Below are 57,671 nucleotides of genomic sequence, written 5' to 3' on the forward strand. Positions count from 1 at the left end.
TCGGAAGACGGAAGAGAGAGAGATTTTTCGCTTGTTCAGAGATTGATGCGGTGGTTGCGGAAGAGACGCAACGGCGGAGTAAAACCGAATATGCCTGGCGGCGATAGCGCGGCGGTCCCACCTGACCCCATGCCGAACTCAGCAGTGAAACGCCGTAGCGCCGATGGTAGTGTGGGGTCTCCCCATGTGAGAGTAGGGAACTGCCAGGCTTTAATTTTAGCTTTATGTGATAAAAACTGACATAAGGCACAATGGTAGAGAGTAGGACAACTCCGTCGGCAACGGATTTGAACGTCGCGAGCCGCGATGGCCCCGAAGGGCGAATGGCACGAAAGCCGTTTGTAAACTGCCAGGCTTTAAATACAGTGGAAACCCTCAGCGAGAGCTGGGGGTTTTTGCGTTTTACATATACTTACTTTGTAATTTCATATGGTAAGTGCAATATGATCATGCTGTGATTAGATAAATTTTCATTCCTTTAAATAATTTATTAAGTGTTTTATCATTCCCCATTTTTCGCTGGGGTTTATGGCTAAATTTATTTTCTGGTTAGAGATTCTATTAAATTTATTCCTTTTAGGAAGTTCTGATTAGTTCATTTATATTCTCATTTGTCCTTTTCTTTTATGATGTATGAGAATTAGCAGCTTCGATTTTTTCTCTAATTTTTCACTGATAATTGCATGGTATGTAAACTCTAAACGGTTATCAAAAGTCATTTTTTAATCTTTTGTTTTATCATCATTAAATAGCGTTTTACGTTCATTTTAATATTAATAATGTATTCTTTATCTTTTCCAATTTTTCGTATCATTTTTCTAGTTACTAATTCTTCATTTGTTATTTCTGAATACTTATTAATATCTTCCCTATTTTTAATTGATAAAGCACTTGAAACTGAAACAGTTTTGGGTGCTATTTGCTTAATCTATTCTGGGATTTTATCTGATGTTTATTCCCGTTAGAATTGTAGAAATGAGTGGAGATGTTTTAAGTTTAACAAGTTATTATGTTTTTTGAGGAATAAATACCATCTTTAAATGGTATTACGCTGATGTTTTTTTGATTAATCTTATAAATATATACCCTATGTATTTCAAGATGCATCACGACGGCAAGGGAGCGAATCCCCGGGAGCATAGATAACTATGTGACCGGGGTGAGCGAGTGCAGCCAACAAAGAGGCAACTTGAAAGATAACGGGTATATTTTACTCCACTGGTTTTGTGATTTTATAAGTGAAACTTAGAGAAGGAGTTATCTACGAAACTTTAAATAAGATATTCCGGCCAGAAAAATAATATTTTTAAATAGAACATTCTAGGATTGCAATTCAATCAATTTTTTGCTGAAAAATAGTATATTAACAGGATTAGTTGTTTTATTTTTTATCTCCAGAAGCTGAATCTGAATTTACGTACTTTTGAATATTACTATTGTTTAAATAAAGTTGAGATTTATTACAACAAAATTCAATGATAAAAAAATCTCCCGAAATTATTCAATATCAGGAGATTTGATTTAGAAAAGATAATTCGCTTTATCGATTCAATTACAGAATACGACTAATTAATTTGTCTACCCGGATACGGCGTAAGCGTCGGATAAGTTTACGTACTTTGACTGGGTAAAACTGGATGCTGTCCAATTCCTGATAACTACTGACAACCGTAGTATAAGTGCGAATACAGTGTAGTTCTTTTGTACGTTGCTCCTGCATTTCTTTATGAGGATCGTGGATAAGAATGGCGTTTTCTAAGTCTAGTCCCCAGGCTCGAGGATTAAGATTATTTCCTGTAATTAATTGCCATTGATTGTCCACCCACACACCTTTCAGGTGGTAGCTATTATCACCATCTTTCCACAACCTGATAGTCAGTTGATTGTTGTCAATATAACGCTGTAGTCTGCTGATAAAACGGCGTAGATTGATTTCATATAAATAGGGTAATGCACCGATAATTTTAAATGGTTCTTCCGGTGGAATGTAAAAATCGTTAGCAGTTTTATCGCCAACAATAATTTCTACATGTTTACCTTGACGAAGTAGATGAACAATACGCCGGACAATGATGGCTGGCAGATTAAAATACGGAGTACAAATAATCAATTTTTGTTCTGTGCTAGCAATCAGATGGCTAATGGTTTTATTTAGTAGATTTTTCTTTCCCAGACCGGCAAGTGGCGTAACAGATAGCTCATCATTTGTTGCCTGGTTATTTATTTTATAGGTAGTATGCCGCAGAGAAAAACGTAATTGACGGATCAGGTTTTTGATTTCAGGAATACGAAGACGGTTCTTACAATCCAGTTTCTGTACGGCTCCTGTAGCGATAATGTAATTATCAACAAAGTGTTTCATTGCTTCTGCAAGTTTTGCATTGTGAAGCAAGTGGTAGCGATCATAACGATATTTATCATGTTGGTGGAGATAAACATCATTAATGCTTGCTCCGCTATAAACTACAGTGTCGTCAAAGATAAAACCTTTTAAATGTAAAACACCTAGTGCTTCGCGGGTATTTACAGGTACACCTAGCACTGGAATTTTCACATCGGGATAAGCTTCTGCCATAGAACAATACCAATCGGCATTTGTTGCCATTGCAGCAGCGCCAATTCGTCCACGTTGCGCTCGATGCCAGTCAACGAGCACTTTAATGTCCAAGCTCGGCCGTTGTTGTTTAGCTGTATAAAGTGCATTCAGGATATCTCTCCCTGCATCATCATTTTCCAGATAGAGGGAGATGATATAAATATGTTTTTCAGCGTTAGCAATTTTTTCCAGCAGGGTGCTGCGGAACACTTCAGGTTGATAAAGTGTTTTAACATCAGCAACTGACTGAGGTAGCTTAGGCAGTTGTGCAAGGTGTTGTTGATGTTTAGCTTGTTTGAATTTAGACAACATCACAGTGCGCTTTTTCTCTTATGTTGGATGGCTAAAAGACTACTATGTAAAGCAATGAATCAAATGATCTGGCGATAATACCATTAGTCTGGCTAATTGTGAGCATGATTTAACGCTCTAATGCCTAATGATTCAAGTCTGTGCGATTCATCACGAAGTTGATTTAAAGTTCGAGGGATAAGTTTACAATGCTATCCTCAAATTGAACATCTATGGTAAATCCCAGTTTTTTAGCGAGTTTTATCATAGTGCGATTTTCTGGCATGGTGATAGCATTAAGGCGGTTTATGCCATGTTCTCGTGTATAGTTAATCAGTTTTATCATAAGCTGATATCCAAGGGTAATCCCTTTTAAGTCAGAACGCACTAGCACAGCAAATTCTGCTTCGACATTATCAGGATCAGCTATGGCACGAGTAACCCCGATAATTTCCGGAGTCGTTTTAGGATGTCGTATGGCAACAAATGCCATTTCGCGGTCATAATCAATCTGGGTCATATTGGCCAAATCATCGTGTGTAAATTCGCTGATTTCACTAAAGTAGCGGTAATAGAGATCTTCTTTAGTAACTTGGCTGATAAAATCTTTCAGCAACGGTTCATCTTCTGGCAGAATCGGACGTAGCAGGCATTCTGCATCCCCTTTGAGTTTTATCGTTTCTTCTAGTTCGCTTGGATATGGACGGATAGCTAATCTGGTTCGTGGATCGCCTTCTATCGAAGATAATTCCATTGAAACATCTAATAATGTGAATTCGTCGCCAGAAGCTAGTAACGGGTGAATATCTAGTCGTACAATTTGCGGGCAATCGAGTAACAGGTTAGATACCTGAACTAACAGTCGGCTGAGTGCTAGTACGTCTAATGATTGGGGAGCTCCCCTGAGCTTAATTTTTCTACTTTTAATCGCCTGAATAACCAGATATCGCGCTAACGCCATATTGAGAGGCGGCAACGCGACGGCTGCTTGTGTCTCTTGTGACCACTCAATACCTCCTTCACCTAACATAATCAGTGGGCCAAATACCTCATCTTGTTCTACTGCGATACGTAGCTCTTGTGCGCCGGCACGGTTTGCCATGCTTTGAACTAACAGTCCTTGAATTCTTGCGTGTGGGAAATTCTGATTGACACGTTCGATAATCGCTTGAGCAGAAGCCTTGACTTCGTTTGCATTTCGCAAATAGAGCATAACCCCTTGAACTTCTGATTTATGCGGGATATCTGGCGAGTGTAATTTCAGAGCGACAGGATAACCGATCTGTTGGGCAATATTGACAGCTTCATCGCTGCTATGAGCAATCCATGTTGGCAACGTATTGAGGCCATAGGCTGCCAGAATAGGTTGAACTTCATGAGTATCTAGACGTGAGTTTCCTTGTTCCAGCGCCTGTTGTATGCACTGATGGGCACGTGCTGTGTTAGCTGTGATGTTTACTGGTAGGGCGGGTGTTTCTGTTAATTGTTTTTGATTGCGGCGATATTCCACCATGTGCATGAAAGCAGTAATTGCTCCTTCCGGGGTGCGATAAGTTGGAATACCTGCTTCACTGAATAGGCGACGGGCTTCTTGAGAAGAGTATTCACCGCACCAATTGGTAAAAATAGTTAGCCATTTTCCCCTTGGGTGTGTACGGATTGTTTCAATGACTTTTGTGGCGGTTTGAATACCGGGAGCAATTGCGCTAGGAGAATGAATAAGTAACAGAGCATCATGATCATGGCTGTCTAGTAATGGTTTTAACGCAGCGATATAACGTTCCACCGTGGAGTCATCTCTTAAATCCAGTGGATTATGTAGGGAGATAGTTTCTGGTAGTTGTGTTTTTAGTGCCTTTGTTGTCTCTTCACCTAATATTGCGAGCTTACCGTTACGGAGGAATAACTCATCCAGCGCCATTGCGGTTGGAGCAGCACCATTGCTGACGATAAATAGTCGTTCCCCCCGCAAGGGTGACATATGGCTTAAGGTTTCTACAGCAGAAAACATTTCATGCATATCTTGTACGCGTAATAACCCTGCTCGCTGAATTGCTGCATCATAGGCTGCATCCAGATTTTGTTGTTCACCAAGTAATTTCTGTGCTCGCCTGGTGCGGCCGCTTTTGACCACTAAAATAGGTTTATTGCGGGAAGCGCTTCTAGATGCTGAAAGAAAGCGACGGGCGTGATGGATATGCTCTAAATGGAGCAGGATGGCGCTGGTTTTACTGTCACGAGCCAGAAAATCGAGTAGATGATCAATATCAATATCTACACTGTCACCTAACGCGATAAAGTAGGAAAATCCGACTCCCCGATGCTGCGCCCAGTCAAGAATCGTATTTGAGACTGCCGCAGATTGAGAAATAAAGGCTAATTTCCCTTTGAGAATTGGAATCGGGGAAAAGCTGGCATTCAGCCCTTGCCAGGGAGCTAATAGTCCCAAACTGTTTGGTCCAAGTAGCCGGATACTATAGTGCTGGCAGTACTGTTTTAATTCAGTAAATTGGGGTTTTGGCGAGGAAAGAATAATCACTGTTTTGCAACCCAATTGCCCTAGTTGTTCCAGGCATGGCAAATTACGGTGGTGATGAGTACAGATAATAGCCAAATCCGGTGTGATTGGTAATTTATCTATTGAAGGGTAAGCTAGAACTCCTTGAACAGAACGGCTATTGGGAGTTACCGGTAGTATTGGCCCGGCAAAACCGCCTGCAAGCAGGTTGCGCATCATAACTGAACCCGCTCGTTCTGGTTTTTCTGAGGCGCCAATTACAGCAATGGATTTAGGGCGTAATAAAGCTTCAAGTCCGCGCTGGCTCATCAGGAGGCTCCTTATTTGTGGTTAGTTGATAACTGTAGCTGATTTCGCAAGTCATTGCTGTGACTTACGTTATCGGATGCAGTTGCTGAGAAGCAATTAAATTGCCAGCTTGTTCCAAAATGGTACCGGGTTGTAGCTTGAATATCTTTGGCGGGGGTCTGTTTCAACAGGTAGCCTGGCTGTGCTCTCCATAGCAAGTACGGCATGTCTCGCAGAAAGCAGGAAATTAAGAGCGCATTTTGGTGGATTATGGTTGTCAGAGGTAGCTTAAGATGCGCACATCAGGTAATCTTCGCGCCATAAAGCAGTTGGAGAAACGAATGAACGATTCATACAGTGGTAAAAATGGCAAAGTCAAAGTGATGTATGTCCGCAGTGAGGGCGATAATGACAGCCGCAGCAATAACAAACGTCCGTCTGGCAAAGGACGCGATCAAGGTCAGCGTCGTCGGGACAATGAGCGAACATCCCGTTCTCCGCGAGCCAATGAGCGTGAAAGATCGCCCTGGAAAACAGTGTCACGCCCTGAGAGTGATTCTTTAACGCCAGTGCATGGTGGTATCAGTGGGAAAAGCCAGATTGATCCTGAACAGCTCCGTCGTCAGCGAATGGAAGAAACTCGGATTTATGGTGAAAATGCTTGTCAGGCGATGTTTAAAAATCGTTCTGAAGCAATAGTTCGTGCCTGGTTCGTTGAGTCAGTGACGCCACGTTTCCGCAATGCTCTGAAATGGATGGCCGCTAACCGTAAAGCCTATCATGTTGTGGATGAGGCTGAACTGACGAAAGTGTCGGGTACTGAACATCATGGCGGTGTTTGTTTTCTGATTAAGAAACGCAACGGTTTGGATGCAGAGACCTACCTGCAAGATGCTCCAGTAAAAGATTGTGTTTTGGCTCTTGAAGATGTGGGTAATCCTCACAACCTTGGCGCTATTATGCGAAGTTGTGCGCATTTCGGTGTACAGGGGGTGATTTTGCATGATGTGGCCTTGCTGGAATCGGGTGCGGCTATCCGTACAGCAGAGGGTGGCGCTGAGCATATTAAAGGTATTGATGCTGATAGCTTGATCACTACACTGGATAAATTTCGTCAAGCGGGTTACACCATTGTAACGACATCCAGCCATAAAGGTAGCACCGCTTTAGCTAGAGCTGAATTACCGGAAAAAATGGTTCTGGTACTGGGTCAAGAACGTGATGGCTTGAGTGACAGTGCTTTTGAACATGGTGATATGAGCTTGTTCGTTGGTGGCGCGGGGTTGGTTGAAAGCCTGAATGTTTCTGTTGCAACCGGCATTATGCTAGCTGAATGGTGGCGACAGAATAAAGCTTGATAGGAAAAGCGGGGACGATAATGCTCCCCGCTTTGCTATTTAAGATTTAATGAGCTCCGCCAATATTCTCTTTACTTCCTTGTGTGAATGGTGGTTTTGCGAACCAAACTAGTACGATTAATATCAGGAATACACCAGCGGAGAGCCAGAAAATTTCATTCGCTGAAATTATGAGCCCTTGATGGGTAATCTCTTTTGCCAGATAAGCGGGAATTTGTTGGTTATTCATTCCCGATTCCGATAATTGTTGATAAATCTGTTGAGTATCGGGGCTATAAGGGTTGATGTGTTCGGTAAAATGGGCATGATGCATTGATTCGCGTTGGGTCCACATGGTTGTTGTTAGCGATGTTCCTATTGAGCCAGCCAATGTCCGGATGAAATTCGATAGACTGGATGCAGATGCCACTCGTTCTGACGGCAAGCCGGAAAGAGTAATGGTTGTGAGTGGCATGAAGAAACAGGCAATAGCAAATCCTTGGATAAATTGAGGCCATGCGACTGCGGCAAAATCCATGCCGGGTTCGAATGTATATGCACGCCAGTAATAACAGATGGCATAAACAACAAAGCTGAATGTCACTATGTAGCGCATATCTGCTTTATTGCTGAATTTACCAATCAGTGGAGAAATGATTAGTGGTAACAATCCTACCGGTGCTGATGCAAGACCTGACCAAGTTGCGGTATAACCGAACACTTCCTGTAATAACTGAGGTAATAACACGATTGTGCCAAAATAGAGCATATAAGCTAAGCTCAAACAGAAGCAGCCAATGGTAAAATTACGTTCTTTAAACAGTGATAGGTCAATAATCGGGTTATCGTCGGTCAATTCCCATACCACCAGAAATGCTAATGAGATGATTGCGATAACCGCTAAGATGATAATTTCTGTAGAATTAAACCAGTCTAGCTCTTTACCCTGATCTAGCATGATCTGTAAACAACCAACGCCGACAACCAATAACATCAGTCCTATTGTGTCGATAGGTTTGATCTCTGTTTGAGTTTCACGCCCTTTCAGCGTTTGCATAGCAATCAGAATAATCGCTATACCAACAGGCACGTTGATGAAGAAGATCCATCCCCAATGATAGTTATCACTGATGTAACCGCCCAGAATAGGGCCAAAAATCGGCGCGACAATAATCGTGATTGACCATAGCGCTAGTGCCATATTGCCTTTGGCTGGTGGATAATTGTTCAGAAGTAGGCTTTGTGAAAGGGGGATAAGAGGACCTGCGACTAATCCTTGAATAACCCGAAAGAAGATTAGCATGTTAAGACTGTTGGAAATACCGCATAGCCAAGAAGCGATGGCGAACAGTGCGGTTGACCAGATAAATAATTTAACTTCGCCGATGCGTTTTGCCAGCCATCCAGTAATCGGGATGGAAATCGCATTGGCAACGCCGAAAGAGGTAATTACCCAGATCCCTTGAGAATTTGAGGAACCTAGATTACCTGAAATTGTGGGTATTGCTACGTTAGCAATGGTGGAGTCCAACACTTGCATGAACGTTGCCAGAGATAACGCAATGGTCATCCATGCAAGTTTGGCGCCTGTAAGCGGCTGTCTTGTCACCTTGGCCTCCGGTATTATTTTCCGACATTACTATTAATAATGTCGTTAACTATTTTGTTGGCAGGAGACATATCTATTGCCAGTGCCGTGGTGTGATAAGCCGATTTAGTACGTGTTCTGTCAGATAAAACGGGGCCATCAGGACTTGCGGTATCCACTCTGACTTTAGTCGAGAGGCCGATGCGTAGTGGGTATTTTTCCAGTTGTCCAGGATCAAGCTCAATACGGACGGGTAAACGTTGTACAACCTTAATCCAGTTGCCGCTGGCGTTCTGAGCGGGTAATAAAGAGAAGGCGCTGCCGGTACCCATATCAAGGCCAGTAATTTTTCCGCTAAATACTTTGCTTCCACCATAGAAATCGCTGGTGATTTCCACCGGTTGACCAATGCGCATACCAGAAATTTGCGTCTCCTTGAAGTTAGCCTCGATCCACATATCGTTTGCCGAAACTATCGCCATCAGTGGGGTATTTTTATTGATTTGTGCGCCAACTTGCACACTACGGCGTGAGACATAGCCATCAATTGGGCTGACTATTTTCGTGCGTTGTAATGCCAGCCAAGCATTACGGACTTCCGTTGCAGCTTGTTCAACGGCAGGCTGTTTCTCTAGAGGCGTATTCAGGATAATTGCTTGATTAGCGTTATATTGTTCGATAGCCACATCCAGCGCGGCTCGGGCACTGGCGACGGCTTCCTGTGCATGTTGCAACTCTTCTTTGCCAATGACTCTTTGAGCGCTAAGTATTTCTCGGCGGCTAAGATCATTTTGAACTTTGGTTAACTCAGACCGACGTAGGGCGATGTTAGCCTGATACTGTTTACTGTTAACTATCTGTTGATGAGTTTGTCGAACACTGTTGGCTAATGCTGTTTTTGCTTTTTCTAATGCTAATTCTGCATCACGGGGATCGAGTTGTACCAGTATACTACCGCTTTTCACAAAGTCAGTATTGTCAAAGTTAACTGTGATTACACTGCCAGCAACTTGCGACATGATCTGAACTTGATTACCTGTAACGTAGGCGTTATCTGTTTCCTGATGATGGCGTAAAATGAGAAACCAATAGAAAAAGTAGGCAATACCGAGCAGAGTGAAGACAAGGGTTAGTAACATTAAGGCACGACTACGTTGCCTTTTTTTGCTACTGTTTGGGTTTGGATTTTGTGTCGCTTGTACTTCTGTTTCCTCATTTGCACTCATAGTAAATCCCCATGCTTGTTATTTGTCTTTTAGTAATACTATTTTTTTTCAGATCACTTTCCAGTAGTGGGTATATCATCACTACTGGAAAGATGAATGACACAGGGTCCAATGTTATCGAAGAATAATAGTTAGCTTTTTGCAGAAAATATCATCTTAGCTAACAGGAAAATTTTTTCGAACAATTTAACCAGGGAAATATTGTTTTGGACAAAAATTGTTCGATTAAATAACGAGCTATTTTTTGATACAATCGCCCATTGTATCAAGTCTGACCAGTAATTTTCTCATTAACTTTTCTAACTGTTTTTGTTCCTCCTGGTCAAGGCATGACCAAAGTCTTCTCAGGCACTCATGTTGAGGTGGAAGCAAACTATTTAAAAATTTTGTACCTTGTTCTGTCAGATGAAGATGAAGGCAACGGCGGTCGTTATGACTTTCCTTTCTTTCAATCCACTCCTGCTTTTCTAATTCATCAGCAATACGAGTGGCGTTAGTACGGGAAGAACCCAATGCGGCACTTAATTCTGATGGCTGAATGCTGTGGCTTTCCTTAGTATCAAGGATCATCAAGGCCATGAACAAAGTTTCATTGATGCCTTGAGCTTTCAGCATATTATTACGGTTTTCAAGCAATTTACTTTGGACGTGCATTGATAACCTAGTCAACAGGATCTCTTGATAAGGGATATCTTTATTTAATTTGGCTTGCTGTGCTGCACGAATATTCAGTAATTCTTCGGTAGGCGTAAACGAACTTTCCATTATTTAGATACCTTATTAGTTTCAACTGGTAAGATAACTTTTGTTATCAAACATCCAAATGGTATATTAAAAGATAAATTTAGCAATTGTAGTTATTTGTTATCATCATATTTCTTTTGATATTGATACCTAATTCATAAATATTTTGAATGTTAGTCCAAAAAGCAGTGCGCCGAATAACGTTGCGAGTATAATTTTCCTTGTTTTGTAAAAGATTAAGCAGATGGTCAGACAACCTATGAGGGTAGGAAATAGTTTTTGACTCTCTTTCATTACATCAGGTACACCCGATACGATGAGTAAAGAACAAATGGATGCAATGCCAATACTGTCAAGAATAATGCTTGTTTTTCCACCTTTTTTGCCGGCAGATTGGCGTGCTTTCCCAAATCGCAGCGGCAGATAGCGAAACGAAAAGTTAGCTAACCCGACAAATAGCCCAATGAGCAAAATCTTACTGTCAATCATGGTATTTCCTTTTGTTCAGAAGAGTCATTGCAACTGTTTTGCGGTTGTAACAGTGCTGCGATACAACCACCGACAATACCTGCCAGAATAGCAACTGGAATTGAGAAAAATGTAATCCCCAAAAGTGCTCCGGTTAGCGCGGTTGCAACACAATAACTATTTTGCTTTCTGCAAGAAGCAAGAAGAAAACTGAGAAACAGTGCTGGTAACATGAAAATCATGGCGGCTTCTACGGCAGGATAGGATTCCAAATAACCGTTGCCAAGAAATGCCCCGGCTGTGGTACCTGCGACCCAGGCCAGCCAGGAACAGATTGCAATAGCAACCATCCAGTTTTCACTCCAGCCCCGTTGGTTCTTAATGAGTTTTGCGGTAGCGGCGGCAAAAACCTCATCTGTCAGACCAAAAGCCCAGATAACGGTTTTTTTCTCTGTTAACTTATCTTTGATACGGTACCTTAAAGATGGGCCATAAAGAACATGGCGAACATCCATTGCCATGATCGTTAGGGCAGAAATCCACAGTGATGTGCCTGCGCTCAGTAAAGCTGTGATGACGAACTGACTTGCGCCGGCGTAGATGATGCATGAAAAGAAAATGGCTTCTATTGGGTTGAAGCCAAGTTTGACGGCATTAAGGCCAAAAGCAAAGGCTACGGGAATGTAGCCGATGACAATGGGTAAACTGTCTATTATTCCTTCAGTAAAAGAAGATTTTTTACTGGTTAAGGGCGGTGGTGCATCAGAAACAGGCATAAAATCTATCTGGTTATATAATTGTTATATAACATTAACAAAAGGAAACCAAATAGAAAATATCATCCTTAACAAATGTTTCATAAATGTTTTTATTTAAACGTTCTTGTATTGTGGCTTGTTTCTTGCAGCGTCTTTGGTTCGTGCTTTTTGCCCAAGAACCACACGATTAGACTGATTATGCAGATAGCAATGCCAGAGGCGGCAACACCATACCAACCTGAGTGTTTGTAAGCATAGCCTGAAACCAGAGAGCCAACGGCGCCGCCAATGAAATAGCTGGTCATGTAAGCGGCAGTGAGCCGGTTTCTGGCTTCTGGCATGATGCGGTATATCGTGCTTTGATTTGTAACGTGAACACCTTGAATCGCAATATCAAGGAGAAAAATACCAATCATAAAGCCAATTAGTGATTCTTTGGCTAAACCGATTGGTATCCATGAAAAAAGTAATAGCGCCAGGGAAATGCTGGTGGTCAGAGAACCTTTGCCTTTATCAACGAGTTGTCCGGTTTTGGTTGCCATTAGTGCTCCGGCGGCGCCGACTAATCCAAATAAACCGATGATTCCTTCAGAATAGTTAAAAGGAGGTGCTGAGAGCAGGAATGCCATTGATGTCCATAGCAGGCTGAAGTTGGCAAATGTCAGCGCACCCAGTATGGCGCGTACTCTTAGCAGCGGGCTGGTAGTGACAAGGTTTACAATAGAGCCAAGTAATTGGAAATAATTGAGATTGGTTACTTGTTTATAACGGGGCAGATAGCGCCACAGTGTCAGAGAAAGAATCACCAATAAAACACTGGCAACCCAAAAAACAGTTCTCCAGCCGCCAAAAGTCGCCATTGTTCCTGAGATGGTTCTTGCCAGTAATATTCCAAGCAGTAAACCGCTCATAATCGTACCGACAGCTTTTCCACGTTGATGAGGAAGGGCGAGTGTTGCGGCCAGCGGGACCAGTATTTGGGCAACCACCGAAAATAAGCCCGTCATTGCCGTTCCCAGTAACATTTGCCAGATGTTCTGCGACGTGGCGGTAATCAGTAATCCAACAGTGGCTAATATTGTCATTGAGACAATTAAACTGCGCCGTTCGAACATATCACCTAATGGAACAAGGAATGTTAGGCCAACGGCATAGCTTAATTGAGCTGTGGTGACAATAAATCCCGCTTCGTTGACGGTCAGATTAAATTGTAACGCAATAGTATCGAGTAGCGGCTGTGCATAGTAGTTGCTGGCGACAACCAGACCTGTAGCGATTGCGATCAGTGCAATCAAAGCTGGACTTAACGGTGTACGGGAAATATTTTCTTCCATAAATGTATTTTCTTATATTTAAACGGCAGGTTAGGAGTGAGTGGACAGCTCGTTAAAGTCTCATAGTCACGAGCTAAACTTTTCGCATTGTAATGAGTTTTTATTCAGGTTCAACGGTAAAGCCGCGAGAGTGGTCGCTAAAGAGACTCTGTTGAATATTCATTGTCTTAGGTAGTTTTAACCTTGTGATTTAACTGTCAAATCGAACTGAGAATGGAAATGTGAAAACGATATTAATTCTTACTATTTGCTGTAATATGGCGAGAGTGACTATACCCGTCATCTTTCAAGTTGCCTCTTTGTTGGCTGCGCTCGTTCACCCCAGTCACATAGTTCTCTATGCTCCCGGGGATTCGCTCCCTTGCCGTCGCGATGCATCTTGAAATCCATAGGGTATATAAAATTGGTGAAATATAAATTTTAATAAGAATTTTGCGTCAGAAAAAATAGCAGTAAAAAACAGTGAATTGTTTAATGCCAATTCACTGTGATGCTTTGAATATTAATTTTTTCCGGCGGCTTCAATGGCAGTTTTAACCCAATCATCAAACAATTTTTGATGAGCCTTAATCCAACCATTGGCGTGGCGTTCAATCTCCGCTTGTGATGCTTCACCATTATGCATCCGCAGGTTTTGGGCATTGATATCCGCAAGGGGCATTTTCATGATAGAAAATAGCTTGGCGGCGGACGGGTTGCCTTCTGCCCACTTTTTATTGGCGGCAATGTGCATAATACTTGGTGGGAAACCATAGTTAGCGCCATTTGGCAGTTTCGTATCTATTTTTTCATCGTTAGGCATAGCGGAGAAAGGAACTTGCAGCCAGACAACATCTTTACCCGGTTTCAGCACATCACTAACCCAATAAGGTGTCCATGTGTAATATAAGATGGGTTTGCCTTCTTTATAGCGGGTAATGGTATCTGCCATCATGGCTGCATAGTTCCCTTGATTATGCTCAACGCTATTGTTTAAACCATAAGCTTTAAGATGATGGTTAATGGCGATTTCACAGCCCCAACCGGGATTACAGCCAGTCAAATCGGCTTTGCCATTACCGTTGGTATCGAATAATTTGGCTATTTTCGGATCTTTCAATTGGGCAATATTCGTGATGTTGTATTTTTCCGCTGTTTTTTTGTCGATTAAGTATCCCTGAGCGGCATTTTCTACATAGTTGCCAACCCGGTAGAATTTTGCATTACCGCCGGTTGCTTGATATTGGGTGTTGTGCAGTGGTTCCCAACTGACAGCCATAAAGGTTGCGTCGCCGGAAGCGATAGAGGAATAGGCGACGTTGTAGTCTACTTCTTTGATCGGTTTGACATCATAACCAAGTTTTTCCAATGCTTTACTGACGATCAGCGTCTGGAATGTTTCTTCGCTAAGGGTGCTTTGTACGGGTTGTACGCTGATACCTTTACCGGGTAATTCGACAGCGAATAATTGAGAACTTATCAGTGATGACAGGGATATCGCCCAGATAACTATTTTGCGCATGGTTTTTCCTCCTGTTGCAGTCATCATGTGTTTACCAAACTCTTGTGGTTTGGATAGGTGTTTTTGAAGGTTATGCTTTTTGGCTGAATAAACGGGTAATTAATCCAATTGGTCCAGTGACATACCAGCGATTTACCCCTTTAGTCCGGTTACCGCGGCCAAGAGACTGTGTTAGGCGGTCAAGGAGAATCGCCAGAATAACAATTCCAACTCCACCTACGGTGGCAAGCCCCATATCAAGACGGCCAATACCTCGCAAAACCATTTGGCCTAAACCACCAACGGCAATCATTGATGCAATAACAACCATTGATAGAGCCAGCATCAGGGTTTGATTGACACCGGCCATAATGGTTGGCATAGCCAGTGGTAATTGAACTTTAAACAACATTTGGCGAGGGCTGGCGCCGAAAGATTCGGCTGCTTCTATCAGATCTGTCGGAACCTGTTTGATGCCTAAAATTGTCAGACGGACGATTGGGGGTAAAGCGAAGATAATGGTGACGATAACCCCAGGCACGTTACCGATGCCAAACAGCATGACAATCGGGACTAGATAGACGAATGCTGGTGTGGTTTGCATGGCATCAAGCAGAGGTTGGATAATTTTTGCGGCTCTTTTGCTGTGCGCCAGCCAGATACCCAGTGGTAAGCCAACGATAATGCAGAACAACAGAGATGTCAGAGCTAATGACAGAGTGACCATTGCTTCAGACCATGCGCCTATTGCACCAATAATTACCAGAGAAATCAGAGCGGTAATACCCATACCAATGCCTGATAACTGCCAGGCAATCAGGGCAAAAAATAGGATGGCAATAGGGGCCGGTATTGAAGTCAGGCATTGTTCGAAACTACTGAGAACGAAATCAATGGGAACGCGTATTCCTTGAAATGCGGGACGAAAATTTAACACAACCCAATCAATAGCATGGGTTACCCATGAATCTAAGGGAATAAGCGGGTGCTGGAATGGGTCCATGATATTGAAATGTTCAGGCTGTACCGTAGTTGCGGGCGCATCCAGCCAGTCAGAACCTGTTGAATTATCAGTATAGGTTTCGCTGCTCCAGGGATCTGTATTATCGGCAGCGATGGGGGAGGTATCCTGTGTATTCTGTTCAGGCTGAGTTTGATGCTCTTTTTGATTACTCATTTGGTGTCTCCTTATCTAATGCCTGCAACAGCATCCCTTTGGAAATAACGCCGATATATTTGTCGTTATTTCCAACAACCGGAATCGCACAAGGTGATTGTGCTACAACAGCAATCAGCTCGTTGAGGGGCATATCTGCGGCAACTGCGGTTGGTTCCGCTAATATGGCGTGTTCGATAGATTTTTTTTCCCGTAATGCGTTTTCCAATGAATTTACGGAAACTATACCGGCGAATTTTTGTCCATGTTCGATCAGGTAACCATAGTTTCTGTTTTCGTCATCAAGAACTTTCAATGCAGAAAGAGGGCCAAAACCGGGTGCAATATGAAGCAGAGAGTCTGGACGGCGACGGGCAATGTCTTTAGCACTAAATACATGGCTGATATCTACGCCACGAAAGAAAGTTTTCACATAATCATTTGCTGGATTATTCAGGATTTCATCAGGTGTGCCGACCTGTACAACAACACCATCTTGCATAATGGCGATCCGATCGCCGATACGCATTGCTTCATCCAAATCATGAGAGATAAAGACGATAGTCCGTGGTTGATTGCCTTGCAGGCTTAACAGTTCATCTTGCATTTCTGTACGAATTAATGGATCAAGGGCGGAAAATGCTTCGTCCATTAGCAAAATATCAGGGTTATTAGCCAGTGCTCTGGCAAGCCCGACACGCTGGCGCATCCCGCCTGAGAGCTCATCTGGATAGGATTGAGCATAATTTTCCAGGTTTACCTGCTTCAGTGCGTCCAACGCTTTTTTATTGCGTTCTTGTTTGGTGATGCCGGCAAGTTCCATACCAAAAGCGCTGTTTTCCAGTATGTTTAAATGTGGCATCAGTGCAAATGATTGGAAAACCATACTGATTTTGTTGCGGCGAATTTCTCTTAACGCTGTTTCTGAAATCTCAGAAATATCTTCACCATCAATTAATACCTGGCCGCGAGTCGGTTTTATCAGGCGATTGAGAAGGCGTACCATTGTGGATTTGCCGGAGCCAGACAAGCCCATGATGACAAATATTTCGCCTTCTTCAATAGTCAGATTGGCATTTTGTATACCAACAGTCATACCTGTCTTTTCAAATATCTGATCTTTGCTCAAACCCGAATTCAGTAATTTGAAAGCATATTCAGGACGATCGCCAAATATCTTATAGAGGTTTTTAACTTCAAGTTTAATTGCCATGAAATAGTTATCTTCCTTTCAATGGTTATGTAATGGCGTTATGCATTATTCATCTCTGCATGATTCTTTGAATATATATACCCTAACATACTGAGAGAGCCTGACAACCCTATGTTAATAACAATTAATGTAAAAACTGGCAATATTGAATGGCTTAAATTAGATGTATTTGTCGTAATTTTATTGTTATTAGCGATTTATTTTGCCTAAATTTATGCTGTTATTGAAAGGGTAAGTTTTCTCTATATTGCTGTTATTAATATATTTTTGTGTTTAGTTGGCAAATAAATTATTCACCATGTCGTAAATAGAATATGTTATTAGTTTATCATGTTTATTATATCTGATTAATATGAAATTTAATTTGAAATTAATTAGCTATATTAATGTTTTTTGTCGTTTGACATGATATGAATGGCTATTTCTGGCAAAAAATATCCATAGGAATGGCGATAATCATAAAAAAACACCATAAAAATATAAGGATTTTATGGCATTTTCTCGTTTGAAAAATAGGCTGAATAATATATGGCCTTTAAAATATTCTATATAGAATCATTATCTTTAAAAACTCCAATCTTCATCTTCGGTATTAACCGCTTTACCAATAACATATGATGAACCAGCACCAGAAAAGAAATCGTGGTTCTCATTGGCATTTGGTGATAATGCAGATAGGATTGCAGGGCTGACATTTGTCATTTCTGAGGGAAATAAGGTTTCATAGCCAAGATTCATTAACGCTTTATTGGCATTATAATGCAAGAATTTTTTAACATCTTCAGTCCAGCCAACAATATCATAAAGTTCTTCTGTATATTTAATTTCATTTTCGTATAGTTCTAATAATAATGAAAAAGTGAATTCTTTAATTTCTTTTTGCTCTAAAATTGAATATTTATTTAATGATTGTTGAAATTTATATCCAATATAATAACCATGAATAGCTTCGTCCCGGATAATAAGTCGGATTAAATCGGCTGTATTTGTTAATATGCCTCGACTTGACCAATACATAGGTAAATAGAAACCTGAATAAAATAAAAATGATTCTAGAAAAACACTGGCGACTTTTTTCTTTAATGGATGATGATGACTATAATAATTTAATATAATTCTGGCTTTATTCTGTAATGAAGAATTCTTTTCACTCCAGCAATAGGCATTGTCCACATCAGTTGTTAGGCATAATGTTGAAAAAATGGAACTGTAAGAACGTGCATGAACAGCTTCCATGAAACTAATGTTAGACATAACCGCTTCTTCGTGGGGCGTCAGGGCATCTTCCATTAACGCTGGAGCACCAACCGTGTTCTGAATTGTGTCCAGTAGTGTCAGTCCGGTAAATACCCGGATAGTCAGCTCTTTTTCTTCTGTCGTCAAGGTATTCCATGAAGGAATGTCATTGGATAATGGAATTTTTTCCGGTAACCAGAAATTGGTTGTCAGCCGGTTCCAAACTTCTAGATCTTTATCATCTTCAATTCGGTTCCAGTTAATTGCGCGTATAGGATTACTAATCATAATAAATTTCCAGAATCATTTTACAGTGAGCATGAAACACAATCTTGTACTTCCGTACCTTCCAGAGTAGTTTGTTTCAGACGGATGTAATAAAGCGTTTTAATTCCTTTACGCCAGGCGTAAATTTGCGCTTTGTTAATATCACGGGTAGTGGCATCGTCTTTGAAGAAGAGTGTCAGTGATAATCCTTGGTCGACGTGTTGAGTGGCTGTAGCATAGGTATCAATAATCTTTTCCAGTCCTATTTCGTAAGCATCTTGGTAATATTCAAGATTATTGTTCGTCATAAATGGCGCCGGGTAATATACACGTCCTGTTTTACCATCTTTACGGATCTCAATACGGGATACAATCGGGTGAATGCTTGAGGTTGAATGGTTGATATATGAAATAGAACCTGTAGGAGCAATAGCTTGGAGATTTTGATTGTAAATACCATGAGCCATAATTGAGGTTTTTAATTCAAGCCAGTCTTGTTGATTAGGGATGGTTATTCCTGCTTGTTCAAACAATTGAGAGACTTTTTTTGTCTGAGGTTGCCAGGCTCTTTCTGTATATTTATTAAAAAACTCACCACTGGCATAACGAGAATCTTTAAAATCTTTAAAGTAACTATTGCGTTCAATGGCGATCTGATTGGAAGTACGCAGAGCGTGATAAGTGACGATGTAGAAATAGATATTGGTGAAATCTATTCCTTCTTCAGAACCGTAATGAATTTTTTCCTTTGCCAGGTAGCCGTGAAGATTCATTTGCCCCAAACCAATGGCATGAGAATCCTGATTTCCTTTTTCGATAGAAGGAACTGAACGGATATAGCTCATATCTGATACTGCGGTTAAAGCGCGGACAGCGGTTTCAATAGAGAGGGAAAAATCTGGTGAATCCATTGTATGAGCAATATTCATTGATCCCAGATTACAACTAATGTCTTTCCCAATATGACGGTAACTTAAATCATCTTCATATTCGCTGGCACTGTTAACCTGTAAAATTTCGGAACATAAATTACTCATATTGATCCGACCTTTAATTGGGTTAGCATTATTCACTGTGTCTTCATACATAATATAGGGATAACCAGATTCGAATTGGATCTCAGCTAACGTCATGAAAAATTCACGGGCATTGATTTTTGATTTCCGAATTTGTTGGTTATTCACCATTTCAGCATATTTTTCTGTCATGCTAATTTCGGACATTGGCACACCATAAACCCGTTGAATATCATAGGGTGAGAATAGATACATATCTTCATTATGCTTAGCTAGCTTAAAGGTGATATCAGGAATAACGACGCCAATAGAGAGTGTTTTTATACGGATTTTTTCGTCGGCATTTTCCCGTTTTGTATCTAGAAAACGGAGAATATCAGGGTGATGAGCATGGAGATAAACCGCTCCTGCACCTTGGCGTGCGCCGAGTTGATTGGCGTATGAAAATGCGTCTTCCAGCATTTTCATCACTGGGATAACACCTGATGATTGATTCTCAATCATTTTTATCGGCGCACCTGCTTCCCGTAGGTTACTGAGTAAGCATGCGACACCACCGCCACGTTTTGAAAGCTGTAATGCTGAATTAACTGAACGTCCGATGGACTCCATATTGTCTTCAATGCGCAGCAGGAAACAGGAAACTAATTCTCCTCGCTGTTTCTTACCGCAATTAAGAAAGGTTGGCGTTGCTGGTTGAAAACGGCCATTGATCATCTCATCCACCAGACGACAAGCCAGCATCTGATCGCCTTGGGCTAGGGTCAGTGCTACCATGCATACACGATCTTCATAGCGTTCCAGATAACGCTTATTATCGAAGGTTTTCAAAGTATAGCTGGTGTAATATTTGAATGCGCCCAGAAAGGTTTGAAAGCGGAATTTTTTGCTATAGGCTTGCTGAAAAAGCTTTTTAATAAAAGCAAAATCGTATTGTTCCAGCACGTTTGTTTCGTAATATCCCTGTTGTTGGAGGAAATCCAGCTTCTCTTTTAGGCTATGGAAAAATAGTGTGTTTGGATTTACATGCTGGCGAAAATAGTAATGAATAGCCTGTTTGTCTTTATCAAATTGAATCTTTCCTTCGCTATCGTACAGATTGAGCAGAGCATTTAAAGCATGATAATCCTGTTGCGCATTAATTTGAAAAGTCATAATTACGTATTCTCTAATGAATCATATTGCCAGAATTTTTGAATACCTTGACGTACCTGTTGTACATCTTCTTCAGTACCCAGCAGTTCAAAACGGTATAGAAGGGGGATACGACATTTCTCTGAGATTATCTGTCCAGCAATGCCGTAAGCTTCGCCAAAGTTAGTATTTCCGGCGGCGATGACTCCCCGGATTAACGTTCGGTTTTTGGCGATATTTAGAAACTGAATCACTTGTGGCGGAACCGCGCCTTTAGCATTGCCGCCACCATAACTGGGGGTCAGTAAAATGTAAGGAGAGGTTACGTTTAATGGGCTACCTGATTGATTTATCGGAATACGAAGGGCTGGTATCTCTAGTTTCTGAACAAATCTATGGCTATTACTGGACGAACTGGAGAAATAGATCAGCGGATTTATGTTCATAATAAACCTACAAATTCTTGGTTAATGCGTTGATTTTATCAGGACGAAATCCCGACCAATGTTGTGTGCCGGCGACAACCACAGGAACTTGCTGGTAGCCCATAGCACGGATAGTCGCTAAAGCCTGTGGGTTTTCGGTCAAATCGACAATCTGGTATCGAATGTTTCTTCGGCTTAGCGCCTGATAGGTTGCGCTGCATTGTACGCAGTCCGGTTTGCTATAAATGGTAATGCTCATTAACGACTCCTTTGTCAGTTTGTGGGCATGCAATGGCAAAATTTGGTTCATGAGTAATAATTTTACTAAAGGCCATAACTTGAACTATACTATATATAGTGAAATTTTATTTCAACCATACTATATATGGTGTTAATTTTACATCAAGTGACTATCATTAAAATTACAATGTTAGTTACTCTCTGTTTGTTGGTAGGTTTTTCGCCTTTAGACAAGTTTAAGTTTTCTAGTCGGTGGTAAGGGAGCAACTGAATTCATCATTGCAATTTGTCGAAAAGACGATTTACTCTAATCCCTATAATGATTGATATTTTTTTCAATGGAGGTGGTTATGTATCATCACTATTTTGATACACCCAAAGGATTTCCTAAACCGTATATTCATATCACTGCGGATGATAAGGGGGTGACCAGTCTATATTTTGTTGATGAAAAAACAGCGCCTGAAGTAAAAAATGATATTACTAAGCAGTGCGTGAAAGAGTTACGGGGATATTTTGCGGGTAAGCGTACTGAGTTTTCTGTTCCACTCAATCCAGCAGGAACTGAATTCCAGCAGCGTGTATGGTTACAGCTATGTAAGATCCCATTTGGAGAAGTGTGGAGTTATAAGCAACTTTCATTAGCATTAGGTTCAGTTAATTATTGTCGCGCGGTAGGAATGGCTAATTCTCGGAATCCGATCTCATTAATTGTGCCTTGCCATCGTGTTATTGGACATGATGGTAAATTGGTGGGATATACCGGAGGCTTGAATATTAAAAGCTGGCTATTGGAACATGAAAAAACCTAGTCATTTGTTTATTAGGTAAATTGTGTGATAAAAGACCAGGGAGGGTTTAGATATTTATATATGTGTATTATTTAGTGGTAAAACTAAATTAAAGATAACATCTATCGTATTTTATTATGCTTTTCGTGATCTTGGTTGTAGACAATGAACCAACTTATTTGCTGTACTGTATGCGACACAGATTTTGTGTCTTAATTTTCACGTTGAAGGTAAGTTTGATGTCAAAAATTAAAGGTAACGTTAAGTGGTTTAATGAATCTAAAGGATTCGGGTTTATCACTCCAGAAGATGGTAGCAAAGACGTATTCGTGCATTTCTCTGCTATTCAGAGTAACGGATTTAAAACTTTGGCAGAAGGTCAAAAAGTAGAGTTTGAAATCACTGACGGCGCTAAAGGTCCATCTGCTGTAAACGTTGTCGCTATCTGATTTTAACTCCGTATTTCGAAAACCCGTTATTTCAACGGGTTTTTTTTGGCTTGTGTGATATGTAGATAATTTTAATCTAAAGTTTATGCATTAATACAAAAGCTAACGTGGTCATTAATAATGATCCAAAAAGATTAAGCAAAACTGTTCCCAGTGTCCATCCTAGTTTTCCGTCCTGTAATAAATAAACAATTTCAACAGAAAATGTGGAAAAGGTTGTTAACCCTCCGCAAAAACCGGTGGTTAACATCAATTTCCAGGCCGGATCGAGATGTGTAGATTTATTGAAGTAGGCCAATCCCAGTCCGATAATTAATGCACCGATACAGTTAACGGTAAGGGTGCCAATCGCGATATTAGCAGAAATATTATTAAGGCGAAGGCTGATAAACCAGCGTAATACGCTGCCTAAGCCACCTCCGATAAATATAGCCAGAATAATATTAATCATAATATACCCGTCATCTTTCAAGCTGCCTCTTTGTTGGCTGCACTCGCTCACCCCGGTTACATAGTTTGCTATGCTCCCGGGGATTCACTTCCTTGCCGTCGCGATGCAGCTTGAAATCCATAGGGTATAAGAAACTGGGTTATTTGACCTCTTCACCTTTGGCTTGCAAGTCAGCATGGTAAGAAGAACGGACAAATGGACCACAGGCGGCATGGGTGAACCCCATAGCTAACGCTTCTTCTTTCATTTCATCAAATTCCTGTGGGCTGACGTAGCGTTGTACCGGTAAATGATGACGACTAGGTTGTAGATATTGTCCCAGGGTCAGCATGGTAACACCGTGGCGGCGCAGATCACGCATAACGTCAATAATTTCTTCGTTGGTTTCACCGAGACCGACCATCAGACCCGACTTGGTTGGAATGTCAGGGTGGGCTTCTTTAAACTTCTCAAGTAGTTTTAGTGACCATTCATAGTTTGCGCCAGGGCGCACTTGACGGTAAACCCGAGGTACGTTTTCCAGGTTATGGTTAAAGACATCGGGCGGTGTCGCTGTCAGTATTTCAAGTGCACGATCCATACGTCCACGGAAGTCAGGCACTAAAGTTTCAATTTTGATGGATGGATTTTTGTCACGAATAGCAGAGATGCAATCAGCAAAGTGTTGAGCGCCGCCGTCACGTAGATCATCACGGTCAACGGAGGTGATGACAACGTAGCGCAGAGCCATATCTTTAATGGTTTGCGCCAGTTTTACTGGTTCGTTGGTGTCGGGCGCCATTGGGCGGCCGTGTGCAACATCACAGAAAGGGCAACGGCGGGTGCAAATTGCGCCAAGGATCATAAAGGTGGCTGTACCGTGATTGAAACATTCCGCCAGGTTAGGGCAAGACGCTTCTTCACAAACGGAATGCAGACCATTTTTGCGCATGGCAGATTTGATGCCTTGAATGCGGCTGGAATCCGCAGGAAGTTTGATTTTCATCCACTCAGGTTTACGCAAGATTTCTGTACGTTCGGTCATCACTGTTTTGACAGGGATCAGCGCCATTTTGTCTGCGTCGCGGTACTTAATGCCGCGTTCCATCTGAATTGGTTTACTCATAATCGTGCTGGTTCCAGTGTTAAATTCATCAGGTTGAGATTTATCATTCAATCTACTGTATGATAAGCCATTAAAAAATTTTTGAAGAATGTTAAAAAATTATAGCATCTTTAATTGTTCAGTTTAAATCCTAACTGCCGGCAAAATTTCTCCACCAAAATAGGTTGTACTTGCTCAACAGTAATTCCAGGAACTAAATCACTGAGTTGAATCATTTTCATGCCAGCATAGCCACAAGGGTTAATACGCAAAAAGGGTTCTAAATCCATTGCGATATTGAAGGCTAGCCCGTGGAAAGAACAACCTTTGCGTATCCGTAATCCAAGGGAGCAAATTTTGGCTTCATTGACGTAGACACCAGGGGCGTCCGGGCGGGCATAGGCTTTCACACCAAAGTGAGCAAGGGTTTGAATGACAGTATCCTCTATCGCCGTAACCAGTTGCCGTACACCAATTTTGGCGCGTTTGATGTCAATCATGACATACATAACTTGCTGACCAGGGCCATGATAAGTGACTTGTCCACCACGATCAGATTGAATAATCGGAATATCGCCAAGGGACAGCAAATGTTCAGCTTTACCTGCTTGCCCTTGAGTAAAGACTTTTGGATGCTGTACCAGCCAGATTTCATCAGGTGTATTGGTATCTCGTTGCTCAGTAAACAAGTGCATTGCATCAGAAATCGGCTCGTAGGGTTGTATTCCTAATTGACGTAAGAAAATCGTTTTATGTTGCAATTGAAACTTCATTTGATAGCTATAAGATTTGGTCAGTATAACCCTCAGAAGAGGTTCTCACCAGTTTAGTGCGCCTGAAACGGTGGTATTTCTGATAGATAAAGAATCCCCTGTGAAATTATAGGGGATTTTTTGAGTTTCTATTACAACACGACCCGTACCAGTTCAAGGTTACCTAACTCTTCATACAGCGTTTCTACCTGTTCAATATGAGTCGCATTGATAGTAATGGATATTGAGTGGTAGTTGCCTTTGCTGCTTGGTTTCACTTGTGGAGAGTAATCGCCCGGCGCATGGCGTTGAACTACCTCAACGACCTGATTGACTAGCTCAGGTTTCGCCAAACCCATCACTTTGTAAGTGAATGAACAAGGGAACTCAAGCAGTTCATTTAATTTCGTTTTCATGGGCGCTCCTGTTTTTGCTTTCCGTGATATAGACGGTCAGTTTCTTCTGTAAAATTCGATACTTTCCCCCGCCTTAAAACGCGGGAGCTTATTGCGATCGGGCGGTAGCCCGATTCGCTTTGGTGGATTCTGTTTATCGCTTAATTATCTCAAGAATTAGCCAAACCAATGATGAAATAGTAGCTTGATGTAATCGATAAAGCGGCTGAAGATGCCGCCTTCTTTTACTTCATTCATGACGACTAACGGCCGCTGTTCAATAGTCTTGCCATCAAGTTGAAAATTGATAGTACCTACGACTTGATTTTTCGCTAGGGGGGCATGTAATTCACTATTATTCATGACATAGCTGGCTTTCAGATCTTTCAGACGACCACGGGGAATAGTCAGATAAACATCTTTATCAACACCCAACTGAACTCTATCGTTATCGCCAAACCAGACTGGTTCAGAAGCGAACTCTTTGCTTGCTTGTAGAGGCGAAACAGTTTCAAAGAAACGGAAGCCCCAGGTCAATAGTTTCTTACTTTCTGTTTCTCGGCCTTTATAAGTGTGGCCGCCTAATACCGCAGAAATCAGACGCATATCGCCTTCTGTTGCAGAAGCGACCAGGTTATAGCCCGCTGCGCTGGTATGACCGGTTTTGATACCATCGACATTCAGACTCTTATCCCACAATAAGCCGTTACGGTTTGTCTGGCGGATATTGTTATAGGTAAACTCTTTCTCTTTATAGATGGTGTACTCTTCAGGAACGTCACGGATCAGCGCTTGACCAATCAGCGCCATATCACGGGCAGAGCTGTATTGGCCTTCTGCATCCAGACCATGAACGGTTTTGAAATTTGTATTCTTTAATCCAAGAGATTTCACATAACCATTCATTAAGTTAACGAAAGACTCTTGGCTACCGGCAACATAGTCTGCCATTGCAACACAGGCATCGTTACCGGATTGCAAGTTTATACCGCGGGATAACATGGAAACCGAGACCTGATCGCCTGGCTTGAGGAACATCAGGGAAGAGCCTTTGAATACTGGGTTACCTGTTGCCCATGCGTCAGTGCCAACGGTGACCATATCATTTGGATGGATTTTGCCTGATTTAATTGCTTGACCAATAACATAACTGGTCATCATTTTTGTCAGACTGGCAGGATCACGGTGTGCGTCTGCATTCATTTCGGCCAGCACTTTGCCTGAATTATAGTCGATAAGGATATAAGCTTCCGCATCGATCTGAGGCACACCTGGGATCATCGTTTTCAGGTTGACATCATTTCCATCGGCAAACGCAGAAGCACTTATTGCCAGCGCAATACTCAAGGTAACGCTTTTTATAAAACGAGAAGTGGTTGTATATTTCATGGTCGGTTGGACAGCATCCGTGAGAAAAGGTTGATATCGAGCCACATCATAGCAAATGAAAAAAATACTGACATTGCCAAATTTTGACAAGACTCAGATTTACATTTTTTTACTCCTCTTACTGATATCTGAATCAAAGTGAGATATCAGTAAGAGAACGATTAGGGACTGACGATAAAAGAAGATTGCTGTATCTGGTCAGCCAGTTTTTGTTGTAAATCGGCAGCTTGCTGGCGATTGTTGAATGGCCCTAACTGTACACGATAAACATTACTATATTGAGTTACGCGTCCTTGGACATTAAAGCGTTGCTCCAGCGTTTGTTGCCACTCTTTTGCTCGTTGTTCACTGCTAACAGCGCCAACCTGAACCATAAAACCATTTGCTGAGGCGGCTGTTGGCGCTGTTACTATCGAAGTACTGTTTGTAACAGGTTTCGGGGGTTGCAGTTTCATTGCGGGTAATTGCTCAGTAGTTTCCGGTTGTGCCATCCATGATTGAGTCTGTTCCTCCGGCTGATTTGTTAAAGGCTGGCTGCCAGTTTGATCGGGGACGTTCTCCATTGTTGGTGTTCCTAGTGGGCTGGTTGTCAGCGTTGGTCTACCCGGTAGAGCGTAACTCTGTTTAACTATCCGGCTGCCAATGGTACCGGGACCAGATATAGAACCGTCCTGGGCCACCTCAATAAAATCAACCTTAACTTTGGTGCTTTGAGTCAGGTTTAAGCGTTCAGCGGAAGCCTTCGAGAGATCGATAATTCGGCCTGATTTATAAGGACCACGGTCATTGACTCTAACAATCATCATGCGGCCATTGCTCAAGTTGGTCACACGGACGTAACTTGGAATTGGCAGGGTAGGATGGGCGGCTGTCAGTGCATAAGGATTAAAACGCTCGCCAATTGCGGTCATTTTGCCGCTAGATTCTTCACTGTACCAACTGGCATAACCTGTTTCACTGAACTGAGAAGGAGCTTGCACAATATGATAAGTATGTCCGTTCATCTGATAATCATTATTGGCGCTAGGGTGATAAGGCTCGTAGCGAGGTTCTGCTCCCAGAACATCCTGTGTTGGTACTGCTGGTAACGGGGCAGGTCTTTGTTTGTCAGGAGTAGTACAGCCGGATAGCAGGGCTGCAATCATGCCAAGTATAAGCCAGTGTTGACGCATTGAAACCTCTTCTCTATAAACTTTTAGACAACAATTTTCGGTGTGTGTGAATCGACATGATAATGCCGAAACCAGCCATTAAGACGATTAATGCTGAGCCGCCATAACTGACAAATGGCAAAGGAACGCCTACTACAGGCAGGATACCGCTCACCATGCCGATATTGACGAAGATATAAACAAACAAGATTAACACTAGACCGCCGACGATAACCCGGCCAAAAGTGTTTTGTGCCCTAGTTGCGATGACCAGTCCACGCATAATTAATAACATATATAATGCTAATAACAGTAATACGCCAATTAAACCAAGTTCTTCTGACAGTACGGCAAATATGAAATCTGTATGACGTTCTGGCAGGAATTCTAATTGAGATTGTGTTCCTAATAGCCAGCCTTTACCTGATAAACCCCCGGAGCCAATCGCGATTTTTGATTGAATAATATGGTAACCCTTGCCTAGTGGATCGCTTTCTGGATCAAGTAACATCATGACGCGATCGCGCTGATAGCCATGCATCAGGAAGAACCACAAAATGGGAATAAAACAGGCTAACAGTAGAGCTGCGATACCGATCAACCGCCAACTCATGCCAGAAAGGAACAGGACAAACAGGCCGGAAGCCGCGATCAGAATTGAAGTCCCCAAGTCTGGTTGAGCGGCGACCAGTAAAGTCGGCAGAAAAATAAGCATCAAAGCGATGGTGGTATTTTTCAGCGATGGAGGGCATAAATCGCGGTTCATAAAGCGTGCGATCATCAGTGGTACTGCGATCTTGGCAATCTCAGAAGGTTGGAAGCGGATAATGCCTAAATCCAGCCAACGTTGCGCACCTTTACTTATTTGCCCGAAAGCATCGACAAAAATCAGTAAAATGACACAAACAATATAGAGATGGGGCGCCCAGCTTTCATAAACTCTTGGTGGAATTTGCGCCATAATGAGCATGACAATCAGTCCGGCGCCAATTTGACCAATTTTGCGCTCCATCATACCCATATCTTGACCGCTGGCGCTCCACATCACAAAAGCACTGTATGTCAGCAATGCCAAAATACACAGTAATAATGGTAGGTCGATATGTAATCTGGTCCAGAGAGGAACCCTTTTTTGGTTTTCTGTCATGGTGTTAATCAGTCACTTTCTGTTCCGGGAGGTGTAGGGACAGCATTTGGCAATGTTGTGTTGTTATCCCCCAATAATACATGGTCGAGGATTTGACGAACAAGGGTTCCCACTGTTGGACCTGCGCCGCCATTCTCTAAAATAATGGAAAGGGCTACCGTCGGATTTTCATAAGGCGCGAAAGCAATCATCAGTTTGTGATCCCGTAAATGTTCAGCAATTTTACTGGCATTGTAGGTTTCATAACTGTAGACCTGTGCTGTTCCCGATTTGGCCGCGGCTTTATAAGGCGTGCCAATAAAACTCTTGTGGCCGGTACCGTTTGGCAGGTTAGCAACACCGTACATGCCGCTTTTTGCCAATTCCCAATATCCTGAATGGATATCGCCAATCTGAATATTTTCTGTTTGTTGATAAGGGATCATCTCACCTTTCAGCTTCTTACTTAGCAACAAATGCGGTGTTTTTACATTACCATCGTTAATTAAGGTTATCAGCGCTTTCACCATTTGAATGGGAGTTGCTGTCCAATATCCTTGGCCGATGCCGACAGGAATGGTATCTCCTTGATACCAAGGTTTTTTATATTTTCTTTGTTTCCATTCACGAGTAGGCATGATACCAGTGCGTTCTTCGGCTAAGTCGATGCCAGTGTATTCACCATAGCCGAACTTGGTCATCCATTCAGATAGACGATCAATTCCCATATCATAGGCAACTTGATAGAAGAAAGTATCCGCCGATTCTACGATGGCTCTATGCGCATTGAGGCTACCGTGCCCCCAACGTTTCCAGTCACGGTAGCGTTTTTCTGAACCCGGTAATTGCCACCAACCTGGATCAAAAATGGTGGTATTTTTATTGATAACGCCTGTGCTTAGCGCCGCAACGGTAATAAAAGGTTTTACGGTCGAAGCTGGAGGATAGATTCCTTGAGTAGCACGATTAATTAGCGGCCTATCAGGGTTATTTAATAGTTCCTGATAGTTCTTATTGGAGATGCCGTTTACGAATAAGTTTGGATCATAGCTTGGGTTAGATACCAGCGCCAGAATTTCCCCATTACGTGGATCACTGACAACGACCGCAGCACGGCTGGTTGTGAGGAGTTTCTCAATGTAGATCTGCAATTCAAGATCGATAGTGAGGTAAATATCTTGCCCGGCCTGTGGTGGTTGTTCATGTAATTGGCGTATCACCCGGCCTCGGTTATTCACTTCGACTTCTTCATAACCTGTTTTGCCATGTAAAACAGCTTCATAGTAGCGTTCAATGCCCAGTTTGCCGATGTCATGGGTAGCTGCGTAATTAGGTAAAATACCTTCTTTATCCAATCGTTCTACATCTTTATCGTTAATTTTAGCAACATAGCCGATGATATGCGTCAGCGCTGAACCATAAGGATAGAAGCGGCGTTGATAGCCTTTTATTTCAAAACCAGGGAAACGATATTGGTTAACGGCAAAGCGTGCGACTTGAATATGATCAAGTGAAGTTTTCAATGGAATAGAGGTAAAGCGGCGTGAGCGCTTACGCTCTTTTTCAAAGTTGGCAATGTCTTCGTCAGTCAGATCGATAACATTGCGTAAATCATTCAGCGTTTGCTCAAGGTTTTCTACCTTTTCAGGGATGATTTCCAACTGGTAGATGGTTCGATTAAGCGCCAATGGTGTACCGTTACGGTCATAGATGATACCGCGGCTTGGCGCAATTGGAACCAGTTTAATACGGTTTTCGTTTGAACGGGTTTGATAGTCTTCGTGGCGAGTGATTTGTAAATGGTAAAGATTAGCAATCAGGATACCAGTCAGTACCAGGATGATAATAAACGCCACCAATGCGCGGCGAGCAAATAGGGCTGATTCAGCCGTATAATCACGAAAAGGGGTACGTTTATTTTTCATCCCATTGCCAGAATTTGCTTTTATCCGTTGATAACCAAATTATTCCCGATGATAGGGATGATTGGTGGTAATGCTCCATGCCCGGTACAGGCTTTCCGCGACTAAAACCCGGACCAGAGGATGGGGTAAAGTCAGCGGTGACAGTGACCAGCTTTGTTCTGCGGCAGCTTTACATGCTGGAGCGAGACCTTCCGGTCCGCCTATCAACAAACTGACATCTCTACCATCTCGTTTCCAATGTTCAAGCTGTTGCGCCAGTTGAGGGGTTTCCCAACGGGAACCCGGAATATCTAGGGTAACAATACGGTTGCCTTTGCCAATAGCGGCCAGCATCTGTTCGCCTTCTTTTTCCAGAATGCGCTTAATATCCGCATTTTTGCCCCGTTTGCCAGCCGGAATTTCTATCAGATCAAATGGCATGTCTTTGGGAAAACGGCGCAAGTAATCTATAAAGCCGGCCTGTATCCAGTCCGGCATTTTTGTACCTACAGCAATTAATTGCAGCTTCAAACTCAGCTCCAGAGCTTTTCAAGTTCATACATGCGGCGACTCTCTTCCTGCATGACATGTACGATAACTTCACCGAGATCTACGACAATCCAATCAGATACGCCTTGTCCTTCAACGCCAAGTGGGATCAGGCCGCTCGAACGACAGTCATCAACCAGATTATCTGCGACAGACATCAGGTGGCGGTTGGAGGTCCCGGTGCAGATAATCATGCAATCGGTAATACTGGATTTCCCTTGGACATCTAGGGAAACGATATCCTGTACTTTAGAGTTTTCAAGCTTATCAATAACAAACTGTTGGAGTTCTTTACCTTGCAAAAGGCTCATCCTTATTTTTTATCACAATTGATTAAATAGTGCGGAATAATAGCATGTCAGGTCACTTGAGGGTAAGCCAACTAAGTGACTAATCGAGGTAGATTTCGCTATTGGCGATACAACCCCTGTGAATCTATATACTTTTGTACGGAAGGGGGAAGTAAATCGTCACAACTTAACCCTTGCTGGTGGCGTTGACGGATATCTGTCGCTGAAATAAGCAGCAGAGGTGTATCTGCCAGATAGATATAACCGTTAGGTTGACTGCTAAGCTGGTTTGGATCGCAGACTCGATGTTCTGTAAGCCATTGTTGCATTTCAGTTGTGGAAAACTGGGTTTGATAACCGGGACGAGCACAAACCAGCAAGTGGCTGAGACTCAGCAGTTCTTGCCAACGATGCCAAGTGTGCAGTGATAACAAAGCATCTTGGCCGATTATAAATGCCAGTGGTTGCTTATTACCAAGTTCTTGACGGAATGACTCTAGCGTATCGATTGTGTAAGAGGGGGTAGTGCGCTCCAGTTCACGCTTATCGACGGTAAACAGAGGGTTGTCCTGTACTGCCAGTTGTACCATTTTAAGCCGCTGTTGTGCAGTGGCTTCTGGCTGTGGGCGGTGTGGGGGAACGTGATTTGGTAGTAAAATCACCTGTTTCAGGCCAGTTTGATATGCCAGAGTTTCAACTGGTTGCAAGTGCCCGTAATGGATGGGATCGAATGTTCCACCAAATAATGCTTGAATAACGGGTTGTTTCGGGCAAGTAGAGTTAGTGGTATGAGGCATTAAGAAAGCTCTCAGGTAAGGTTTTTCCACATAACAGCATGGAAAGCGTTTCTAAATCTGACCAAATGGACTGGCCGTAATCCTGTTTGATCTGGCGTTCCATCTGTACAAGTAAATGAATTGCTTGCTGCAAATCATGTTGAGTGAGACGTTGCAGTGCGCTTGTCAGTAATGGGCGACGGTTTTGCCATACTCGATGTTGATCTAACAGTATTTTCATCGGGGTTGTGGTACTTTGACGTTTCAGTGTGAGTAGTAGTAGCAGTTCACGCTGTACGGTGCGTAATAGAATAACAGCTTCGCAATCTTCCTGTTTTAACTGTTTCAGAATATGCCAGGCTCGTTTTGCTTTACCCGATAATAGCGAATCTACCCAGTGATAAGGTGTAAAGTGAGCTGCATCATTCACCGCATTTTCGACACGATGTAAGGTCAGTTTACCATCTGGGTATAGCAGCGAGAGTCGCTCAAGTGCCTGAGCCAACGCGAGTAAATTTCCTTCATAACAGTAACACAGTAGTTGATTGGCCTGTTCTTCCAGCGTCAATTTCATAGCTTTGGCCCGTTGCGCAACCCATTGCGGCAGACGGTTCTGTTCTGGTGTCTGGCAACTGACATAAACGCCGTTTTTTCCTAACTCTTTGAACCAGTTACTGTTCTCTTGAGCCTTGGTTAATTTCAGACCACGTAGTATTAGCAGTATATCTGGGTGAAGAAGCCCTGCCAGTTTTACCAATTGTTCAGCCATTGCTGCGTTAGGGCCGTTTTCCGGCAGGAACAAAGTGAGTGTTTGGCGGCTAGCAAACAGACTTAATGACTGACAAACACTGAATATCTCATCCCATTCGGTATGATTATCTAGTGTATAGGTAAAGTGTTCAGTGAAAGCGTGCTTTTCAGCAGCCCTGCGGATATGATCCTGGCTTTCCTGTAATAGTAGGGGTTCATTGCCCCATATTAGATAACAGTTTCGCAGCCCCTCATTGAGCTGCGAAATCAGTTGTTCGGGATAGAGTTTGATCATTGTGCTTGCGCAGCTTGTTGTCCCGCCTGTTTTTCTCTGACTTTTTGCTTTTCTGCGCTATGAACGGTCAATAGCTGGCGAACTAACTGGCGAGCAGCTTGTTCACGCATTTCCTGATTGATAATCTCGTTTTCAGCATCTTTTGCCAGGGCTTCTAACGGGTTGTCGAAAAAAGAGCGATCAATCCTGGATCGTAGCGGATATACGCTACCGTCTGGCATAATGACCTGCGCATCGACATACAGTGTCAATTGGCGTTCAGCAGCTTTACCATCTTGGAAAACAGAGACAGTATCTTTATTTTCAGAAGAGCCGATTAACTTCAAAATCGGAATATCAGCGCTACCATCCTCAAGGATAGTGACGTTATTCAGACGAAGCTGTTGACGAACAGAACGGGCTAGTGGCCCATATGGGTCACCGCTTGTTAATTGCAGCTTTTTGAGTTCCGGGGGCACCTGAGTGGTGCCGCGCAGATGAAAACCGCAGCCAGCGGTGACCAGCACCGCTAACCCCAGCAACAACGTTAATATACGATGTCGCACATTGCCTCCTTTATCAGCCGACGACCAGATTCAGCAGTTTACCTGGTACATAAATGACTTTGCGAACAGTGACGCCTTCAAGGTATTTCGCCACACCATACTCTTTTGCTGCCATATCATGAACATATTCTTTAGTCGCATCGGCTGGCACAGTAACACGACCACGCACTTTACCGTTAACTTGGATGACGACTAACTTAGTATCGTCAACCATTGCCTGTTCATCAGCTTGTGGCCAATCAGCCGTATCAATGTCACCCTGACCGCCCAGAGCTTGCCACATAGTAAAACAAGCATGAGGAGTTATTGGCGACAACATACGGACAACCGCCAACAGCGCTTCTTGCATCAGAGCGCGATCCTGCTCAGTTTCTTGTGGTACGCGGGTCAGTTTATTCATCAATTCCATTACCGCAGCGATAGCAGTATTGAATGCTTGGCGGCGACCAACATCATCTGTGACTTTAGCGATGGTTTTGTGCAGATCACGGAATAGATCTTTTTGTTCTACTGTCAGGTTTGCGACGTCCAGTGGTTGGGTTGCACCTTTGCTGCTGTGTTCATAAACCAAGCGCCACACACGTTTCAGGAAGCGGTTTGCCCCTTCAACACTGGATTCTTGCCATTCTAGCGTCAGTTCTGGCGGCGCAGCGAACATCATGAACAGGCGAACGGTATCAGCACCATATTTTTCTACCATCAATTGTGGGTCAATACCGTTATTTTTGGATTTAGACATTTTGCTCATGCCGGTATAAACCAGCTCATGACCTTCTTTATCCGTCGCTTTAACGATACGGCCTTTATCATCGCGCTCAACGATAGTATCAGATGGGGAAACCCAGATTTTTTCACCATTTTTGCCGATGTAATAAAAAGCATCGGCTAGAACCATGCCCTGACATAACAGGCGTTTAGCGGGTTCATTGGAATTGACCAGGCCCGCATCACGCATCAGTTTGTGGAAGAAACGGAAATACATCAGATGCATGATGGCATGTTCGATACCACCGATGTATTGGTCAACTGGTAACCAATAGTTAGCCGCTGCTGGATCGAGCAGACCTTTGTCATAATCTGGACAGGTATAGCGAGCGTAGTACCAGGAAGACTCCATAAAGGTATCGAAGGTATCTGTTTCACGCAGTGCTGGTTGGCCGTTGATAGTGGTTTTTGCCCACTCAGGATCAGCTTTAATTGGGCTGGTGATGCCATCCATTTTGACATCCTCCGGCAGAATAACAGGCAGTTGATCTGCTGGAACTGGAACAACCGTGCCATCTTCCAGTGTTGCCATTGGAATAGGAGCGCCCCAGTAACGTTGACGGGAAACCCCCCAGTCACGCAGACGATAGTTGACTTTACGTTTACCTACGCCCATTTCCACCAGTTTATCTGCAATGGCATTAAAACCAGCTTCGTGATTCAGGCCGCTAAATTCACCGGAATTAAACAGAACATTCTTATCCGTTACCGGGGCTTCATGAACATTTGGTTCATTACCTTCATTGTCCAGAATAACGGCTTTCATTGGCAGGTTATATTTTGTCGCAAATTCCCAATCGCGTTGATCGTGGCCGGGAACGGCCATGACAGCACCGGTGCCGTATTCCATCAGAACGAAGTTTGCAACCCAGATTGCCACTTTCTCTTTGGTCAATGGATGAATAGCAAACATACCGGTTGCCATGCCTTTCTTCTCCATTGTTGCCATATCTGCTTCTGCAACTTTGGTATTACGGCACTCATCAATGAAAGCAACCAGTTCAGAGTTATTTTTTGCTGCTTGTTTTGCCAGAGGATGACCGGCGGCAACTGCAACATAAGTGGCGCCGAGGAACGTATCAGGTCGAGTAGTATAGACGGTCAGCTTCTCCTGACTATCAACCACATCAAAAGTGATTTCTACTCCCTCGGAACGACCAATCCAGTTGCGTTGCATGGTTTTGACCTGTTCAGGCCACTCTTCCAGTGTATCCAGATCGTTTAGTAACTCTTCGGCATAATCAGTGATCTTGATAAACCATTGCGGAATTTCTTTACGTTCAACTTTAGTGTCACAACGCCAACAACAGCCATCGACCACTTGTTCATTAGCCAGAACGGTCAGATCGTGAGGGCACCAGTTAACTGCGGAGGTTTTTTTATAAACCAGGCCCTTTTCATACAATTTGGTGAAGAACCACTGTTCCCAACGGTAATATTCTGGGGTACAGGTTGTGACTTCACGATCCCAATCGTAACCGAAGCCCAGTGTTTTCAATTGGCCTTTCATATATTCGATGTTGGCATAGGTCCACGGAGCAGGCGCGGTATTGTTTTTGACCGCAGCCCCTTCCGCAGGCAGACCAAACGCATCCCAACCGATAGGTTGCAAGACGTTTTTACCAAGCATACGTTGATAGCGGGAGATAACATCGCCGATAGTGTAGTTGCGTACATGGCCCATGTGTAGTCGACCAGAAGGGTAAGGTAGCATGGACAGGCAGTAATATTTTTCTTTGCTGTTATCTTCTGTCACTTTAAAAGTTTGCTTCTCTTGCCAGTGAAGCTGAACTTGCGGCTCTATATCTTCTGGACGGTATTGTTCTTGCATGGCACCGATAATCCTATGGTGAGTAAAAAGCTACGCTTGTAGCAATCATTTAGTTGGTAAAATATGAGATCGGCATAGCATATCTGATTTGATATATAAGAAACAGAGGTTCTGAGGGAAAATCCGATGGCGACGGGTGTCACCACCGGGGATGAAATAAGGCTAGTGAAGAATTTTAGCTAAAAATTCTTTGGCGCGATCTGATTTTGGATTCGCAAAGAAATCTTCTTTCTTGCTATCTTCGACAATCTTGCCTTCATCCATAAAGATAACCCGATTGGCTACCTTACGGGCGAAGCCCATTTCGTGAGTAACAACCATCATGGTCATCCCTTCGTTTGCCAGTTTAACCATGACATCAAGCACTTCATTGATCATTTCAGGGTCGAGTGCGGAAGTGGGTTCGTCAAATAGCATGGCAATCGGGTCCATACAAAGGGCACGGGCGATTGCTACACGTTGTTGTTGACCACCGGAAAGTTGAGACGGGAATTTATTCGCTTGACTGGCAAGCCCAACGCGTTCAAGTAATTTCAACCCTTTTTCTTCTGCCGCTTTTTTATCACGATTAAGCACTTTAATCTGCGCTAGAGTTAAATTCTCAATGATGGATAGATGGGGGAACAGCTCAAAATGCTGGAACACCATGCCGACTTTTGAACGTAGTTGCGCCAGATTGGTGTTTTTGTCATTAACTTTAATGTCACTAACCAGAATTTCACCCTGTTGGATGGATTCCAGACCATTGACGGTTTTTATCAGGGTGGATTTGCCTGAGCCTGATGGGCCGCAGACCACAACGACTTCACCTTTTTTAACTTCAGTTGAGCAGTCGGAGAGAACCTGAAATTGGCCATACCACTTGGATACATTTTTCAGGGAGATCATCAAACAGTCCTTTTCTTCAAATAGTTAACCAGCATAGATGCGGCAATACTAATAATAAAATAAACCAAACCAGCAAATAGGATCATTTCGACCTGAGTGCCATCACGCTCACCGATATTTGCCGCAGTACGGAAAAAGTCCGCCAGACTGAGCACATACACCAATGAGGTGTCTTGAAACAGTACGATCCCCTGTGTCAGTAACAGCGGAGTCATCGCACGGAATGCCTGAGGCAGAATAACCAGTCTCATACTTTGCATTGGCGTCATACCCAATGCCAGTGCTGCCGAAGATTGCCCACGGGAGATACTCTGAATTCCCGCCCGGATAATTTCTGAATAGTAAGCTGCTTCGAAAAAGGCGAATGCAACCATAGCTGAAATTAAACGAATATCTGTTTTCGGAGAAATCCCCAGAACATTCTGCACCAGACTAGGCACAATCAGGTAGAACCATAACAGTACCATAACCAGTGGCACAGAACGGAATAGATTGACATATAAAGTGGCAAACCAGCTCAGTACTTTTACCGAAGAGAGCCGCATAACGGCCAGCGCGGTTCCCCAGAGAATACCGACAACAACAGCAATAATAGTGATTTTTGCTGTAATGACTAAGCCTTGTAGCAGAAATGGGATACTGGGGACAACCGAACTCCAGTCAAACTCGTACATTTATTGACCTCCAATGTTGCCCGGTAAACGTACTTTTTTCTCAAGCAAGTGCATGGCAAGCATAATCACCAGATTGACTGCGATATAGGCCAGTGTAATGGCCGTAAATGTTTCATAAGCATGTGCTGAGTAATCAAGTAGCTTACCTGCCTGTGCTGCCATATCTACCAAGCCAATAGTGGAGGCAATGGCGGAGTTTTTTACCAAATTCATCATTTCTGACGTCATGGGTGGAATGATCACTCGATAGGCATTGGGTAATAGGACATAGCGATAGGTTTGTGGCAAGGTTAGCCCCATTGCCAGCCCTGCCGATTTTTGACCGCGCGGTAGTGATTGTATAGCGGCACGAACCTGTTCGCACACGCGTGCAGCGGTGAAAAGACCTAAACAGACCGTGGATGAGAGAAAAAATTGGATATTAGGGTCCAGTTCAGTTTTAAACCACTGACTGGTTTTTTCTGGCAGTAATTCAGGTACAACCAGATACCAGATAAAAAATTGAACTATCAGCGGTATGTTACGAAAGAGCTCAACATAACAGGTACCTATCCCAGATAATATTTTATTGGGAACAGTGCGTAAAATGCCGAACAGCGAGCCGACAATAAAAGCGATAATCCAGGCGCAGATAGATAAGGCAATCGTCACCTGAAATCCAGCTATTAACCAGCCTAGATAAGTCGTATTGCCGAAGGGGGCAGCTTGCAAAAAGATGCCCCAGTTCCAATCGATTGACATAATAATACTCCCTGTGAGGGTGTAGCTTGATCCCCTGAAAACGATTGATTGGCTGAGAAAAAAAAGCGAGGTAGGGAACGACCACCTCGCACCCTGTGATGCCAATCAAATAGTCATTTTTTTAATTATATTTTTAGTCAAGCGCCTTATCATTTGGCGATTTAAATAGTGCTTTCATTTCATCAGACAAAGAGAAGTTCAGGTTCAGATTCTTAGGCGGAATCGGGTGTTTGAACCAGCGCTCAAATGATTTCTCCGCCTCTCCAGAGGTTTGCGCCTGAACGATGGTTTCATCGATCAGCTTCTTGAATTGGAGATCGTCTTTGCGTGAGATACAACCATAGGCTTCTCTAGACTGAGGCGTGCCAACAATTTCCCACTGATCAGGTTTTTTCGCTTTGGCGCGTTCACCTGCTAGCAGAGCATCGTCCACCATAAAGGCGATGGCACGGCCAGATTCCAGAGTACGGAATGAGTCACCATGATCTTTTGCACTGATGATGCGCATTTTCATGTTTTTTTCATCGTTGAGTTTATTCAGCAATATTTCAGAAGTGGTACCTGCTGAGACAACGACATTTTTACCTGCTAAATCAGGGAAATCTTTTATACCGGAACCTTTTTTAGTCAGCAAACGTGTATTAACAATAAAGATAGAGTTTGAGAAAGTGACTTGTTTTTGGCGTTCAAGGTTGTTGGTAGTGGAACCGCATTCGAAATCATAAGTCCCATTTTGCAACAGTGGGATACGATTTTGAGAAGTCACGGGTATCAATTTTACTTGCAGATTTGGCATGTCCAGTTTCTTCTTCACTGCTTCAACAATCAGATTAGAGTAATCCTGAGAGTAGCCGACGACTTTTTGATGATTATCGTAGTAAGCAAAAGGTACGGAAGATTCACGGTGCCCCACAATGATCACGCCATCATCTTTAATCTTTTTCAGTGTTCCCGTTAATTCTTCGGCCTGAACAGCCCCCGCCATGCCAAGTAACATCATGGTTAATACTAGGTTACGCATACGCATATACAACTCCTTTAATGTGGCTATCGTTTGCGATGTTGTGTTTGCAAAAGTCTCTCTGTGATTTGTTTTTAATCGAGGATCATTTGCTGTTATATGTATATATAGTGTTAAAAAATAGTACAAAAGGGTTAGGTAATGAAAATGAATTGTTTCTATTTCGGGAGCTGTCTCGCACTATAAATGAACAATGTTGCTTATCTTGCACAATAAAGGTGCGTGATTATCATTTTTTTAGTGCGTCTTCCCGTTTTTGGTTAGTGAAACCGCTATTTTCCTTTTCATTCATAGAGATAACAGCAATTAGCGTGCCAAAATAGTAAAGAGGGTAAAAAATTAATACTAATAAGTTGTTTAAGTAAATTATTTGTATAACGTAGAGTAATATCAGTTATTGGGAGTTGGCACGGTTGATTATTAACCATGCCAAATTATTTTAGGATGGGTCAACGGTAGTTTTGCTTGCATAACTTGTTACTCCTTTGTTTTTCTATCAATTGGATGGAAAATGGATTAAAAGTTAATCTGTTTTTGCGTGGGGCAAGGGAGCCGTTTCGCTCCCTTTTGACCATATGGATATCTGGTTCAAGATTTACGGCGGTTATATGTTAAGGCAAACAGGGCGAATAATACGGTAATTATCCATACCGGCCAGTTACCCCAGCGAGCATAGGGTGTTATTCCGGTTGCGGGGGTCACTTTAGCTGCCAAAACATTACGGGTAAATTGAGGGAGTGCTGCTTGCACTTCTCCGTCCGGGCTGATAACGGCCGTAATACCGTTATTGGTACTACGTAATAATGGGCGTCCTAATTCGAGGGAGCGCATGCGTGCCATTTGGAAATGTTGCCAGGGGCCAATTGAACCACCAAACCAAGCATCATTGGAAACAGTGAGTAAGAATTCAGTATCCGGTTTGAAATTCGCACGAACTTGTTCACCCAGTATAATTTCATAACAAATAGCGGCGGTCAGGTTATATCCTGCAACAGAAAGCTGTGGTTGAATGTAGTTGCCGCGACTGAATGAAGACATGGGTAAGTTGAAGAATGGCGCCAGAGGGCGGAGTAGAGATTCCAACGGAACAAATTCACCAAATGGTACCAGATGATATTTATCGTAGCGAATAGCTGCCGGATATTGATAAGGTTTTTTATCGCCAAGGACAATCACACTGTTATAGATCTTATCACTGTCGCCAACGGCTCTTTCATCGACAATACCGGTAATAAGGCTGGTATGTTGATTACGTAACAGTTCATCCAATTTTGTTAGAAAGTTGCGTTGATAATTTTCCAATGAAGGAATGGCGGACTCAGGCCAGATGATTATCGGTATTTTGCCGATGTATGGCAGGCTGTTGCCCATGTAGATGTCCATAGTTTTGCTAAGCATGTTAGGGTCCCATTTCAGGGATTGTGGAATATTTCCCTGAACTAGCGCGACATCAACTGTTTTTTCAGGCAGTAGGTTGTACCACTGATAATGGCGTATTGACCACGGTAATAGCAGAATGGCGACAGCAATAATACCCGCGACTATTTTCCGATGTATGACAGCCAGAACGAATAACCCGCTAAGAGCCATTAACAGGAAAGTGATGGCCTCAACACCCAAAATTGGCGCAATGGCTTTCATTGGACCGTCTAATTGGCTATAGCCGAATTGTAGCCAGGGAAAACCGGTCAGAATCCAGCCTCGCAGGAATTCGGTGAGTTGCCATAATGCAGGTGCTGCTACAGCCAGCCTCACCCCGTTCGTTTTTGCGAAGAAACGATTGAGTAAGCCAGCGAATAAAGCAGGATAGAGCGAGAGGTAGGCGGCAAGCAATATGACCAGCAGAATATTGACCGCAGTTGGCATGCCGCCGAAATTGGCAATGCTGACATACACCCAGTTTGTACCACTGCCAAACAGACCGAATCCCCAACAAAAAGCAATAAATGCCGCTTGTCGGGGTGTTCTGTTCAAAGTCAGAAGTTGTAGTCCAAACAGGGAGATAATAGCGGCAGGCCAGAAGTCAAAAGGCGAAAAAGCCAGTGTTCCACTGGCTCCAAAAAATAGCGCCAGTAGGGCGCGCAGCCGCTGGCAATTTAATAATGAAGCTTTGTTCATTCAGATTTTATTCTTCTTCGAGGTTAGGTATTGGCGCATCATCCGGTATCGTAACATAAACCTGAATAATTCTTCGGCTATCGGCCATAGCCACTTTAAAGAGATAACCATTGATATCAACGGATTCCCCTCTGGCGGGCAAATGACCAAATGCCTGCATAACCAGACCGCCAATAGTATCCACTTCTTCATCGCTGAATTGGGTGCTAAAGGCTTCATTAAAGTCTTCAATCTGAGTTAGCGCTCGTACCGTATAGGTATGACGGCTCAAGGTACGAATATCGACATCTTCTTCTTCATCATATTCGTCTTCAATTTCACCGACGATCAGTTCAAGAATATCTTCGATAGTGACTAGGCCCGATACCCCACCAAACTCATCAATGACAATTGCCATGTGATAACGTTGAGAACGGAATTCTTTCAGCATGCGGTCAACCCGTTTACTTTCAGGTACAACGACAGCCTGACGCAGAACTTTATCTATGCTGAATGGTGGAGCATCGGTACGCATAAATGGCAATAGGTCTTTTGCCATTAACATCCCTTCAATATGATCTTTGTCTTCACTGATCACAGGGAAACGAGAGTGAGCCGAATCGATAATGACATCCAGACATTCGTCCAGAGTTTGATTACGTTTTAAGGTAACGATTTGGGAACGGGGGATCATGATATCCCGGACACGCTGATCGGAAATATCCATTACCCCTTCGAGCATATCGCGGGTATCAGGATCAATCAGATCGTTTTGTTCAGAGTCACGGATCAATTCCACCAGCTCGTCACGGCTTTTTGGCTCACCGTGAAAAAGCTGGTTAAGAAGAAGAGTGAAAAACCCTTTCTTAGGGCTAGGGTTGTCGTTACTTGAAGGATGGTCGTCGCTCATGGCGTTTTAATGAAAATTTCCCACTAAATAAGTTATTGTTGGTATTTTTTAGCATAAAAATGGTACGAATGGTTACTCTTTTTCTGCAAGGTAGGGGTCAGCATAACCTAACTCTTGCATAATTTCTGTTTCCAAAGATTCCATTTCTTCCGCTTCATCATCTTCGATATGGTCATAACCCAGCAAATGTAGACAGCCGTGTATAACCATATGCGCCCAATGTTCTTCTACGGTTTTTTGTTGCTCCTCCGCTTCTTTTTCAACAACCTGACGACAGATAATGAGATCGCCAAGCAGGGGTAAATTAACCTCTGGTGGTGCTTCAAATGGGAAAGATAACACATTTGTTGGTTTATCTTTACCACGGTAGGTCAGATTTAGATCGTGGCTTTCTGCCTCATCAACAATGCGGATAGTGACTTCACTTTCAGATTGAAATTGAGGTAAAACCCCATCCAGCCAGCGCTGGAACAGGGTTTCTTCAGGAAGATCTTGTGAATGTTCACAAGCAATTTGTAAATCAAGTATTACTGAACTCATTGTGCTTCCTGCTTGCGTTGTTCACTGAGTGCCTGTTTGCGTTTTTGCTCAGTTGCTTCCCACTCTTCATAGGCAATGACAACTTTGGCAACAACCGGGTGACGGACAACGTCATCACTGTGGAAAAAGTTGAAACTCAGCTCGCCGACGCCTGATAGAACTTCAATGGCATGGCGTAGGCCGGATTTCTGCCCACGAGGCAGGTCGATCTGTGTAACGTCACCGGTAACAACCGCTTTGGAGTTGAAGCCGATACGGGTCAGGAACATTTTCATCTGTTCGATGGTCGTGTTCTGGCTCTCATCCAGAATAATAAAAGCGTCGTTTAAGGTTCGTCCGCGCATATAAGCTAATGGGGCAACTTCAATCACGTTACGCTCGATCAGCTTCTCAACTTTTTCAAAACCTAGCATTTCAAACAAGGCATCGTAGAGTGGGCGCAGGTACGGATCAACTTTTTGGCTCAGGTCGCCAGGTAGAAAACCCAATTTTTCGCCCGCTTCTACCGCTGGACGGGTTAGCAGGATACGGCGGATTTCCTGCCGTTCCAGTGCATCAACCGCAGCAGCAACGGCTAGGTAAGTTTTTCCCGTGCCGGCAGGGCCAATCCCAAACGTAATATCATGGCTAAGAATATTAGCAATATATTGTGCCTGATTGGGTGTGCGTGGTTTCACCATACCTCGTTTGGTGCGAATGTTAACGGCTTTACCGTATTCGGGTATGCTCTCGGCGGTTTGCTCCAGAACCCGGCTTTCGGTAATTGCCAGATGAATCTGTTCTGGTTTGATATCAGGGATCACTCCACGGATAGGAGAGGTTTCCGCATATAAATGCCGCAGGATATTAGTGGCTGCGCTAACGCACAGCGGTTTGCCCATCAGTTTAAAACGGTTATCACGACGGCTAATTTCAATACCTAACCGGCGTTCAAGCTGCTTCAAATTGTCATCAAACGGACCACACAGGCTCATTAGGCGCTGATTATCGGCTGGTTCGAGGAAAATTTCCTGAGTTGCTATTTGTGAATGAATTTGTTGAATCACTGATTCTCTCTATATTTAGGGCTGATAAGTGCCGACTCCGATTTCATCTTCTTTACGGGTACGGGCTATAACGGACTCAGGTGATTCGTGTGTACGAAGATCCATTTGATCTTCGGTACGGATAACTTTACCGCGTAGTGAGTTGGCGTAGACATCAACAATTTCAACATCAACGAATTTGCCAATCATATCAGGCTGGCCTTCAAAGTTGACAACCCGATTGTTTTCGGTACGGCCAGAAAGTTCCATCACATTCTTACGGGAAGTTCCTTCAACCAGAATACGTTGTACACTGCCCAACATAGCACGGCTATAGCTCATTGCTTGTTGGTTGATACGTTGTTGTAACAGGTAAAGACGCTGTTTCTTCTCTTCTTCGCTGACATCATCAGGTAGATCGGCTGCTGGTGTTCCCGGACGAGCAGAATAGATGAAGCTGTAGCTCATATCGAAATTGACATCAGCGATCAGTTTCATGGTTTTCTCGAAGTCATCTTGGGTTTCACCTGGGAATCCGATAATGAAGTCAGAGCTTATCAAGATTTCGGGACGTGCTTTACGCAGCTTGCGGATGATGCTTTTATATTCAAGAGCTGTATGTGCACGTTTCATCAAGGTTAGAATACGGTCCGAGCCACTTTGCACCGGTAGGTGTAGGAAGCTAACCAATTCCGGCGTATCTTCGTAAACAGCAATAATATCGTCTGTAAACTCAATTGGGTGGCTAGTCGTAAAGCGAATACGGTCAATACCATCTATAGCGGCGACTAAACGAATTAACTCAGCGAAAGAGCAGATATCGCCATCGTAAGTGGCGCCCCGATAAGCGTTCACGTTCTGACCGAGAAGATTAACTTCACGTACACCTTGCGCGGCAAGTTGCGCGATTTCAAATAGAACATCATCACATGGGCGGCTAACTTCTTCTCCGCGGGTATAAGGTACGACACAGAAAGTACAGTATTTGTTGCAGCCTTCCATAATGGAAACGAATGCAGATGGACCTTCAGCACGCGGCTCGGGTAGACGGTCAAATTTCTCGATTTCCGGGAAGCTGATATCAACAACCGGGCTGCGGGTGCCTTTCACCTGGTTGATCATCTCAGGTAAGCGGTGCAATGTTTGCGGCCCGAAAATAATATCTACACATTGAGCACGCTGGCGGATGAAATCCCCTTCCTGAGAGGCTACACAGCCACCGACTCCAATGATGATATCTGGATTAGTATCTTTTAGGTTTTTCCAGCGGCCTAATTGATGGAAAACCTTTTCCTGTGCTTTTTCGCGGATTGAACAGGTATTTAATAGTAAAATGTCTGCTTCTTCGGCGACATCGGTTAACTGATAACCGTGAGTACTTTCCAGCAGGTCGGCCATTTTAGATGAATCATATTCATTCATCTGACAGCCCCAAGTTTTAATATACAGTTTTTTTATCGTCGACATTTTCTTGTGCATCCGAGCTTTCTACCGCGCTGAAAGGTGTTATTACACGGCAAAAGCAATTGTGTATTAGGCATAAAGTTGTCGGATATTGTAGTCATTTGCAGGAGCAGTGACCAGACTGTTAAACAGGATATTCTCTACCGGAGAATTAAAAATTCGGTACACTGTACTAATCAATGGGTTAATAGCATGACTGAGATGAATAATTCACAACAGATTTTTGATGTAGTGGTGGTTGGCGCAGGCATGATCGGCGCTGCAACAGCATTGGGGCTGGCACAGGAAGGTTGGACGGTTGCTTTATTGGATCATCAACCACCACAATCTTATGATGCACAGAGTCAGCCTGATGTACGTGTGTCAGCGATCAGTTGTGCTTCTGTAGATTTGTTCAAACAGCTTGGCGCATGGGATGCGGTATTACAGATGCGCAGTGCGCCGTATCGAACATTAGAGACTTGGGAACAGAATGGTTCTAATTTGGTGTTTGATGCACAAAGTCTAGGACTGCCTGAATTGGGCTATATGGTTGAAAACCGTATTTTGCAATTGGCTCTGTGGCGGCAGTTTGAAAAATATCCCAATTTGACTTTGCTATGCCCGGCAGCATTGCAATCAATGCAGTGGCAGAAAATGGGTTGGTTAGTGACTCTGGCTGACGGAACGGAAATAACAACCCGCTTGATTGTCGGGGCTGATGGCGCTCGTTCTCAGGTTCGGCAAATGGCGGGAATTGGCAGCCGTGGTTGGCAATACAGACAGTCTTGTATGTTGATAACGGTAAAAACAGAACAGCCACAGCAGGATATTACCTGGCAGCAGTTTTTTCCTTCTGGCCCAAGAGCGTTTCTTCCACTGTTTGATCAATGGGCTTCGCTGGTGTGGTACGACAAACCGGCACGCATACGACAATTACAGGCAATGTCAATGGTTCAACTTGAGCAGGAGATTTTCCAGGCATTTCCTGTACGATTAGGTAAAATGACTCCCGTTGCTGCCGGTTCATTTCCTTTGGCTCGTCATCATGCTAACAGTTATGTTCGTGAAGGATTAGTGTTGTTGGGTGATGCGGCTCATACCATTAATCCACTGGCTGGACAGGGAGTAAATCTTGGTTATCGGGATGTGAATACTTTGCTTAATATTTTGGTAAGGGCGAAGGAATTAACAGAGCAGTGGGATTCATTGGAAGTGTTGATGCGTTATCAACGTCGCAGAATGCCGGATAATCTGATGATGCAAGCTGGAATGGATCTATTTTACACCGTGTTCAGTAATGAGTTGCCTGGGTTGAAAGTCGCTCGTAATCTGGCGCTGATGGCAGCTCAACGGGCTGGCGTAATGAAAAAAGCGGCGCTTAAGTATGCACTGGGATTGTAACGTATAAATTGGTATTGAAGCTCACAAGCACGTCGTAAATCTATTTATGGCGTGGATAATTTGCTTTTTTTAATATGCAGTTAATTGACAGGAGAGAAAAGTAACACATTGATAAATATGGCTGGGGTACCAGGATTCGAACCTGGGAATGCTGGAATCAGAATCCAGTGCCTTACCGCTTGGCGATACCCCAATGAATGGTGGCTACGACGGGAATCGAACCTGTGACCCCAGCATTATGAGTGCTGTGCTCTAACCAGCTGAGCTACGTAGCCTTATTTTGATGCGAGAAATTCACGACAAAACATTAAGTGGACAACATTCAGTTAATGGCTGGGGTACCAGGATTCGAACCTGGGGATGCCAGGATCAAAACCTGGTGCCTTACCGCTTGGCGATACCCCAACTGAAAGTAGTCACTGTACAACATGTTGTCAGAATTGTGTTATCAGGATTATGGCTGGGGTACCAGGATTCGAACCTGGGAATGCCAGGATCAAAACCTGGTGCCTTACCGCTTGGCGATACCCCATCTGAATAACGACAACTCGATGAATAAATGGTGCGGGAGGCGAGACTTGAACTCGCACACCTTGCGGCGCCAGAACCTAAATCTGGTGCGTCTACCAATTTCGCCACTCCCGCAAAGATGGTGGCTACGACGGGAATCGAACCTGTGACCCCAGCATTATGAGTGCTGTGCTCTAACCAGCTGAGCTACGTAGCCATCTTTTTTGCATTACCTTCATCGGCGTTGCGGGGCGCATTATGCGTATATCAGCTAAATGCGTCAACTGCTTTTTTCTCGAAATCTGCTTAAAGTCGCTTGTTTGTTTGGCATATAAGCATTTTGCTGACAAAACCAACAAAAAATGACATTACCCTTCGAGTAAGTGTTGTAACAGGACACCATTAAGCATAGCACGTTTAGTCAGAGCGAAAGCGCCAATAGCAGAACAGTGAACTAATTCAGAAACAACGATCGGCAGATCTTGACGAAATTCTTTCAAGACCTGAGAGTTGATACAACTTTGAATAGCGGGTAAAAGCACTTTCTGAGCTTCAGTAATTTCTCCCGCCAGAACAACCTTCTGTGGATTAAATAAATTAATCGCGATAGCGATGGCTTTACCGAGGTAATGGCCGACACTTTTTATTACTTCAGATGCGAGAGGATCATTTTGATTAGCGGCTTGGCAGATGGCTCTGATGTTGCAGTTATTCAATGTTAGCTGGCTTGGAAAACCTTGCTTTAATTGATGCTGAACTCGCGCTTCTATTGCTGAGTTAGCGGCGATAGTTTCCAGGCAGCCAAAATTGCCGCAGTGACAACGTTCACCGAGTGGATCAATTTGAATATGACCAATTTCACCTAAATTTCCTCTATTATTGAGAAGTATCTGGTTATTGATAATCACCCCGGCGCCAGTACCTCGATGGATACGTACTAATATTGAGTCTTCGCAATCACGGGTGGCGCCGAAATAGTGTTCAGCCAATGCCAAACTGCGAATATCATGACCAACAAAACAGGTAATGTTGAAATGCTTTTTCAAATTATCGACCAGAGTCCAGTGAGTCACTTTAATATGGGGCATATAACGAACGATGCCAGTATCTGGGTCAACTAATCCGGGCAGAATAACTGAGATGGCGATGAGTTCGCGTATCCTTGGTTGATTTTGTTGAATAAAGTTTTCTATTGCGTTGATGAGCTGGTTTTCAACTTTTTGCTGAGTGGCTTCAGGCAGTGGATAATGTTCTTCAACCAAGGCTTTGCCACTCATATCATAAAGAGCCAGAGTAGCATCATGGCGGCCAAGGCGAACACCGATAGTATGGAAGTGACGATTTTCTGTAACGATAGAAATGGCGCGGCGGCCTCCGGTAGAAGCTTGTTGATCGACTTCTTTAATCAAGCCCCGTTCAAGTAACTGACGAGTAATTTTAGTCACACTGGCTGGCGCAAGTTGACTTTGCTCAGCAATTTGAATGCGAGAGATTGGCCCTTGTTGATCAATCAACCGATATACCACGGCTCCGTTAAGTTGCTTGACAAGGTCAATATTACCAATTTGTTTTTGTGTGTTGTTATAATTCATCAGCTATTTCGTCCGTCAAAGTTCAGTTTCTTTTCCGTTAACGATGGTCTTGCGGATTTTAAAATCGTGACTGAAAACACTAAGGTTAGCGATTTTCCCGGTTTCGACGGCGCCAAGATATTTATCAACGCCAATTGCGCGGGCAGGGTAGAGAGTTGCCATTCTCAGTGCTTCATCTAGTGCAATACCAACATGTTCAACGCTATTTTTAACGGCATCCATCATAGTGAGAGAGGAGCCGCTTAGAACGCCGTTTTGATCAACACATAATCCGTTGCGATAGTATATGGTCTTACCTGCGAAGGTGAAATGCTCCATTTTACAGGTGGTAGGATCAAGCCCGGCAGGAGCCGTCGCATCCGTTACCAAAATTAATTTGTCATTTTTCAAACGTTTAGTATTACGAATATTGGGCCATGAAACGTGCAAACCATCAGCGATGATTCCAGCATAGATTTCAGGTGTATCAAAGATAGCGCCAATCAAACCAGGTTGACGCCCGGAAATAGCTGGCATGGCATTGTAAAGATGGGTTGAGATAGTAATCCCGTTTTGGAATCCCTGTCGGGCTTCTTCATAACTGGCATTTGAATGACCGGCAGAAACAACAATACCGGCTTCTACCAACTGCTGAATATATTTTTGTTCAACCATTTCCGGTGCGAGAGTCAACTTAGTGATGACATCAGCGTTATCGCACAGGAAATTTATCATTTTAGATGTGGGCTTACGAATAAGCTCTGGATTATGAGTGCCTTGCTTTACTGGATTGAGATAAGGTCCTTCCAGATGCAGGCCTAAAGCCTGATGCTGATTATGCTTAAGATAAGCGCGCATGACTTCAACAGAGGCCATCATTAATTCGTCTGTGCTGGTAATCAGAGTGGGTAAGTAGCTGGTGCAGCCAGAACGTTCATTAGTTCTTTGCATGATATCCAGCGTTTTTTCCGAAATGTTTTCCAACTGATCGCTGAACTGAACACTACCACAGCCATTCACTTGCAGATCAATAAAACCGGGGGAAAGAATTGCACCATTCAGATCACGTTTTTCAATATGTTCAGGTAACTCTTGGGTTGGGCAAATGTGTTTAATTAAGCCGTCTGCAATGATAACGGCATGCTCATCTAGTCTGTTGTGACCGGTATAGATAATGCAGTTGGTTAAAGCATACATCCTAGCCTCCTATGGAATCGGGAGATGATGATTGAAGGTAATGACGGTAATCAGCCTGCGAGAGGCATCAGGCTGCATAGATTCTTATTTTTTACTGGCGAATTCGCCGATAATATCTGCTTCCAGTTGGTAGAAGTATTTGACTGTTTTTACCTTCAATTCCATTGTTGCCGGTTCGTCACAGACAATGATGGATTTAGGATGCATTTGCAGGCAGCTTATGGTCCACATATGGTTAACATTGCCTTCAATTGCCGCTTGAATGGCTTGGGCCTTATTGAGACCTGTTGCAAGGATCATAATTTCTTCTGCATCCATCAATGTGCCTACACCTACGGTCAGAGCATATTTAGGCACCTGATTAATGTCATTATCGAAGAAACGGGAATTTGCCGTACGGGTTTCTACGGTAAGTGTTTTAATGCGTGTACGGGAAGTCAAAGATGACGCGGGTTCATTGAAAGCAATATGACCGTCGTTACCGACTCCTCCCATAAATAGATGAATTTGGCCGTAAGATTTAATTTTGTCTTCATAACGTTGACATTCCGCTTCGACATCAGAGGCATTACCATTGAGTAGATTGATATTTTCTTTTGGAATATCAATATGGTCAAAGAAATTATGGTACATAAACTTGTGGTAGCTTTGGGGATGATTTTCGGCGATACCGACATATTCATCCATATTGAATGTCACGACATGTTTAAAACTGACTTTCCCTGCTTTATGTAGAGCAATTAATTCTTTATAAGTTGCCAGTGGTGTACTGCCGGTTGGCAACCCCAAAAGAAAAGGATGCTCGGCGGTGGGATTAAATGCATTGATTTTGCTAACGATATAGTGTGCGGACCATTTACCAACGTCACTTGCATTCGTTAGGGGGATCAGCCTCATAAGTGCCTCTTAAAACAAGAAATTATAGCGGTTGGATAAATTAGCTGATTAACTAATCTTCTTATCGTGTGAATACTAAATCATTTTTATGATTAGGAATACGATGTAACTCAAAGATATTTTTTATCTTAAAATAAGACGTAAAAAATAGCCAGAAAATTAACAGAAAAAGTATGATTTTTGCTATTTTTGTCACCAATAAAGCCTGTCTTATTTTCTTGAGAAAAATAAAAGGGAACAAGAGATGGGTTCCCTTTTAAGTTCGAGATGTTTTTAACTACGATCTTTTATTTGGCGACCTTTTGTTTGATTTATCTGGAGGTAGCTGAGTACGTATCTGCCCGGCAATGCTTTCTGCCTGGGGGCCCAATACAACTTGAACACTCTGTTTACCTATTTTCAGCACGCCTTTTGCGCCTAATTGTTTTAACTGCTGTTCATCCAATTGCGTGTTGTCTTCAACGGTTAAGCGAAGACGGGTAATACAGGCATCTACCGTATGAATATTTTGTGCGCCGCCAAGAGCGGTAATGTAATGTTGGATTGTTTCGTTATCTTGGGCGGCGGAAACTGCTTGAGTTGTCTCTTCAATTTCGCGGCCTGGTGTACGGAAGTTGAAAATACGAATCATGAGGGTGAAGAAAACAAAGTACAGCACAAAGAACAAGGCGATTAACGGGATTAATAACCACGGCTTAGTTGCCAGACCCCAGTTCAATACAAGGTCAATTAATCCGGCAGAGAATCCAAAGCCATGCAGAATACCCAATAAATTAACGATGACCATGCTAACGCCAGCCAATATTGCATGTAGAACATATAAAGCTGGAGCCATGAATAAGAATGAGAATTCTATTGGTTCAGTTATACCGGTTAAGAATGCTGTCAAAGCAACGGATAATAGCATCCCGCCAATTTGAGGACGACGTTCCTTTGGTGCTGCGAAATACATTGCCAGTGCAGCGCCGGGTAAACCGCCCATAAAGATGGGATAAGCCCAGGCCATGTAAACTCCGGCATGGGGATCGCCGGCAAAGAAACGGTTTAAGTCGCCGCGGCTCATATCGGTGGCTATTTGAGTAATAGTAGAGCCATCAATACCGGGAACCGCTGCGCCGATGGTCAGAGAACGGACAACATCCGGGGCCAGACAGATATTATGTACGGAACTGGCTAAGTCATAAGTAATTTTCAGACAGTCACCCAGACTAAACCAGAAAACAGAATGCAGGATATAGTGCAAACCAAATGGAATAAGAGAGCGGTTAAGCACACCATAAGTAAACCATCCGACCGTACCGCTCTTTGATACTAAAAGGCTGAAAGAATCAATACCGTGCTGGACATATGGCCATACATAACCACATATCCATGCAATGAATAGACAAATAATGCCTGTCATGATGGGGACTAATCGCTTGCCAGCGAAGAAAGCAAGAAACTCTGGCAAACGTGTCTCTGAGAAGCGGTTATAACAGTGACCGGCAACAATACCTGCAATGATACCGGCGAAAAAAGACATATTGATAGTTGAGTCTATGACTGAGGTGGCTTTAGTGAGTACTAAAAAGCCAACGACACCTGCTAATGCGGCAGCGCCAGCATTATCTTTTGCTAAGCCTACTGCGATACCTAGTGCAAATAGCAGGGGGAGGTTTTCAAAAATACCACCGCCAGCGCTGGCGATGAAAGGAATATTAAATACATCGGGTTGGCCGAAACGTAGCAAAAGCGCAGCTACGGGAAGCGTGGCAATGGGAAGCATTAATGCTTTTCCCAATCGCTGCAAGTAATTGAATATACCCATAATGCTTACCTTAGTTGTAGGATGTTTTATTGAAAAAATAGCTCGCTATGAACAACAGCAATACAACTTATTTTTAGTTGAAAAATAATAAAAAGCTACACATAAATGAGTAATTGTGATCACTGTAGCGATATTGTTTAAAATTGCATAAATTAAGTCATCTGTAATAAACGGATTCAAATTTTCAATTGAATTAACATAATGATTTATTTGATTTTATGGCTTTTAGCTATCGAAATAGATTGAGTGACATAAAACTTGATTATGAAAAGTATATAATTGGATCAGAAAATCACAGGAAAGTGTTGATAAGGTTTTGTGAATGGGCACTTGCATGTACCCATTGATTTAGTGAATAGTTTAAGTGTTATGATAGACACTCACAGACGAAGTTTTGGTTTGACATATAACTTATTGAGATTTCTTCCCATGCTTTTTCCATACTATCTTCGAAGCATCCCATTGAAATTAAAGAGTTTATGTGTTGTAACTGCTGGCTAGTGGTAAATAGATTTTTTTCGTATATTGATATTATCTTCTCAGTAAGAGAATCTATGTTATATATAAATTTATACTCTGAAGAAAAATAAGAAGCTGCTTCAATTAAATTTAAATTGGGTAAAATTGTGCATACACCATTTAATGCAGCCTCTAATGGTGTAATGCCAAGGGTTTCATAGCGTGATGTACAGACAAAAATAGATTTATTTTTTATTTTATTGAAAACGCTGAGTAACTCCATTTGGGATAACTTATGCGATATAAAAAACTGTGACCGATATCTGGAGGGGACCATAGATATCAATTTATTCCTTCTGGTATTATTGTTCTCTTCATCACCTGCAATGAAGATTTTAACGGGAATACTTTTATCCAGTAAAACAATGGCTGAATTGATTAATAGTTCTATGTTTTTAAAATAATCTAATCTGGCTACCGCAGTAAATAACAATAATTCGTTTTTATTGGTTTTGATAAAATCATTAATATGTTTATTTTCTATATTCAATTCAGTATTTTCTTCAAGGAAAATAGGTGGGCTAATGTTTTTGATATTGTCTGTTTTTATGCCTTTTTTGAGTAAAAAATTACCTTGTAATTTCGAATGTTGGAAAACAAAATATTTTTTATCAATTAATATTTCAATCCCTTTCATTTGTTGAGTATTAAGGTGTTGAGCTTTATTTTTATTTTCAAAAGCATCATATGTCTTTTCCAAAGAATAGTGTTGCTGAAAGTCTTCTACGAAAGGGCCATGATGTGTTATACAACAAGGTATATGGGGAGGGTGATAGGATAATAATGTATCTGTTTGATAATAAACTATTGCAGGAACTATCTGAGTATTTTTTATCGATAATATTGAAATACATTTTTCTAGCATATTTCTTATGTCTGGAATTTTCATAGAGAAATTAAAAAATATATTTATACATTTTATACCTCTAATTATACCTTCGGTTATTTTAGGTGAAATTAATGATTCATCTCTTTTGTAGAGTATAAAGCCAGAAAGTAAGTTTCTTTTTATAAAATAATCAGCGACTTTTAGTGCGAATGATGTTGCTCCAACTTTAAAACCAGAACGATAATCATTTGATATGTAGTTGCCATTAATGACTATTACTGCTGGCGCTATTTTCTTGTTTGATATTATATTTATCATTTTTATTTCCCTTGGGATATTTTCTTAAGTAGGTGAAATTATTGAGTGTTATTTTTATGTGTTAATTTTTTGGTTTAATATTTAGAATGATTAGAATTGATTAAGTGTATCATATTATACCTGGATAGTTTTATTACAGATAAGATACTTGATAATATTATTACCATAATAATAAATTGCAAAGTATTTTATTGTTTATTTACGATGGTTTGAACATTAAAATGCGTGTATGTAACGTAACCCTTTATTATTCTTTAGTTTATTTTATTGTTCTGATTATATACCCTATGGATTTCAAGATGCATCGCGACGGCAAAGGAGCGAATCCCCGGGAGCATAGAGAACTATGTGACCGGGGTGAGCGAGTGCAGCCAACAAAGAGGCAACTTGAAAGATGACGGGTATAAATTTATTTTTAAATAGATACTCATTAGAACATCATTAATAGTGTTTCAATCATAAATTTGATATGTATAATTATTTTTTATATTTACAGAGTAAAAGTATCAATTAATAGGTAATTTAGAAATTTAAAATATAGATTTAATTTTCATTTTATCAAATGGTTACTTATAATAGATTATAGTATCGATTATTTATTCTTTAAAATTGGATGGTGGTTATTCAGTAATATTTGTTATGGTTGAATGAAATATTGATTGAAAACGGTTTCACTGGTTATTTCATATCGTAAATTACTCAACTCTTTTTCGTTTTCACGGATAATTATCATAAAGCGTGCTGTATTGTTGATATGTGCTACTATTGAGTGTTTTTTCAACATAAAGAAAGTTATATTCGTAACTGTTTGTTATATATAAGATTATAGGAACATGGATAAATGAGTTTAGATTGCTAACTATCATGCTTATTTTTCAGTAAAAAATTATAAAAACAGTTCCTTTTCTACAGAGAGTCGTTTTTTCGCTTCAACTTTGCACTGAATCGCCATTTTACATGAACAAACGGTTGTTTCTCAGCACTGCTTGTTGGATTATAGGCGGTTATGTGACGCGTTTTTGCATTATTGAGGTATAAAAAATGAGTGAGGCAGACGCCCGCCCGACAAACTTTATTCGTCAGATAATTGACGAAGATTTGGCAACTGGTAAACATACATTGGTACATACTCGTTTCCCGCCTGAACCCAATGGTTATCTGCATATTGGTCATGCGAAATCTATCTGTCTGAACTTTGGTGTTGCAAAAGACTATCAGGGCCAGTGTAATCTGCGCTTTGATGATACCAACCCAGTTAAGGAAGATGTTGAATACGTCGATTCTATTAAAAATGACGTTCAGTGGTTAGGTTTTGAGTGGAGTGGCGATATTCGCTACTCTTCTAATTATTTCGATACGCTGTATCAATATGCCATTGAATTGATCAACAAAGGTTTGGCTTATGTTGATGAATTGAGTCCGGAAGAGATCCGTGAATATCGTGGCACATTGAAAGAGCCAGGTAAAAATAGCCCATACCGTGACCGCAGTATTGAAGAAAATGTGGTGTTGTTCGAAAAAATGCGTGCCGGTGAATTTGACGAAGGTAAAGCTTGTCTGCGCGCCAAAATTGATATGGCATCACCTTTCATTGTGATGCGTGATCCAGTTTTGTACCGGATTAAATTTGCAGAACATCATCAATGTGGTGACAAATGGTGCATCTACCCAATGTACGATTTTACTCACTGTATTTCTGATGCGCTTGAAGGGATTACACATTCGCTGTGTACGCTGGAGTTTCAGGATAACCGCCGCCTGTACGACTGGGTGCTGGAAAATATCACCATTGATTGTCACCCGCGCCAATATGAATTCTCGCGCTTGAATCTTGAATACACGGTTATGTCTAAGCGTAAGTTGAATCTGCTGGTGACAGATAAGATTGTTGAAGGTTGGGATGATCCACGTATGCCGACCATCTCAGGCTTGCGTCGTCGTGGTTATACTGCCGCATCTATTCGTGAATTCTGTCGTCGTATTGGTGTCACCAAGCAGGACAACAATGTGGAAATGGCAGCGTTGGAATCTTGTATCCGCGATGATCTGAACGAAAATGCCCCTCGAGCAATGGCTGTTCTCGATCCGGTTAGATTAGTGATCGAAAATATGCCGGAAGGGGAGCAGATTTTGAGTATGCCTAATCATCCGAACAAACCGGAGATGGGCAGCCGTGAAGTGCCATTTAGCCGTGAGATCTATATTGATCGGGCAGATTTCCGTGAAGAAGCGAATCGTCAATATAAGCGTCTGGTATTGGGTAAAGAAGTTCGTCTGCGTAACGCTTATATCATTAAAGCGGAGCGCGTTGAGAAAGATGCTGACGATAATATCACGACAATCTATTGCAGCTACGATGATCAAACGTTGAATAAAGATCCGGCGGATGGCCGGAAAGTGAAAGGTGTTATTCATTGGGTTAGCGCGGCTCATGCGGTTCCCGCAGAATTCCGTCTGTATGATCGTCTGTTCAGCGTACCAAACCCAGGTGCGGAAGATGATTTCCTGGCGACAATTAACCCAGAATCACTAGTGATCCGTCAGGGTTTTGTTGAGCCGAGTTTAGTGGCTGCTAAATCAGAACAAACTTATCAGTTTGAGCGTGAAGGCTATTTCTGCGCTGATAGTTGTCATTCTAGTGCAGAAAATTTGGTATTTAACCGTACTGTTGG

Annotated in this window: 48 protein-coding genes, 6 tRNA genes and 1 rRNA gene (1 of these 55 running past the window's edge); 6 read left to right on the forward strand and 49 right to left on the reverse strand. The window is 42.5% G+C overall.

All coding sequences use genetic code 11. The features are described 5' to 3' along the window. The first annotated feature begins 93 nt into the window (after positions 1 to 93). Positions 94 to 209 (forward strand): 5S ribosomal RNA (rrf, locus tag V2H77_RS22880). A gap of 1,343 nt (positions 210 to 1,552) precedes the next feature. Here rrf and pssA read toward each other — a convergent pair. Further along, positions 1,553 to 2,908, reverse strand: coding sequence for a CDP-diacylglycerol--serine O-phosphatidyltransferase (gene pssA / locus V2H77_RS22885; RefSeq protein WP_341500608.1), 1,356 nt, complete (start codon positions 2,906 to 2,908; stop codon positions 1,553 to 1,555). 163 nt (positions 2,909 to 3,071) lie between these two features. After that, positions 3,072 to 5,714 carry a bifunctional acetate--CoA ligase family protein/GNAT family N-acetyltransferase gene (locus V2H77_RS22890; RefSeq protein WP_341500609.1) on the reverse strand — a complete coding sequence of 881 codons (2,643 nt, stop codon included), beginning with the start codon at positions 5,712 to 5,714 and terminating at the stop codon, positions 3,072 to 3,074. A 320-nt stretch (positions 5,715 to 6,034) separates the two neighbouring features. Between V2H77_RS22890 and V2H77_RS22895 the strand changes: the two genes are divergently transcribed. Beyond that, on the forward strand, positions 6,035 to 7,051 hold the full coding sequence (locus tag V2H77_RS22895; RefSeq protein ID WP_341500610.1) for a tRNA/rRNA methyltransferase: 1,017 nt from the start codon (positions 6,035 to 6,037) through the stop codon (positions 7,049 to 7,051). Between the two features lie 46 nt (positions 7,052 to 7,097). Here V2H77_RS22895 and emrB read toward each other — a convergent pair whose 3' ends face one another. The 13 genes from emrB to nrdH all read right to left on the reverse strand — a co-directional run bounded on the left by emrB (position 7,098) and on the right by nrdH (position 21,334). After that, complete coding sequence (emrB, locus tag V2H77_RS22900; protein ID WP_341500611.1) at positions 7,098 to 8,639, reverse strand: multidrug efflux MFS transporter permease subunit EmrB; 1,542 nt, start codon at positions 8,637 to 8,639, stop codon at positions 7,098 to 7,100. A gap of 14 nt (positions 8,640 to 8,653) precedes the next feature. After that, on the reverse strand, positions 8,654 to 9,844 hold the full coding sequence (emrA, locus tag V2H77_RS22905; protein WP_341500612.1) for a multidrug efflux MFS transporter periplasmic adaptor subunit EmrA: 1,191 nt from the start codon (positions 9,842 to 9,844) through the stop codon (positions 8,654 to 8,656). A gap of 237 nt (positions 9,845 to 10,081) precedes the next feature. Then, complete coding sequence (gene mprA / locus V2H77_RS22910) at positions 10,082 to 10,609, reverse strand: transcriptional repressor MprA (protein WP_011145601.1); 528 nt, start codon at positions 10,607 to 10,609, stop codon at positions 10,082 to 10,084. Positions 10,610 to 10,738: 129 nt separating this feature from the next. Further along, positions 10,739 to 11,077, reverse strand: a complete 339-nt coding sequence (gene ygaH / locus V2H77_RS22915) for an L-valine transporter subunit YgaH (protein ID WP_283256233.1) — start codon at positions 11,075 to 11,077, stop codon at positions 10,739 to 10,741. After that, complete coding sequence (locus V2H77_RS22920) at positions 11,074 to 11,832, reverse strand: AzlC family ABC transporter permease (RefSeq protein WP_341500613.1); 759 nt, start codon at positions 11,830 to 11,832, stop codon at positions 11,074 to 11,076. The genes ygaH and V2H77_RS22920 overlap by 4 nt, the downstream gene beginning before the upstream one ends. 92 nt (positions 11,833 to 11,924) lie before the next feature. After that, a complete protein-coding gene (locus V2H77_RS22925) occupies positions 11,925 to 13,148 on the reverse strand; it encodes an MFS transporter (protein WP_341500614.1) in 1,224 nt (407 codons plus the stop codon). Positions 13,149 to 13,650: 502 nt separating this feature from the next. Continuing rightward, on the reverse strand, positions 13,651 to 14,649 hold the full coding sequence (proX, locus tag V2H77_RS22930) for a glycine betaine/L-proline ABC transporter substrate-binding protein ProX (RefSeq protein ID WP_265378425.1): 999 nt from the start codon (positions 14,647 to 14,649) through the stop codon (positions 13,651 to 13,653). A 70-nt stretch (positions 14,650 to 14,719) separates the two neighbouring features. After that, on the reverse strand, positions 14,720 to 15,805 hold the full coding sequence (gene proW, locus V2H77_RS22935; RefSeq protein WP_341500615.1) for a glycine betaine/L-proline ABC transporter permease ProW: 1,086 nt from the start codon (positions 15,803 to 15,805) through the stop codon (positions 14,720 to 14,722). Continuing rightward, positions 15,798 to 16,997 carry a glycine betaine/L-proline ABC transporter ATP-binding protein ProV gene (gene proV / locus V2H77_RS22940; RefSeq protein ID WP_341500616.1) on the reverse strand — a complete coding sequence of 400 codons (1,200 nt, stop codon included), beginning with the start codon at positions 16,995 to 16,997 and terminating at the stop codon, positions 15,798 to 15,800. Before proV ends, proW begins: the two co-directional genes overlap by 8 nt. A 564-nt stretch (positions 16,998 to 17,561) precedes the next feature. Then, positions 17,562 to 18,521: a class 1b ribonucleoside-diphosphate reductase subunit beta gene (gene nrdF / locus V2H77_RS22945; RefSeq protein ID WP_341500617.1), complete on the reverse strand. Its 960-nt coding sequence runs from the start codon at positions 18,519 to 18,521 to the stop codon at positions 17,562 to 17,564. Between the two features lie 20 nt (positions 18,522 to 18,541). After that, positions 18,542 to 20,671, reverse strand: coding sequence for a class 1b ribonucleoside-diphosphate reductase subunit alpha (gene nrdE, locus V2H77_RS22950; RefSeq protein WP_341500618.1), 2,130 nt, complete (start codon positions 20,669 to 20,671; stop codon positions 18,542 to 18,544). Positions 20,672 to 20,673: 2 nt separating this feature from the next. Beyond that, positions 20,674 to 21,090 (reverse strand): class Ib ribonucleoside-diphosphate reductase assembly flavoprotein NrdI, encoded by a 417-nt coding sequence (gene nrdI, locus V2H77_RS22955; protein WP_341500689.1) that lies wholly within the window; start codon positions 21,088 to 21,090, stop codon positions 20,674 to 20,676. A 13-nt stretch (positions 21,091 to 21,103) separates the two neighbouring features. Then, entirely contained in the window at positions 21,104 to 21,334 is a 231-nt protein-coding gene (gene nrdH, locus V2H77_RS22960) for a glutaredoxin-like protein NrdH (RefSeq protein WP_341500619.1), read from the reverse strand. 331 nt (positions 21,335 to 21,665) lie between these two features. On the opposite strand from nrdH, the gene V2H77_RS22965 reads away from it, so the two are divergent. Further along, positions 21,666 to 22,127: a methylated-DNA--[protein]-cysteine S-methyltransferase gene (locus V2H77_RS22965; protein ID WP_011145612.1), complete on the forward strand. Its 462-nt coding sequence runs from the start codon at positions 21,666 to 21,668 to the stop codon at positions 22,125 to 22,127. A 218-nt stretch (positions 22,128 to 22,345) separates the two neighbouring features. Then, the gene (cspE, locus tag V2H77_RS22970; RefSeq protein ID WP_021323071.1) at positions 22,346 to 22,555 is read left to right on the forward strand and encodes a transcription antiterminator/RNA stability regulator CspE; all 210 of its coding nucleotides are present in this window, start codon (positions 22,346 to 22,348) and stop codon (positions 22,553 to 22,555) included. Between the two features lie 76 nt (positions 22,556 to 22,631). Here the strand turns inward: cspE and crcB are convergent, their stop codons facing one another. The 23 genes from crcB to miaB form a co-directional block, all read right to left on the reverse strand. Beyond that, the gene (crcB, locus tag V2H77_RS22975) at positions 22,632 to 23,006 is read right to left on the reverse strand and encodes a fluoride efflux transporter CrcB (protein ID WP_341500620.1); all 375 of its coding nucleotides are present in this window, start codon (positions 23,004 to 23,006) and stop codon (positions 22,632 to 22,634) included. A gap of 139 nt (positions 23,007 to 23,145) precedes the next feature. Beyond that, positions 23,146 to 24,111, reverse strand: coding sequence for a lipoyl synthase (lipA, locus tag V2H77_RS22980; RefSeq protein WP_341500621.1), 966 nt, complete (start codon positions 24,109 to 24,111; stop codon positions 23,146 to 23,148). 110 nt (positions 24,112 to 24,221) lie between these two features. After that, positions 24,222 to 24,863 (reverse strand): lipoyl(octanoyl) transferase LipB, encoded by a 642-nt coding sequence (gene lipB, locus V2H77_RS22985; RefSeq protein WP_341500622.1) that lies wholly within the window; start codon positions 24,861 to 24,863, stop codon positions 24,222 to 24,224. Between the two features lie 131 nt (positions 24,864 to 24,994). Then, positions 24,995 to 25,258, reverse strand: a complete 264-nt coding sequence (ybeD, locus tag V2H77_RS22990; protein ID WP_341500623.1) for a DUF493 family protein YbeD — start codon at positions 25,256 to 25,258, stop codon at positions 24,995 to 24,997. Positions 25,259 to 25,414: 156 nt separating this feature from the next. Beyond that, positions 25,415 to 26,626: a D-alanyl-D-alanine carboxypeptidase DacA gene (dacA, locus tag V2H77_RS22995; RefSeq protein ID WP_341500624.1), complete on the reverse strand. Its 1,212-nt coding sequence runs from the start codon at positions 26,624 to 26,626 to the stop codon at positions 25,415 to 25,417. Positions 26,627 to 26,787: 161 nt separating this feature from the next. After that, a complete protein-coding gene (gene rlpA, locus V2H77_RS23000; protein WP_341500625.1) occupies positions 26,788 to 27,798 on the reverse strand; it encodes an endolytic peptidoglycan transglycosylase RlpA in 1,011 nt (336 codons plus the stop codon). A gap of 13 nt (positions 27,799 to 27,811) precedes the next feature. After that, on the reverse strand, positions 27,812 to 28,924 hold the full coding sequence (gene mrdB / locus V2H77_RS23005) for a peptidoglycan glycosyltransferase MrdB (protein ID WP_341500626.1): 1,113 nt from the start codon (positions 28,922 to 28,924) through the stop codon (positions 27,812 to 27,814). An 8-nt stretch (positions 28,925 to 28,932) separates the two neighbouring features. Continuing rightward, positions 28,933 to 30,828, reverse strand: a complete 1,896-nt coding sequence (mrdA, locus tag V2H77_RS23010) for a peptidoglycan DD-transpeptidase MrdA (RefSeq protein WP_341500627.1) — start codon at positions 30,826 to 30,828, stop codon at positions 28,933 to 28,935. A gap of 39 nt (positions 30,829 to 30,867) precedes the next feature. Further along, the gene (gene rlmH, locus V2H77_RS23015; protein WP_341500628.1) at positions 30,868 to 31,338 is read right to left on the reverse strand and encodes a 23S rRNA (pseudouridine(1915)-N(3))-methyltransferase RlmH; all 471 of its coding nucleotides are present in this window, start codon (positions 31,336 to 31,338) and stop codon (positions 30,868 to 30,870) included. Positions 31,339 to 31,340: 2 nt separating this feature from the next. Next, a complete protein-coding gene (rsfS, locus tag V2H77_RS23020; protein WP_341500629.1) occupies positions 31,341 to 31,667 on the reverse strand; it encodes a ribosome silencing factor in 327 nt (108 codons plus the stop codon). A gap of 98 nt (positions 31,668 to 31,765) precedes the next feature. Then, positions 31,766 to 32,443 (reverse strand): nicotinate-nucleotide adenylyltransferase, encoded by a 678-nt coding sequence (gene nadD / locus V2H77_RS23025; protein ID WP_341500630.1) that lies wholly within the window; start codon positions 32,441 to 32,443, stop codon positions 31,766 to 31,768. Continuing rightward, the gene (holA, locus tag V2H77_RS23030) at positions 32,427 to 33,467 is read right to left on the reverse strand and encodes a DNA polymerase III subunit delta (protein WP_265378411.1); all 1,041 of its coding nucleotides are present in this window, start codon (positions 33,465 to 33,467) and stop codon (positions 32,427 to 32,429) included. The genes nadD and holA overlap by 17 nt, the downstream gene beginning before the upstream one ends. Beyond that, a complete protein-coding gene (gene lptE, locus V2H77_RS23035; protein WP_139656178.1) occupies positions 33,464 to 34,012 on the reverse strand; it encodes an LPS assembly lipoprotein LptE in 549 nt (182 codons plus the stop codon). Before lptE ends, holA begins: the two co-directional genes overlap by 4 nt. 13 nt (positions 34,013 to 34,025) lie before the next feature. Further along, positions 34,026 to 36,608 (reverse strand): leucine--tRNA ligase, encoded by a 2,583-nt coding sequence (gene leuS, locus V2H77_RS23040; protein ID WP_341500631.1) that lies wholly within the window; start codon positions 36,606 to 36,608, stop codon positions 34,026 to 34,028. A 162-nt stretch (positions 36,609 to 36,770) separates the two neighbouring features. Then, a complete protein-coding gene (locus V2H77_RS23045; RefSeq protein WP_341500632.1) occupies positions 36,771 to 37,496 on the reverse strand; it encodes an amino acid ABC transporter ATP-binding protein in 726 nt (241 codons plus the stop codon). Then, positions 37,496 to 38,170: a glutamate/aspartate ABC transporter permease GltK gene (gltK, locus tag V2H77_RS23050; RefSeq protein WP_341500633.1), complete on the reverse strand. Its 675-nt coding sequence runs from the start codon at positions 38,168 to 38,170 to the stop codon at positions 37,496 to 37,498. The genes V2H77_RS23045 and gltK overlap by 1 nt, the downstream gene beginning before the upstream one ends. Then, positions 38,171 to 38,911 (reverse strand): amino acid ABC transporter permease, encoded by a 741-nt coding sequence (locus V2H77_RS23055; protein WP_341500634.1) that lies wholly within the window; start codon positions 38,909 to 38,911, stop codon positions 38,171 to 38,173. It lies immediately after the preceding gene. Positions 38,912 to 39,044: 133 nt separating this feature from the next. Then, entirely contained in the window at positions 39,045 to 39,938 is an 894-nt protein-coding gene (locus V2H77_RS23060) for an amino acid ABC transporter substrate-binding protein (protein WP_341500635.1), read from the reverse strand. Between the two features lie 582 nt (positions 39,939 to 40,520). Continuing rightward, entirely contained in the window at positions 40,521 to 42,050 is a 1,530-nt protein-coding gene (gene lnt, locus V2H77_RS23065; protein WP_341500636.1) for an apolipoprotein N-acyltransferase, read from the reverse strand. Positions 42,051 to 42,057: 7 nt separating this feature from the next. Continuing rightward, the gene (corC, locus tag V2H77_RS23070; RefSeq protein ID WP_341500637.1) at positions 42,058 to 42,939 is read right to left on the reverse strand and encodes a CNNM family magnesium/cobalt transport protein CorC; all 882 of its coding nucleotides are present in this window, start codon (positions 42,937 to 42,939) and stop codon (positions 42,058 to 42,060) included. Between the two features lie 72 nt (positions 42,940 to 43,011). Further along, a complete protein-coding gene (ybeY, locus tag V2H77_RS23075; RefSeq protein WP_341500638.1) occupies positions 43,012 to 43,479 on the reverse strand; it encodes an rRNA maturation RNase YbeY in 468 nt (155 codons plus the stop codon). Beyond that, positions 43,476 to 44,453: a PhoH family protein gene (locus V2H77_RS23080; RefSeq protein ID WP_265378435.1), complete on the reverse strand. Its 978-nt coding sequence runs from the start codon at positions 44,451 to 44,453 to the stop codon at positions 43,476 to 43,478. Before V2H77_RS23080 ends, ybeY begins: the two co-directional genes overlap by 4 nt. A gap of 87 nt (positions 44,454 to 44,540) precedes the next feature. Continuing rightward, positions 44,541 to 45,971, reverse strand: a complete 1,431-nt coding sequence (gene miaB, locus V2H77_RS23085; protein ID WP_265378434.1) for a tRNA (N6-isopentenyl adenosine(37)-C2)-methylthiotransferase MiaB — start codon at positions 45,969 to 45,971, stop codon at positions 44,541 to 44,543. Between the two features lie 198 nt (positions 45,972 to 46,169). Here miaB and ubiF point away from each other — a divergent pair, with 198 nt between their 5' ends. Further along, positions 46,170 to 47,351: a 3-demethoxyubiquinol 3-hydroxylase gene (ubiF, locus tag V2H77_RS23090; RefSeq protein ID WP_341500690.1), complete on the forward strand. Its 1,182-nt coding sequence runs from the start codon at positions 46,170 to 46,172 to the stop codon at positions 47,349 to 47,351. Positions 47,352 to 47,469: 118 nt separating this feature from the next. Here the strand turns inward: ubiF and V2H77_RS23095 are convergent. The 11 genes from V2H77_RS23095 to V2H77_RS23145 form a co-directional block, all read right to left on the reverse strand. After that, positions 47,470 to 47,544, reverse strand: a tRNA-Gln gene (locus V2H77_RS23095). A 5-nt stretch (positions 47,545 to 47,549) separates the two neighbouring features. After that, positions 47,550 to 47,626 (reverse strand) — tRNA-Met (locus V2H77_RS23100). Positions 47,627 to 47,681: 55 nt separating this feature from the next. Then, positions 47,682 to 47,756 (reverse strand) — tRNA-Gln (locus V2H77_RS23105). 52 nt (positions 47,757 to 47,808) lie between these two features. Beyond that, a tRNA-Gln gene (locus V2H77_RS23110) sits at positions 47,809 to 47,883 on the reverse strand. A gap of 28 nt (positions 47,884 to 47,911) precedes the next feature. Beyond that, positions 47,912 to 47,996, reverse strand: a tRNA-Leu gene (locus V2H77_RS23115). A 5-nt stretch (positions 47,997 to 48,001) separates the two neighbouring features. Further along, a tRNA-Met gene (locus V2H77_RS23120) sits at positions 48,002 to 48,078 on the reverse strand. A 151-nt stretch (positions 48,079 to 48,229) separates the two neighbouring features. Next, positions 48,230 to 49,453 (reverse strand): DNA-binding transcriptional regulator NagC, encoded by a 1,224-nt coding sequence (gene nagC / locus V2H77_RS23125; protein ID WP_341500639.1) that lies wholly within the window; start codon positions 49,451 to 49,453, stop codon positions 48,230 to 48,232. A gap of 15 nt (positions 49,454 to 49,468) precedes the next feature. Then, complete coding sequence (nagA, locus tag V2H77_RS23130) at positions 49,469 to 50,629, reverse strand: N-acetylglucosamine-6-phosphate deacetylase (protein ID WP_341500640.1); 1,161 nt, start codon at positions 50,627 to 50,629, stop codon at positions 49,469 to 49,471. 84 nt (positions 50,630 to 50,713) lie between these two features. Next, entirely contained in the window at positions 50,714 to 51,526 is an 813-nt protein-coding gene (gene nagB / locus V2H77_RS23135; protein ID WP_341500641.1) for a glucosamine-6-phosphate deaminase, read from the reverse strand. Positions 51,527 to 51,803: 277 nt separating this feature from the next. Beyond that, positions 51,804 to 53,333: an N-acetylglucosamine-specific PTS transporter subunit IIBC gene (gene nagE, locus V2H77_RS23140; RefSeq protein ID WP_341500642.1), complete on the reverse strand. Its 1,530-nt coding sequence runs from the start codon at positions 53,331 to 53,333 to the stop codon at positions 51,804 to 51,806. Positions 53,334 to 53,700: 367 nt separating this feature from the next. Next, positions 53,701 to 54,999: a glycosyltransferase gene (locus tag V2H77_RS23145; protein WP_341500643.1), complete on the reverse strand. Its 1,299-nt coding sequence runs from the start codon at positions 54,997 to 54,999 to the stop codon at positions 53,701 to 53,703. Between the two features lie 1,041 nt (positions 55,000 to 56,040). On the opposite strand from V2H77_RS23145, the gene glnS reads away from it, so the two are divergent. Continuing rightward, on the forward strand, positions 56,041 to 57,671 hold the 5' portion of the coding sequence (gene glnS / locus V2H77_RS23150) for a glutamine--tRNA ligase (RefSeq protein ID WP_341500644.1). Its footprint extends 37 nt past the window's final position; only the first 1,631 of its 1,668 coding nucleotides appear in the window; its start codon is at positions 56,041 to 56,043; the stop codon falls past the right edge of the window.

Source organism: Photorhabdus sp. P32, from assembly GCF_038085095.1.
Classification (GTDB): Bacteria; Pseudomonadota; Gammaproteobacteria; order Enterobacterales; family Enterobacteriaceae; genus Photorhabdus; species Photorhabdus luminescens.

What these genes read in the sequence shown, in the direction of transcription:
- pssA (WP_341500608.1), bottom strand. Translation starts at nt 2,908, where the DNA reads ATGTTGTCTAAATTCAAACAAGCTAAACATCAACAACACCTTGCACAA.
- V2H77_RS22890 (WP_341500609.1), bottom strand. Translation starts at nt 5,714, where the DNA reads ATGAGCCAGCGCGGACTTGAAGCTTTATTACGCCCTAAATCCATTGCT.
- V2H77_RS22895 (WP_341500610.1), top strand. Translation starts at nt 6,035, where the DNA reads ATGAACGATTCATACAGTGGTAAAAATGGCAAAGTCAAAGTGATGTAT.
- emrA (WP_341500612.1), bottom strand. Translation starts at nt 9,844, where the DNA reads ATGAGTGCAAATGAGGAAACAGAAGTACAAGCGACACAAAATCCAAAC.
- mprA (WP_011145601.1), bottom strand. Translation starts at nt 10,609, where the DNA reads ATGGAAAGTTCGTTTACGCCTACCGAAGAATTACTGAATATTCGTGCA.
- ygaH (WP_283256233.1), bottom strand. Translation starts at nt 11,077, where the DNA reads ATGATTGACAGTAAGATTTTGCTCATTGGGCTATTTGTCGGGTTAGCT.
- V2H77_RS22920 (WP_341500613.1), bottom strand. Translation starts at nt 11,832, where the DNA reads ATGCCTGTTTCTGATGCACCACCGCCCTTAACCAGTAAAAAATCTTCT.
- V2H77_RS22925 (WP_341500614.1), bottom strand. Translation starts at nt 13,148, where the DNA reads ATGGAAGAAAATATTTCCCGTACACCGTTAAGTCCAGCTTTGATTGCA.
- proX (WP_265378425.1), bottom strand. Translation starts at nt 14,649, where the DNA reads ATGCGCAAAATAGTTATCTGGGCGATATCCCTGTCATCACTGATAAGT.
- proW (WP_341500615.1), bottom strand. Translation starts at nt 15,805, where the DNA reads ATGAGTAATCAAAAAGAGCATCAAACTCAGCCTGAACAGAATACACAG.
- proV (WP_341500616.1), bottom strand. Translation starts at nt 16,997, where the DNA reads ATGGCAATTAAACTTGAAGTTAAAAACCTCTATAAGATATTTGGCGAT.
- nrdF (WP_341500617.1), bottom strand. Translation starts at nt 18,521, where the DNA reads ATGATTAGTAATCCTATACGCGCAATTAACTGGAACCGAATTGAAGAT.
- nrdE (WP_341500618.1), bottom strand. Translation starts at nt 20,671, where the DNA reads ATGACTTTTCAAATTAATGCGCAACAGGATTATCATGCTTTAAATGCT.
- nrdH (WP_341500619.1), bottom strand. Translation starts at nt 21,334, where the DNA reads ATGAGCATTACCATTTATAGCAAACCGGACTGCGTACAATGCAGCGCA.
- V2H77_RS22965 (WP_011145612.1), top strand. Translation starts at nt 21,666, where the DNA reads ATGTATCATCACTATTTTGATACACCCAAAGGATTTCCTAAACCGTAT.
- cspE (WP_021323071.1), top strand. Translation starts at nt 22,346, where the DNA reads ATGTCAAAAATTAAAGGTAACGTTAAGTGGTTTAATGAATCTAAAGGA.
- crcB (WP_341500620.1), bottom strand. Translation starts at nt 23,006, where the DNA reads ATGATTAATATTATTCTGGCTATATTTATCGGAGGTGGCTTAGGCAGC.
- lipA (WP_341500621.1), bottom strand. Translation starts at nt 24,111, where the DNA reads ATGAGTAAACCAATTCAGATGGAACGCGGCATTAAGTACCGCGACGCA.
- lipB (WP_341500622.1), bottom strand. Translation starts at nt 24,863, where the DNA reads ATGAAGTTTCAATTGCAACATAAAACGATTTTCTTACGTCAATTAGGA.
- ybeD (WP_341500623.1), bottom strand. Translation starts at nt 25,258, where the DNA reads ATGAAAACGAAATTAAATGAACTGCTTGAGTTCCCTTGTTCATTCACT.
- dacA (WP_341500624.1), bottom strand. Translation starts at nt 26,626, where the DNA reads ATGAAATATACAACCACTTCTCGTTTTATAAAAAGCGTTACCTTGAGT.
- rlpA (WP_341500625.1), bottom strand. Translation starts at nt 27,798, where the DNA reads ATGCGTCAACACTGGCTTATACTTGGCATGATTGCAGCCCTGCTATCC.
- mrdB (WP_341500626.1), bottom strand. Translation starts at nt 28,924, where the DNA reads ATGACAGAAAACCAAAAAAGGGTTCCTCTCTGGACCAGATTACATATC.
- mrdA (WP_341500627.1), bottom strand. Translation starts at nt 30,828, where the DNA reads ATGAAAAATAAACGTACCCCTTTTCGTGATTATACGGCTGAATCAGCC.
- rsfS (WP_341500629.1), bottom strand. Translation starts at nt 31,667, where the DNA reads ATGAGCCTTTTGCAAGGTAAAGAACTCCAACAGTTTGTTATTGATAAG.
- nadD (WP_341500630.1), bottom strand. Translation starts at nt 32,443, where the DNA reads ATGCCTCATACCACTAACTCTACTTGCCCGAAACAACCCGTTATTCAA.
- holA (WP_265378411.1), bottom strand. Translation starts at nt 33,467, where the DNA reads ATGATCAAACTCTATCCCGAACAACTGATTTCGCAGCTCAATGAGGGG.
- leuS (WP_341500631.1), bottom strand. Translation starts at nt 36,608, where the DNA reads ATGCAAGAACAATACCGTCCAGAAGATATAGAGCCGCAAGTTCAGCTT.
- V2H77_RS23045 (WP_341500632.1), bottom strand. Translation starts at nt 37,496, where the DNA reads ATGATCTCCCTGAAAAATGTATCCAAGTGGTATGGCCAATTTCAGGTT.
- gltK (WP_341500633.1), bottom strand. Translation starts at nt 38,170, where the DNA reads ATGTACGAGTTTGACTGGAGTTCGGTTGTCCCCAGTATCCCATTTCTG.
- V2H77_RS23055 (WP_341500634.1), bottom strand. Translation starts at nt 38,911, where the DNA reads ATGTCAATCGATTGGAACTGGGGCATCTTTTTGCAAGCTGCCCCCTTC.
- V2H77_RS23060 (WP_341500635.1), bottom strand. Translation starts at nt 39,938, where the DNA reads ATGCGTATGCGTAACCTAGTATTAACCATGATGTTACTTGGCATGGCG.
- lnt (WP_341500636.1), bottom strand. Translation starts at nt 42,050, where the DNA reads ATGAACAAAGCTTCATTATTAAATTGCCAGCGGCTGCGCGCCCTACTG.
- corC (WP_341500637.1), bottom strand. Translation starts at nt 42,939, where the DNA reads ATGAGCGACGACCATCCTTCAAGTAACGACAACCCTAGCCCTAAGAAA.
- ybeY (WP_341500638.1), bottom strand. Translation starts at nt 43,479, where the DNA reads ATGAGTTCAGTAATACTTGATTTACAAATTGCTTGTGAACATTCACAA.
- V2H77_RS23080 (WP_265378435.1), bottom strand. Translation starts at nt 44,453, where the DNA reads ATGAGCCTGTGTGGTCCGTTTGATGACAATTTGAAGCAGCTTGAACGC.
- miaB (WP_265378434.1), bottom strand. Translation starts at nt 45,971, where the DNA reads ATGTCGACGATAAAAAAACTGTATATTAAAACTTGGGGCTGTCAGATG.
- ubiF (WP_341500690.1), top strand. Translation starts at nt 46,170, where the DNA reads ATGAATAATTCACAACAGATTTTTGATGTAGTGGTGGTTGGCGCAGGC.
- nagC (WP_341500639.1), bottom strand. Translation starts at nt 49,453, where the DNA reads ATGAATTATAACAACACACAAAAACAAATTGGTAATATTGACCTTGTC.
- nagA (WP_341500640.1), bottom strand. Translation starts at nt 50,629, where the DNA reads ATGTATGCTTTAACCAACTGCATTATCTATACCGGTCACAACAGACTA.
- nagB (WP_341500641.1), bottom strand. Translation starts at nt 51,526, where the DNA reads ATGAGGCTGATCCCCCTAACGAATGCAAGTGACGTTGGTAAATGGTCC.
- nagE (WP_341500642.1), bottom strand. Translation starts at nt 53,333, where the DNA reads ATGGGTATATTCAATTACTTGCAGCGATTGGGAAAAGCATTAATGCTT.
- V2H77_RS23145 (WP_341500643.1), bottom strand. Translation starts at nt 54,999, where the DNA reads ATGATAAATATAATATCAAACAAGAAAATAGCGCCAGCAGTAATAGTC.